Annotated in this window: 41 protein-coding genes; 25 read left to right on the top strand and 16 right to left on the bottom strand. The window is 57.4% G+C overall.

The window, feature by feature from the left end; genetic code table 11:
- Positions 1-446: 446 nt before the first annotated feature.
- Positions 447-1,574, top strand: a complete 1,128-nt coding sequence (locus tag AB1772_06750; protein MEW5796045.1) for a hypothetical protein — start codon at positions 447-449, stop codon at positions 1,572-1,574.
- 590 nt (positions 1,575-2,164) lie between these two features.
- Here AB1772_06750 and AB1772_06745 read toward each other — a convergent pair.
- The 5 genes from AB1772_06745 to AB1772_06725 all read right to left on the bottom strand — a co-directional run bounded on the left by AB1772_06745 (position 2,165) and on the right by AB1772_06725 (position 5,496).
- Positions 2,165-3,055, bottom strand: coding sequence for a DUF2231 domain-containing protein (locus tag AB1772_06745; GenBank protein MEW5796044.1), 891 nt, complete (start codon positions 3,053-3,055; stop codon positions 2,165-2,167).
- Positions 3,056-3,168: 113 nt separating this feature from the next.
- The gene (locus tag AB1772_06740; GenBank protein ID MEW5796043.1) at positions 3,169-3,669 is read right to left on the bottom strand and encodes a YHS domain-containing protein; all 501 of its coding nucleotides are present in this window, start codon (positions 3,667-3,669) and stop codon (positions 3,169-3,171) included.
- Between the two features lie 212 nt (positions 3,670-3,881).
- Positions 3,882-4,292 (bottom strand): hypothetical protein, encoded by a 411-nt coding sequence (locus AB1772_06735; protein ID MEW5796042.1) that lies wholly within the window; start codon positions 4,290-4,292, stop codon positions 3,882-3,884.
- Between the two features lie 72 nt (positions 4,293-4,364).
- Complete coding sequence (locus AB1772_06730) at positions 4,365-4,937, bottom strand: heavy metal-binding domain-containing protein (protein ID MEW5796041.1); 573 nt, start codon at positions 4,935-4,937, stop codon at positions 4,365-4,367.
- 16 nt (positions 4,938-4,953) lie between these two features.
- A complete protein-coding gene (locus AB1772_06725) occupies positions 4,954-5,496 on the bottom strand; it encodes an Ig-like domain-containing protein (protein MEW5796040.1) in 543 nt (180 codons plus the stop codon).
- A 338-nt stretch (positions 5,497-5,834) separates the two neighbouring features.
- Here AB1772_06725 and AB1772_06720 point away from each other — a divergent pair, with 338 nt between their 5' ends.
- The 5 genes from AB1772_06720 (at position 5,835) to AB1772_06700 (ending at position 15,140) form a co-directional block, all read left to right on the top strand.
- Complete coding sequence (locus tag AB1772_06720) at positions 5,835-6,920, top strand: ATP-binding protein (GenBank protein MEW5796039.1); 1,086 nt, start codon at positions 5,835-5,837, stop codon at positions 6,918-6,920.
- Positions 6,917-8,278, top strand: coding sequence for a sigma-54 dependent transcriptional regulator (locus AB1772_06715; GenBank protein MEW5796038.1), 1,362 nt, complete (start codon positions 6,917-6,919; stop codon positions 8,276-8,278). Before AB1772_06720 ends, AB1772_06715 begins: the two co-directional genes overlap by 4 nt.
- Before the next feature lie 226 nt (positions 8,279-8,504).
- Positions 8,505-9,833: a TolC family protein gene (locus AB1772_06710; GenBank protein ID MEW5796037.1), complete on the top strand. Its 1,329-nt coding sequence runs from the start codon at positions 8,505-8,507 to the stop codon at positions 9,831-9,833.
- 15 nt (positions 9,834-9,848) lie between these two features.
- Complete coding sequence (locus tag AB1772_06705; protein ID MEW5796036.1) at positions 9,849-11,618, top strand: efflux RND transporter periplasmic adaptor subunit; 1,770 nt, start codon at positions 9,849-9,851, stop codon at positions 11,616-11,618.
- 21 nt (positions 11,619-11,639) lie between these two features.
- On the top strand, positions 11,640-15,140 hold the full coding sequence (locus tag AB1772_06700) for an efflux RND transporter permease subunit (protein MEW5796035.1): 3,501 nt from the start codon (positions 11,640-11,642) through the stop codon (positions 15,138-15,140).
- A 21-nt stretch (positions 15,141-15,161) separates the two neighbouring features.
- On the opposite strand, the gene AB1772_06695 is transcribed toward AB1772_06700, so the two are convergent.
- A complete protein-coding gene (locus tag AB1772_06695) occupies positions 15,162-16,976 on the bottom strand; it encodes an OPT/YSL family transporter (protein MEW5796034.1) in 1,815 nt (604 codons plus the stop codon).
- Between the two features lie 133 nt (positions 16,977-17,109).
- Between AB1772_06695 and AB1772_06690 the strand changes: the two genes are divergently transcribed.
- The 14 genes from AB1772_06690 (at position 17,110) to AB1772_06625 (ending at position 33,982) form a co-directional block, all read left to right on the top strand.
- A complete protein-coding gene (locus AB1772_06690; protein MEW5796033.1) occupies positions 17,110-17,997 on the top strand; it encodes an ABC transporter ATP-binding protein in 888 nt (295 codons plus the stop codon).
- A complete protein-coding gene (locus tag AB1772_06685) occupies positions 17,997-19,274 on the top strand; it encodes an ABC transporter permease (protein ID MEW5796032.1) in 1,278 nt (425 codons plus the stop codon). The genes AB1772_06690 and AB1772_06685 overlap by 1 nt, the downstream gene beginning before the upstream one ends.
- Before the next feature lie 426 nt (positions 19,275-19,700).
- A complete protein-coding gene (locus tag AB1772_06680; protein ID MEW5796031.1) occupies positions 19,701-21,956 on the top strand; it encodes a tail fiber domain-containing protein in 2,256 nt (751 codons plus the stop codon).
- Positions 21,957-21,972: 16 nt separating this feature from the next.
- The gene (locus AB1772_06675) at positions 21,973-22,473 is read left to right on the top strand and encodes a hypothetical protein (protein MEW5796030.1); all 501 of its coding nucleotides are present in this window, start codon (positions 21,973-21,975) and stop codon (positions 22,471-22,473) included.
- A gap of 607 nt (positions 22,474-23,080) precedes the next feature.
- Positions 23,081-23,746 carry a metalloregulator ArsR/SmtB family transcription factor gene (locus AB1772_06670; GenBank protein ID MEW5796029.1) on the top strand — a complete coding sequence of 222 codons (666 nt, stop codon included), beginning with the start codon at positions 23,081-23,083 and terminating at the stop codon, positions 23,744-23,746.
- Between the two features lie 45 nt (positions 23,747-23,791).
- Positions 23,792-24,142, top strand: coding sequence for a DsrE family protein (locus AB1772_06665; protein ID MEW5796028.1), 351 nt, complete (start codon positions 23,792-23,794; stop codon positions 24,140-24,142).
- Positions 24,143-24,179: 37 nt separating this feature from the next.
- Positions 24,180-25,424, top strand: a complete 1,245-nt coding sequence (locus AB1772_06660; protein MEW5796027.1) for an FAD/NAD(P)-binding oxidoreductase — start codon at positions 24,180-24,182, stop codon at positions 25,422-25,424.
- A gap of 231 nt (positions 25,425-25,655) precedes the next feature.
- Positions 25,656-28,001 carry an efflux RND transporter permease subunit gene (locus tag AB1772_06655; protein ID MEW5796026.1) on the top strand — a complete coding sequence of 782 codons (2,346 nt, stop codon included), beginning with the start codon at positions 25,656-25,658 and terminating at the stop codon, positions 27,999-28,001.
- Between the two features lie 92 nt (positions 28,002-28,093).
- Positions 28,094-28,891, top strand: a complete 798-nt coding sequence (locus AB1772_06650; GenBank protein MEW5796025.1) for an outer membrane lipoprotein-sorting protein — start codon at positions 28,094-28,096, stop codon at positions 28,889-28,891.
- A gap of 10 nt (positions 28,892-28,901) precedes the next feature.
- Complete coding sequence (locus AB1772_06645) at positions 28,902-30,179, top strand: DUF1302 family protein (protein MEW5796024.1); 1,278 nt, start codon at positions 28,902-28,904, stop codon at positions 30,177-30,179.
- Positions 30,180-30,210: 31 nt separating this feature from the next.
- The gene (locus AB1772_06640; GenBank protein ID MEW5796023.1) at positions 30,211-30,426 is read left to right on the top strand and encodes a DUF2892 domain-containing protein; all 216 of its coding nucleotides are present in this window, start codon (positions 30,211-30,213) and stop codon (positions 30,424-30,426) included.
- A 107-nt stretch (positions 30,427-30,533) separates the two neighbouring features.
- Entirely contained in the window at positions 30,534-31,343 is an 810-nt protein-coding gene (locus tag AB1772_06635) for a hypothetical protein (protein MEW5796022.1), read from the top strand.
- Positions 31,344-31,561: 218 nt separating this feature from the next.
- Positions 31,562-32,479, top strand: coding sequence for an N-acetylmuramic acid 6-phosphate etherase (gene murQ / locus AB1772_06630; GenBank protein ID MEW5796021.1), 918 nt, complete (start codon positions 31,562-31,564; stop codon positions 32,477-32,479).
- A gap of 336 nt (positions 32,480-32,815) precedes the next feature.
- The gene (locus tag AB1772_06625) at positions 32,816-33,982 is read left to right on the top strand and encodes a hypothetical protein (GenBank protein MEW5796020.1); all 1,167 of its coding nucleotides are present in this window, start codon (positions 32,816-32,818) and stop codon (positions 33,980-33,982) included.
- Between the two features lie 205 nt (positions 33,983-34,187).
- On the opposite strand, the gene AB1772_06620 is transcribed toward AB1772_06625, so the two are convergent.
- A complete protein-coding gene (locus AB1772_06620) occupies positions 34,188-35,033 on the bottom strand; it encodes a hypothetical protein (GenBank protein MEW5796019.1) in 846 nt (281 codons plus the stop codon).
- A gap of 131 nt (positions 35,034-35,164) precedes the next feature.
- Between AB1772_06620 and AB1772_06615 the strand changes: the two genes are divergently transcribed.
- Genes AB1772_06615 through AB1772_06595 form a run of 5 tightly spaced genes read left to right on the top strand, consistent with a single transcriptional unit; the run spans position 35,165 to position 38,693 of the window.
- The gene (locus AB1772_06615; GenBank protein ID MEW5796018.1) at positions 35,165-36,070 is read left to right on the top strand and encodes a DNA-processing protein DprA; all 906 of its coding nucleotides are present in this window, start codon (positions 35,165-35,167) and stop codon (positions 36,068-36,070) included.
- Complete coding sequence (locus AB1772_06610; protein ID MEW5796017.1) at positions 36,070-36,696, top strand: YigZ family protein; 627 nt, start codon at positions 36,070-36,072, stop codon at positions 36,694-36,696. Before AB1772_06615 ends, AB1772_06610 begins: the two co-directional genes overlap by 1 nt.
- On the top strand, positions 36,677-37,615 hold the full coding sequence (locus tag AB1772_06605; GenBank protein ID MEW5796016.1) for a PfkB family carbohydrate kinase: 939 nt from the start codon (positions 36,677-36,679) through the stop codon (positions 37,613-37,615). Before AB1772_06610 ends, AB1772_06605 begins: the two co-directional genes overlap by 20 nt.
- Entirely contained in the window at positions 37,608-38,162 is a 555-nt protein-coding gene (locus tag AB1772_06600; GenBank protein ID MEW5796015.1) for a phosphatase PAP2 family protein, read from the top strand. Before AB1772_06605 ends, AB1772_06600 begins: the two co-directional genes overlap by 8 nt.
- A 12-nt stretch (positions 38,163-38,174) precedes the next feature.
- Positions 38,175-38,693, top strand: coding sequence for a macro domain-containing protein (locus tag AB1772_06595; protein ID MEW5796014.1), 519 nt, complete (start codon positions 38,175-38,177; stop codon positions 38,691-38,693).
- A gap of 15 nt (positions 38,694-38,708) precedes the next feature.
- On the opposite strand, the gene AB1772_06590 is transcribed toward AB1772_06595, so the two are convergent.
- From AB1772_06590 to AB1772_06550, 9 genes are all read right to left on the bottom strand, one after another.
- Positions 38,709-39,257, bottom strand: a complete 549-nt coding sequence (locus tag AB1772_06590) for a hypothetical protein (GenBank protein MEW5796013.1) — start codon at positions 39,255-39,257, stop codon at positions 38,709-38,711.
- A gap of 47 nt (positions 39,258-39,304) precedes the next feature.
- Positions 39,305-40,432 carry an N-acetyltransferase gene (locus AB1772_06585; GenBank protein MEW5796012.1) on the bottom strand — a complete coding sequence of 376 codons (1,128 nt, stop codon included), beginning with the start codon at positions 40,430-40,432 and terminating at the stop codon, positions 39,305-39,307.
- A gap of 4 nt (positions 40,433-40,436) precedes the next feature.
- Complete coding sequence (locus AB1772_06580) at positions 40,437-41,663, bottom strand: pyridoxal phosphate-dependent aminotransferase family protein (GenBank protein MEW5796011.1); 1,227 nt, start codon at positions 41,661-41,663, stop codon at positions 40,437-40,439.
- Positions 41,664-41,792: 129 nt separating this feature from the next.
- Positions 41,793-42,194: a RidA family protein gene (locus AB1772_06575; protein ID MEW5796010.1), complete on the bottom strand. Its 402-nt coding sequence runs from the start codon at positions 42,192-42,194 to the stop codon at positions 41,793-41,795.
- The gene (locus tag AB1772_06570) at positions 42,191-42,820 is read right to left on the bottom strand and encodes a pyridoxamine 5'-phosphate oxidase family protein (protein MEW5796009.1); all 630 of its coding nucleotides are present in this window, start codon (positions 42,818-42,820) and stop codon (positions 42,191-42,193) included. Before AB1772_06570 ends, AB1772_06575 begins: the two co-directional genes overlap by 4 nt.
- 227 nt (positions 42,821-43,047) lie before the next feature.
- Entirely contained in the window at positions 43,048-44,136 is a 1,089-nt protein-coding gene (gene serC / locus AB1772_06565; GenBank protein MEW5796008.1) for a 3-phosphoserine/phosphohydroxythreonine transaminase, read from the bottom strand.
- Between the two features lie 35 nt (positions 44,137-44,171).
- On the bottom strand, positions 44,172-45,059 hold the full coding sequence (locus AB1772_06560; protein ID MEW5796007.1) for a hydroxyacid dehydrogenase: 888 nt from the start codon (positions 45,057-45,059) through the stop codon (positions 44,172-44,174).
- 20 nt (positions 45,060-45,079) lie between these two features.
- Entirely contained in the window at positions 45,080-46,324 is a 1,245-nt protein-coding gene (locus AB1772_06555) for a DUF1015 family protein (GenBank protein MEW5796006.1), read from the bottom strand.
- Positions 46,325-46,540: 216 nt separating this feature from the next.
- Positions 46,541-46,923: SWIB/MDM2 domain-containing protein (locus tag AB1772_06550; protein MEW5796005.1), on the bottom strand; the 383-nt coding region annotated here is incomplete at its 5' end.

The raw sequence follows: 46,923 nt of genomic DNA, 5'->3' as shown, positions 1-46,923 counted from the left end.
GCATCTGGTAACGAAGGTCCTGGATGGTGTGAAGTTTAAAGACGGAATCGAGGTCAGAAGCAGAAACAATCAGACCGAAAAGCACGCTGCTTGAGAAACCAATTTACACAACTCTTGACATGAGCTCGGAGAAAAGCAGATAGGCGCCAATTCGTGGATGTCAGGACAACGGCAACAAGCCTACAATCAATTTGGGTATTCTGTGCCCGTGCCCGACAGACAAGAAGGAACCGTGATCTTCCGTGAGGGAACGACGAAGATTATAGAACACGCGGTTGCACTAAAAATGTACAACGGAACCTCTGGGGGCAACTACTGCGTCTGGGACAATGCTGTAGGTGCTTGGGCGTTTAACCCGACTCGGCTGGAGGATGGAGTGAACTACGTCAATCAAGTCTGTTCAATGGTCCCTTGAGGTAAGTGACTTCTTGTAAAGGAAATTACTTATGAGAACACTTAAATATGTTATGACAGTCACCAGCATGGCAGTAGCTGTAGGTGTTTTGAGCGGGAACACTTTGGCCAAGGAATTATACCTCATTAGTGGCGAGCCTACTTGGACCCAGCGTAGCGGAAAACCGTGGCCGTTTCATGTTTTCAGATTGGACGGAGATAAACTCACGTCAGTTTGGTCTAACGAAAGCGAGGCGCCGGTCTTCTATATTGATACTTATCAAAGAGACTCAACGCTGGTTATTTCTAGAGGCTTGTCCTCTACCAAGGAAGTAATATTGTTCGGTTCCACCAAGTTGGATGAACCGCGAGTTATCCGGAGTGTCAACGGTGACACATCTGTAGAGAATCACCAACTCATTGTGGAAGCCTCGGGCATTAGGTTTTTGAGTTTACAGATGTACAGTGGCAAGACCTCAGGTGTTCTTCCAGAACGCATGTACTTCAACTTAAGCGAAATGAGGCAGTCAAGCGCCCAAGCCTTATCGAAGGGCTATGAAGTACGCGTATCTGGGGTGTCTTCACCCTACACAGGCGCGCCGTCTAATGGAGTCTTGCCTCTGATCTTTGAGAATGGGTCGTTCCGCTTCCGAGATAGCAGCCTGTCACTAGGTCTTGGACCCGTTCCTGAAGCTGCGATTCCAATAAGAGCAGTGAGGGGCTGGAATCTAATTGCAAACGAGATTGATTTCGCTGCTGTGATACCACTATTGTCAATCAATGTAACCGAGCGAGACATACTCGTCTATAATAAAGCGCAGCAAACGTGGACACTGTACACACTTCCAGGCGGCGCTACTCGTGCCAGACTGATCAACCGGTATCTTGTCGGTGTCATCTCACAGCCCAATCCCGAAAGTAGTCCGGCTGAATATAAGGAATTGCCACCTATTCAATCAGAGGATGTTGTCATTCTCGACCCCGTCAGTGGACTACAGTACATGGTGCATCTTGGCTCTGATTGCGAGGTCCTTTGGATAGATCAAGAAACTGCGTTTTATCGACTTGGCATTCAGCTTTATCAGGCGCGCATAAGGAACAATGATTTTACTGACAAAGTGCTCTTAGTTTCCGACCCAAGTGTAAAGCACATACACTGGGCTTTCCCGGGCACTAAGTGAGGCGCGACGAAGACGGATGTATGGGAAAAACGTGCCGTGGGAGTCGCTAGATCGAAGACATCTTGGACGGTCTAGGATCTTCCCTGTGAGATCAGGGCATTAATCGCCCTGTTAATCCACCTTACCTCTGCCATTTTATCAAAAACCTCACTTTCCCACCCCCGAAGTTTTCTAACAATTTTCTAACCGCGAACTACGCTGAACTTCAAGATACTTCACCTAACTACACGATACTTCACGATAGTTAACCTTCGAAATCACACTTAATTACAGCCAATTTGTTGACATTTAGCGACTTAACGATTTCCGTTGGCGGAGAATCCCTGCCTCTCCGCCAGAATGGGGCCAGACTTAGACTTCGAACGACCCACAGCAGAGCTGTGGGGTACCGGGTATGACGGGCGTTTCGGAGATTTTGAGGACCCACAGCAGAGCTGTGGGCTACCGGGTACACTCCTCAAAGCGGTTGACCTTCTCTCCTGAGGTGGTTTCACATCTTGCCATCGGGAGTGGCCATGGGTGCCCGACTGGATCGGGCATGACGGCGCCGCGCGTTTGCTCACTTACAAACCGGTCGGGCGGTACATGCGTCAAAACGCAAAGTGATCGGGGCCGTAGATCAAGGTCGCGCCGAAGTGACCCGTGACACCTACCAGTACTGCGTTCAGCGCCAGGGTGCCGCGAAACAGCCATTGCCGGCTCGGTGATGGAGTCTTCTCATACCGATACGCCAGGAAGCAGGAAAGCAAGGTAAGCGCTGCCGACGTGATCCCCAGCAAGCGATGCCACGTGAAGTAGCCGACCAGCATGTCGGGATAATGTGCGCCCGAGGCGGCCGCCAGCCCCAGCAGCGCCGATACCACCGCGGATAAGCCGCCGAGATAGGTTGTTTTGACAGCGATCAGATCATAGAGATTCGCTCGGGCTAACATCGCCAGCACCGAAAATGCGAGCGCCACGATTATCAGAGCGATCGGGAAGTGCACGATCACCGGGTGGAACTTCCCCATGAATGTGATGAATCGGCCTGAGGCGTTGCCTCCAGAAGCTCCGTGATCAGTGGCATGATCGTGTTCGGCGGTTGCGCCAGAACTTTCAGTTGTGGCTGTATCGTCCGAATGCGCATGAGAGTTTGCGACAATGCTGTCGACAGTGTCAGATGCTGTCGCCGTGTCGTCATGATCGTGATGTGTGTGATCATGTTGGCCGGGATCTTGCACTGGTTTTTCGCTGGCAATTTTCTCAAACTCTGCCTGTGCGGTTGCCGTCAGAGCTTCCAGATACCGCTCCGGATTCTCGAGAAACTGGCGTCGACATTTCTTGCAGCAGAAAGCTATCTCACGGCCCTCGTAGGTCGTTGTGACCGACAAATCCACGGGTTCGTCAGTGAGTACCGGGCAGTAGCGGTTGATCGGGGTGGCCAGTGACGGCATGGCCAAAAGAAGGGCCGGAGCGCCTGTTATTAGCAGGGCTCCGGCCATGCGGCGTAAGCACCGGAAGACGGGGGTAGAAAGGTTGCCGAAACTAGCGATAGTGGCGACAATGTGGCGGTGCCAGCGCCGTGTCGAGGGATACACGCTTTTTATGATCCTGCTCAGTGGCCGCCATGATGATGACCGCTGTGATCTTCTTTGTGCGCCGGCGGTTCGACATTGGCCGGCGCGTCCATCGCCTTCAAAAACTTCTGCGGGGTCTCAGCAAACATGCTGGTGCACTTCTTGCAGCAGAAATAGATGCGGCGTCCCTCATAGTCCGTATAGATATCTTTGTCCTCAAGGGCTTCACCTGACACGGGGCAGGTGGTCTGTATGTTTTGAAACAATACACCCTCGGCAGCCGCTCTCTTGAAGAACTTGTCCGGGTCAGCAGTTAGTTTCTCAGTACACCCTTTGCAACAGTGGTATACACGCTGGCCCTGAATATCGGTGTAGGCCGATGAATCGATCGGCTTCCCCATCACTGGACAGACGGTCTGGGGCTTAAGCTCTTTAGGCGCGGCTGAAGCGGATGGCGTTTTCGATTGCTCGGGGAAAGCGGAACTCATCAATGAAACAGCAACCACAATCGCTCCTGTCAAGGTGCTAGTTGAGATCAAAGGTCGTCTCCTTAAATCCTTGCTTTGAAGGTTTTCTGTAAACATACTCAGCTCAAAGCAATTATCGTACCAACACCCTCGACGCGCACTAATGCAGTGTGTAACAAGATCTTATACAAGCCGCTGCTGTTTGCCAAGTTGGTCCGCTGGAGAATAGAGTTCATCATTGAATAGTAGTGTTCAAGCAAATAGGCCGATTGCACTGCCTCACATTAGTGGATCGCCGCGTGTCGGGATCTTGTGTCTTCGCGGGCGAATGCCGACATCCCGGTCGCCAGGATCGCCTTGAGGATACGCATGTCCTGGGCTCGTGGTGTGGTATCTGTGTCGCAACCGTTGTGAGCGGCGGCTAACACGGTAACTGTTGTCAATCCCCCGTACACCTGAGAAAGAACCACTTGGCGGGTCGGCGCCAGAACGCCGTCCGGCGAGGGTAGTGACCTCTTGTCACGGACATACAATCTTCTTACTCGGTCGTGCCTGCGTTCCACGAGCGGTGGGAGCTCCCAGCCGGGGTCAGGAGTTTCTGAGACGGCGAAGCCGAACCGATCGAGTTCCAGGCGAAGCAGTTTTGCCGCTCTGTCGAGTCGAAGACACAGCTGGAAAGTCCGAATCATCTCCATAACAGCAATTGCCTTCCACGGTTGATTCCACGTTCGCCAAGACCATTGTCAGTGCCCTTGTCGCTGGTTTACTCAGTGATGATGTCCTGATTGTGCTCGATCCGGAGTGTCCGTGCGATCCGGCCGAGTGGGGGTGGTTCCAGTCGTACCGCTTTCGTCGTCAACAGCACCGGCCAGGCGTCCACAGGCTTCCTCACATTTTGCCAGGTTTTCGCCGAACAGCACCATAAGGTTGCGATGGATGCGCATCTCAGGGCCGAGCTTTTCTATGGCCGTGAGGGACATCATCGTTTCGAAATGGTCCCGCAGGGCAGCGTATTCCTCCAGGAGCTGCCCGAATTGCTCCGGCAAAGCATGGTCAGGGGTCGCCGCTACGGTAGAAGCAGTCTCCTCAGCTGGAACCAGCTTCATCCCGCACCTGGGACAGTCACCCGGTTTGGATCGAATGATCTCCGGATGCATCGGGCAGGTATACTGACTGCTGTCCTGTGCCTTCGCCGTGGTTGAGCTTTTGGCATGATCGTGCGAACTGCCGCATCCGCCAGACGACCCTCCGCACCCGGCGGACGCCGGGACTGACAGCGACACACAGGTCAGGACAAGAGTGGCAATGCCCGTGCGTGCCGTGGTAAAGATTCGCGTCATTTCATCACTCCTTCATCTATAGAGCTGTTGTGAAATGGTAACTGAACCCGGTGTCCGACATCATCATACTGCCACCCATGTTCATCATCACACCCTCGCGGGACTTCATCGGCCCGAATAAGAAAATCATATGATCTGTGCCGACCGGCATGGCAGAGTCGGGCCGATAGGTGCAGCTGTCGAACGACTCATTCCACAAGAAACGCCCGGCGATGTGCAGTGAGTCCAGCCACTGCATCATCTGCTCCTGCTGACCCGGGCTGATTTGTCTCATGCCGCCCATGTGATCGAGGCTGTCCATCCACGACTGCATGTCGGCTCCGCCTGTGAAGTGGAGTCCTGCATGGACTGATGCGGTGTCCATCGGCATATTAAACCTGATAGCAAGGCTCGCGTCGCTCGGTACGTCAACGGCACCGTCGGGAGGATGGACACGTAAAATGGCGGGTGCGGTGCTCTCACGGCTGCCAGTCATGTCGTTCGAGTCGTTGCAGCCGCCACTAATGAGCCAGACCGCACCCATGATCGGGAGTAAAGCGAGGGGCTTAAGGCTCGTCATGTTATCTTTCCTCAGCCAGAAGATGTTCGCTGCCCAACGTTTGCCGGCATAGAACACAAATGGCGTGCCACACTGTAGCACTTCCGGAAGGTGTTGAGTATCAGCGGCTTGTGGAGTGCCGCCAAACTCAGCGGCACCCGGCGCGTATAAAGTTGTTTGTTTTATGGAGAATATTCACCAATACTTGTTAACGACGCTAAGCGTGTGGACAACTGGTGTGTGCCGTGTGGCCGCAGGAACATCGCTTAAGTAGTTGCGCTACATCGGCCACCCTGGTGAAGAGTCACTGAAAGGTGGCAGCGATTGCAATTGGCACGAATCTTTCTCTAGGTTGATGTATGACCGAGCTGCCGGGACATTCCGATGCCGTAACCTATCGGCGTTTGAAGCTGGTGATAATAGCGTCGATCACGGCGCTGACGATCGCGATTCACTACGGCTGGTTGACCGAGCGGCTGTTCGGCCACGTGCATTGGCTTCACGCGCTTCACAGTCGCTTTTGCTACATACCGATTGCCATCGCGGCGTCATGGTTCGGCATCCGCGGCGGCATTTACAGCGCTCTGGTCATATCGCTCCTGATCGTTCCGTATCTTCTTGGCGCCATGCCGGCCGAGCTCGATCTCACACAGGAGCTGGTGGAGATATTCTTCTATTTCGCGATTGGCATTCTGGTCGGAGCATTAATCGATCGTGAAATCAACGTTCGCAAGAAACACGAAGAAACCAAGCTGCAACTCGAGCGGAGCCATCATCTGTCTTTGGTTGGACAAATGGCCGCCGGCGTAGCGCATGAAATCAAGAACCCGCTGGCGTCGATAAAAGGGGCGCTGGAGATCATTCACGACCAGAGCGTGCCTCGTGCCGATCGCGAGGAGTTCAGTGACATTGCGTTCAAAGAAGTCAAGCGCATCGAGGGGACGGTGACCGAGTTCCTTGAGTTCGCCCGGCCGAAAGAGACTCAAAAAGAGCGACTCAATTTATCGGGCGCGGTCGAATCGAGCGTCAGGCAGTTGTTGCCCCAGGTGAGCAAGGCATCGCTGGCGATGGTTTCCCATATTGAGCCGGGCATCTGGATAATGGGCGACGCGGAAAAAGTTCATCAAATACTGCTCAATCTGCTGTTGAATTCCATCGAGGCGTCGCGGGCCGGCGATACGATTACAATCGAGCTCAGACGCAATGCTCGCCGGGCGGCGGTCCTTTCCATCTCAGATACCGGCGCCGGCATGGGCCCGGAAGAGGTCGCACAGGCGTTCGATCCGTTCTATACGACTAAGGCGGCCGGAACCGGTTTGGGCTTGCCGATCGTGAAGACAATAGTTGACCGTCACGACGGTCAGATAAAACTGGTGAGCAAACCGGGTAAGGGCACGAGGGTGAATATCGTACTTCCAACGATTGAAAGGGGAGCCCAGCGGTGAAGGTTTTATTGGCCGACGATGACGCTGCCTTGCGGAAGGTCATCCAGTTCAAACTCAAGCAGCGCGGGTACCAGGTGACGGCGGCCGCCGACGGCGAAGAGGCGCTGATTGCTTTGAGAGAGAGCAGCTACGATCTGCTGCTTTCCGACATGAAAATGCCGCGGCTGACCGGGCTGGACCTGCTCAAGCAGGCCCGAAAGATCCAACCCGATCTCGAAATCATCTTCATGACTGCTTATGCAGCAGTTTCTCAGGCGGTGGAAGCGGTAAAGCTGGGCGCATTCGATTACCTGACCAAGCCGTTCGATGATGACCAGCTTTTCATGGCTATCGAAAAAGCGGTCAAATACCGCCAGCTGGAGGCGGAGAACAAACTGCTCAAAGAGCAGTTGACCGGCGCGGGTAGACCGCGTCCGATGGTGGGAGTTTCGCTGGCTTTCAAGCGCCTTGTAGAGATGATCAACAAGGTAGCGCCGACAGACGCGACAATTTTGATCACCGGCGAGTCCGGCACCGGGAAGGAGCTGGTCGCACGGAACATCCATCGCCAGAGCAACCGTGCCGGCAATGAGTTTGTGGCGGTCAACTGCGCGGCCATCCCCAGGGAGTTGCTGGAGTCCGAGTTATTTGGCCACGTGCGGGGCGCTTTTACCGGTGCGGTCAAAGATAAGGTCGGGAAATTCGAACAAGCCGATGGTGGCACGCTCCTACTCGACGAGATCAGCGAGCTCAGCATGGAGCTGCAGGCGAAGTTGCTTCGGGCGATACAGGAACGGGTAATCGAGCCGGTCGGTTCGGAGAAACGGGTGGAGATCGACGTGCGCCTGCTGGCCGCTACCAATGTCAACCTGCGCGAACGAGTGGCCGACAACCGCTTCCGCGAGGATTTGTTTTATCGGCTGAATGTCATCCCGGTCCATGTGCCGCCCTTGAGGGAGCGCCGCGAAGACATCGCCCTATTGGCCAAAACCTTTCTCGACAAATTCGCCCCCGGAGAGAAGATCAGCATCGCAGAAGATCTTATGAACGAGCTTCGTCAGCACCCCTGGCCGGGAAACATCCGGGAGCTCGAAAACCTGATGGAGCGGATGGCCATACTGCGGACATCGGATATTCTGACACACGACGACCTGCCGCCTGACTTTGCGACCGCGAGCTCGCCGGCGCAGGCATCGGTTGTTAGTGCCGACATTGGTTCGCACCTGACTTTCTACGAGGCCGAAAAGCGGCTGATTGTCGATGCCCTCAACAGGTTCGGGTGGAATCGGACCAAGGCGGCGGCGTATCTGAAGATCCCGCGGCACATTCTTATCTACCGCATGAAGAAATTCGAGATCCGTCCTGACAGGCAAGCCTGAGGGAGATCGCTGGAAGAGAGGCGCGTCAGGCTGGGTCGCACAACGGCATACGATTCGGGGCTAGTCCGCCTTGTACAATATTCTCCACCGCAGAAGAATATTATTCATTACGTTTTTCAAGCCATTCGCCCCCGTATCGTAAGGTAATGTATAAGAATATGTTAGAGGTGCGCGTGCAACTTGGCACAGCCGTTGCCATTAAACCCTGTCAAAGGAGTGATAGAGGATGCTGGATCGCAGAAAAGACGAGTTGAGGCCGCCAGTCACACACTGGCGGGCGGGAGTCTTCGTTCTCGTTTTCTGTCTGGTATCGCAAGTTGCTGGCCAACCCGGTGACAGCCTTTACATCGACGAGGTCATCAGAGACGTAGTGCTGCACAATAATAGAGCGGCTGCAGCCCGCTATATGGAGCAGGCAGCGCGGGCCAAAGTGGGGCCGGCGGGAGCGTGGGATGATCCGATGCTCATGCTTGGTGTCGCCAATCTGCCGACGTCTTTCGACTTCGATATGGACCCGATGACCATGAAGATGGTCGGCCTGAGCCAGAATATCCCGTATGCCGGCCAGAAGGGTCTTCAATCGAAGGCGGCACAGTCTGAGGCCGACGCCGCATCTGAAGACCGTCGCGCCATGGAGGTCGATCTGGTGATGGCGGCGCGATACGCATTTGCCGACTTGTATTATCGTACTCGCTCGCTGGGCGATTTGGCCGCACAACACGATCTACTCGAAGCGGTGGTGGCGTCGGCCAAGTCCAAGCTCGCGACAAACCAGGCCAGCCAGGATGAAGTTCTCGCCGCTCAGGCCGAGTTGTGGCGACTCCAGGCGCAACTGCTCGAAGCTGAGCACATGGTCGATGAGTCCCGCTATAACCTGAACATTCTCAGGGGACTCGATCCGGTCTCAGATGCGCTGCCGCTCGCTGTGTCAAGCCAGCCCGAAGTCCCCCAGAGCCCCGATAACTGGTTGGCAGCGGCCCGGCAGAATTATCCGCCGCTGAGGAAACTGTCACGCCAGGCCGAGGCATACACTTTCTCGAGTAGAGCGGCGCGCCGGATGAGCTGGCCGATGCTGGGGCTCTCCGCGAATTACGGCTTCCGCACCGACACGGAGATGGAGGATCGCGACAACATGGTTGGTTTCCAGGCGACCTTGACGCTTCCAATATTCGCCGGTCGCCAGCAGAGGCGAATGGCGGAATCGATGGAGGCGATGCGCCGAAGTGTCGATGAGGAAGCGCTCCAATTGGGCAGGGAGATTGAGTCCCGTCTGAGGCTTCTCCATACCACCGCTGTGCATTTAGTCCAAACCGTGGACCTCTACGGCAATCGCATAATTCCGATCACCCAGGATGCTTTTCAAAGCGCCCTTGCCGGTTATGCGTCGAATAGAGTTCCCTACACAAACCTGTTGATGCTTGCTGTCAACGTATACCGGGATCGGCTGATGTTAAACGAGGTGAACAACCAGCTCGCTCGGACGATGGCCGAGATCGACCGCTACACGGTGGGCCCTGCCGCTTATTCGGTGGGTGCTGCCGGGGCAAGCAGATAACCGGAGGAAATCACAATGGCTGAAGACATTCGCAAATACGATCCGCATGAACACGAGCCGTTGCCCGAAGGAGAAGAGGCGGCGCCGCCGCTGACGCACACGATGGCGATAGTGCGGTGGGTTATCTTGGGAGCCATGACCTTGTTTGCGCTGATCATGGTGCTCGGCTATTTCGGTTTGACCCCCTGGAGTGGCGATGCCGCAGGGGCGCAGCAGTTCCACTGCCCCATGCATCCCACGTATATCAGCAATCAGCCGGGCGACTGCCCGATCTGCGGTATGAGCCTGGTGGCTATAGATAGTGAGGGACACGAGGTTGCGGCATCAGGTGACACCATGGGCGAGTCCGGGCATGAAGCCCAATCAGCCTCCATGGCCAAGCCGGGCCAGTACACTTGCCCGATGGATCCGGAGGTAGTCTCCGACACCGCGGGCAGATGCCCCAAGTGCGGGATGTTTCTCGAACAGGTTCCTATGGCCGCCCAGCCCGGCCAGTACACGTGCCCTATGGACCCCGAGGTAATCTCAGACACGCTAGGCAGGTGCCCCAAGTGTGGGATGTTTCTGGAGCAGGTGCCCGAGGCGAAAGCAACGTATGCCTGCCCCATGCACCCCGAAGTGACCTCCGATAGGCCGGGTGATTGCCCCAAGTGTGGTATGCCGCTCGAGTCGGTTAAGGCGGAGACGGGTGTGGACCACTCGGCCCACGGAGTGGGCGGGGCGGATAATCTCGGCTCGGCGCCTGTCCCCGGTCTTGTGCCGGTAACAATCGAGCCGCAACGGCTCCAGCTCATAGGCGTTCGTACCGGCAGAGTAGAGCGTCGTCCGCTGAATGGGAGTCTTCGGCTCGTCGGATTCGTTACACCCGATGAAACCCGCCTGTCGGATATTCATGTCAGATTCAGCGGCTGGGTAAAGGAGCTGGAGGTGGCTCAGACCGGCCAGCCGGTGACGGCGAATCAAAAGCTCCTGTCGGTTTACAGCCAGGATCTGTATCAGGCCGAGCAAGATTATATCGTCGCACGCGAGGCGATGGCGCGTGTTGCAGACCCAATGCTGAAAGAGACGCGAAAACAACTGCTCGATGTCGCGCGGCAGCGTCTGCAATTGCTGGGTATACCCGCAGAGGAATTTGCGCGCCTTGAGACGGCCAACTCACCCAGCGCGGAATTGTGGGTCAAAAGCCCGTTTTCCGGATACGTGCTGGAGAAAAACGTAGTCGCCGGACAATTCATCGGCCCCGATCAAAAGCTCTTTGCGGTGGCCGACCTTAGCCGCGTGTGGGTCCTTGTGGACGTATACGAGCGCGACCTGGCCAGTATCAGAGTCGGACAAAAGGCTCGCATGACCACGTCGGCCTATCCCGGTGAGGAATTTGAGGGCCTTGTCAGCTTCATCTACCCGGCAGTTTCGGAGGAAACCAGAACGCTCAAGATACGAATGGAGTTTTCTAATCAGTCGTTCCGCTTGAAGCCGGGTATGTACGCCGAGGTGGCGCTCGAAGGCAAGGGTGACCGCGTTCTCGCGGTGCCGTCGGACGCAGTCATGGATGGCGGCGACCAGACGTACGCCTTCGTCGTTCACAATGGCACTCATTTCGAACCCCGGCTGATCCAGTCCGGCCGCAGGTCGGATGACTATATGGAAGTGCTGGCGGGACTGTCTGAGGGTGAACAAGTGGTGACCAGCGCCAACTTCCTGATCGACTCCGAAAGCCGTCTCAAAGCGGCCATTGCCGGCATGGGCGCCACGCAGACCGATGCCCACGCCGGACACGGCAAGTAGCCGCGAGGAAAGGCGACACCAATGATAAAGGCCATCATAGATTTCTGCGCTCGCAACCGGTCGGTTGTGATCATCGGGACGCTTTTCGCCTGTCTCGGCGCCTGGTATTCGATTGAGAATATCCCGCTCGATGCCATCCCGGACCTGTCCGACGTTCAGGTGATCCTGTGGACCGAATGGATGGGACGCAGCCCTGACCTTGTCGAGGACCAGGTCACCTACCCGATAGTCACAGCTCTCTTGTCGGCCCCACATGTGACGGCAGTGCGGGGGTATTCGATGTTCGGGATGTCGTTTGTCTATGTGATTTTCGATGAGGGAACTGACATCTACTGGGCGCGAAGCCGGGTGCTCGAATACATGAAGCAGTTCGAAGGGAAACTGCCTAAAGGTGTCACGCCAATCATAGGCCCCGATGCCTCGTCGGTAGGCTGGGTCTTCCAGTATGCACTCGTTGACACCACCGGCAGACATGACCTCTCAGAGATGCGCACATTTCAGGACTTCAACCTGAGATACGCACTGGCATCGCTGCCCGGAGTGGCCGAGGTCGCCAGTATCGGCGGTTACCAAAAGCAGTACCAGGTGGAAGTCGATCCGGAGAAACTCCGTGCCTATGGTCTCAGTATCGGCGATGTCAGCCGGGCGATTCGCGCAAGCAACAATGATGTCGGCGGCCGGGTGCTCGAGCTTACCGAGCGGGAGTACTTCATTCGTGGCAAAGGGTACATTCAGAGTCTCGATGCGATACGCCAGATCGGCCTGGGTAAGAGCGCTACCGGTACGCCGATTCTGCTCGGCAATGTCGCTCGGGTAAGCCTGGGCCCCGATATCCGTCGCGGTGTCGGCGAGCTCGACGGCGAGGGTGAAGCGGTGGGCGGTATTGTCGTGATGCGCTACGGCGAGAACGCGCTGGCGGTTATCGAGCGGGTCAAGGCTAAGCTTGAAGAACTGGAACCATCGTTCCCGGAAGGTATCGAGGTCAGAACGGTCTACGATAGAAGCAACCTGATCACGAGGGCCATCGACACGCTGAAGGACACTTTGATAGAAGAAGGCGTCGTCGTCGCCGCCATCATCATCATCTTTCTGCTGCATTTTGGCAGTTCCCTCGTGCCGATCATCGCGCTGCCGATCGCGGTCGGACTGGCGTTTATTCCAATGTACTTTCTTGGGATCAACTCGAACATAATGAGTCTCGGTGGGATAGCCATCGCCATCGGTGCGATGGTTGACGCCAGTATCGTGCTGGTCGAGAACGCCCACAAGCGCATGGAGAACGCCCCGGCCACGGTGCCGCGGATAGAGGTCATTATCGCGGCGGCCAAGGAGGTCGGCCCGTCGATCTTCTATGCTCTTTTGATCATCACGATCGGCTTCCTTCCGATTTTTGCCCTCACCGGCCAGGGCGGAAGACTGTTTACGCCATTGGCGTATACGAAGACTTTCGCCATGTTTTTCGCGGCGATTGTCGCTGTTACACTCGCGCCGGCGCTCATGGTTACTTTTCTAAGGGGGAAAATTCATCCAGAATCGAAGCATCCCGTATCCCGCGTCCTGATCTCAGTTTACAAGCCGTTTGTGTTCGTGGCTCTGCGCAATCCGAGGACGACCGTTCTCATAGGTCTCATGGCTATCGTTTCGGCGATCCCGATGATCCCGAAAATCGGCTCGGAGTTCATGCCGCCCCTGAACGAGGGTGACATTCTCTACATGCCTACTACTTTGCCGAACATCTCCGTCGAGGCGGCCAAGCAGTACATGCAATTTCAGGACCGAGTCATACGGTCGTTCCCCGAAGTGATTTCCGTGTACGGGAAGGCTGGTCGGGCGGAAACCCCGACTGATCCTGCCCCGTTGAGTATGCTCGAGACGACAGTCCAGTTGAGACCGACAGACGAGTGGCGCAAGGTGCCCGAGAAGCGCTGGTATTCGGGCTGGGCGCCGGACTTTCTCAAGAAGGTCCTTCGCCCCGTCTGGCCGGAGGAGCGGACTATCACCTGGAAAGAACTTATCGCCGAGTTTGACAAGGCGATGCAGATGCCCGGCTGGACCAACGCCTGGACCATGCCGATCAAGACCCGAATTGACATGCTCTCCACCGGCATTCGCACGCCTATCGGTGTGAAGATTTTCGGGAACGATTTGGCCGAAATCGAGCGCATCGGCATGGAACTGGAGCAATCGCTATCATCGATTTCCGGCACCCGCTCCGTGTACTCAGATCGTAACACCGGCGGGTTCTTCATCGACATAATCCCCGATCGTGGCAAGATAGCTCGTTACGGGCTGACCATGCGCGATGTTCAGGATGTGATCGAGGCCGCCATCGGTGGATTGCCGGTTGAGGTGACCATCGAGGGACGCAACCGCTTTTCGATCAACGTGCGCTATCCCCGCGATCTCCGTCAGAACGTGGACCGCCTGAAGGAAGTGCTGGTGCCGTTGCCGTCCGGAGGATCCGACTCTCAATCTGATGGCATGACCATGGGTTGGTACCGTCCTGCCCAAAGTGTGGCATCGCCGCTGCTCGCCGGTGCCGACCCCTGGGTGGACTATCAGGCGCTGCGAAGTGTGATGACTGTAGCTCAGATGGAAAACGAAAAGATGGGCGGCGGCTCTTCCGGCACGTCTTTCCCGGGGGGCGCCGGCGGCATGAATGTGCAGAGCATGCCGGCAGCGAGCGGCATGAACAGATCGGCAGCCAGAAAGCCCACGCGCCTGCCGGAGGGGCGCGCCAGCATACCACTGGGTGAGGTCGCTGACATTCGAATAGCCACCGGCCCGCCGATGATTCGGGACGAAGACGGCATGCTCGTCGGATATGTCTACGTCGACATGGACCAAAACAAACGGGATATCGGCGGCTACGTTAACGAAGCCAAGCAGGTCGTTGCCGAGCAGGTGCCGATTCCGCCCGGGTACTATCTGAAATGGACCGGCCAGTACGAGCTACTGGAACTGATGGCCAAGCGGATGAAAGTGGTCATCCCGATCACGTTCATTCTGATTATCATCATGTTGTATCTGAATTTCCGCAACTTCACCGAGACTCTCATTGTGCTGGCTTCGGTGCCGTTCGCGCTGGTGGGGAGCATCTGGCTGATGTATTTCCTCGGCTACAACTACTCGACGGCGACGCTGGTCGGGATCATCGCGCTGGCGGGCTTGGCCACGGAGACGGGTATCGTAATGATCTTGTATCTCGACCACGCATACGAGCGACGAAAAAAGGCCGGCAGAATTCGGGACGTCAACGATATCATTTGGGCTCACATGGAGGGGACTGTTATGCGGGTGAGGCCCAAACTGATGACGGTCAGCACGACCATGATCGGCCTGGTACCGCTGCTCTGGGCCACCGGCACGGGCGCCGATGTCATGAAGCGAATCGCCGCACCGATGGTCGGCGGACTGATCAGCTCGACCTTCCTGACACTCGAAATCATTCCGGTTGTTTATACTTACTGGCGCCTCTGGCAGATCAAGCAGGAGAAGAAGAAAACGGGTCACATAGCGTGAGCGTTGTACCCATACTTCGGTTTAGAACACGCCAAAGTAAAACAGGATCGGCAATATCAAACCGGCGATCAGGGCCTCGCCGCCAATAAACCCGGAGGCCACGGTCACGTAGTTGCGTTCGTAGGTCCCGGGGGAATACTTCTGCCAGATCCAGCCGATAAGTGCGCCCAGCCCGATCGGGATGTTCAGTGTGCCGGGCAATATCAGCGCGAAGCCGAACCCGGCCGCGCTGGGGAGCCAGCGCCAGCCCATCCGATCGCGACATAGCGCTATGAGCACGCCGGCACTTGAGGCGATTACCGTCCACAGCAGCGCGCCCGGCGGGAAGGCGCTTATCCCCTTGGACATGAGCACCGCCATGTTGGCGAGCTTGAGGCCGGTCGGCGCCGCGAGACCATCGCCGCCTAATCCGTAGTGACCGATTAGTACCGGGTACATTATCGCCACTGCCGCCGCGCCTATCGGCACCGCCCAGAACTGCACCCAGGTGAGAACGCGCGGAGTCGACCCCACCAGTTTGCCGGTCTTGAAAACCTGCATGAGTCCCTCACCCTGCGAGTTGATGTTGCCGGACATTCCGGCCGCCACCAGGTTATGCCCGATATGCGGCGAGAAGGCGCGGAAAATCGCCTGCAGCGTGTTGGCCATCAGTGACACCGGGCCGTTATTGGTCTCGCCCAGCACCCGCACGCCGACCAGGATCAGGGGAAGGCCGCAAACCACAGCGGCGATGGTCTGCCAGTAGGGCATGGCGAAGTGGAGGTTTTGTATTACGGCTAACAAGATCGTGAACAGCGTGCTCATGATGATGATGGTGCGAAGGGACACATCGGTCCGCTCCTGCCCCGGCGCTTTGGCGGACCGGAGCTCACGGAACATGGTGGCTATCGAGCGCCATTTGAGCAGCACCGCGGTGAGGGCGGCGAATATCATCAGCGCGGTCGCCGGCCACATGAACCAAAGCATGACAATCGAGAAGTGATTGCCGGAGAGGTAACCGGCCATCATGCCACCGTGCTGCTGAAGAAACTCTGTCTGCGCGGCATCCAGCGTGCCCGAACCGGCCAACGCCTGCACCTGCTCCCAGTATTGGGGGGCGACCGAGTTCTGCACGATAAACATCCCGGCCTTTTCCATGACCATCGGCCCGAAAAACCAGACTACGGCCGTGCCCAACAGCATGGACATGCCCACATTCATCCCGATCAACAGGCCGGTCCCGACATTGAGGAGGCTCCATTCGATGCCGATCCGGTACCGCATGGCCAGGCCGAGATTGGCCAGCAGACCGATGGCATCGCGAAGAAACGAAACTATCGCCCCGGCCAGCGCCGCGACCCCGAGAATCTTCAGCCGAGGCCCGGCCGCCCCGCCCTGGTCGAGCACGTTTATCGTCTCCGCCGCGGCGACACCGTCGGCGAAAATCATCTCCGGATCGTCCACAAAATATCTTCGGAACATAGCCGAGAAGAACACGCCGATCGCGCCCGAACAGGCCAGCCAGGTGAACATCTCGAACGGTGTGATGCTGACTTTTACGTCGACCGATTCGTTCATGGCGAGATAACCGAACGCTGCCGCCACCACGCACATGAAAGCGGTCGAAACCGCCGATGTTGCCGCTGACTGAATGATATTGTTCTGAACCGCGTTGCGGCCGCGGGTGGCCATGGCCGTGACCGACAGAAAGATCGCCCCCAGGAAAGCGGCCAGCACGCTCATGTTCGGGCCCATGCCGAGTTTGAGGACAATGTACGGGTAGGCCATGGAGATGATGGCGGAGACAACTATGGCGCCTGTTACTGACTGCCAGGTGATTTCCGGACGGTGGGACATCGGTACCTCGCGTTGTTGTAGCGTGTTCTATCAAGGTCAATGGTACGGGGGCCGACCGCCGCAAGTCAAGGTTGAGTGCTCCTGTCTCTTGCAAGAAACTTGTGCGAGGCTTTCAACGTACGTATAATCCGTAATGATTTCCGTAAACAACCTCATCAAGCGATTCGGTTCGATTGTGGCGGTTGATAACGTCTCGTTCGATATCGCCCCCGGTTCGCTGTTCGGACTGCTTGGTCCGAACGGCGCGGGAAAGAGCACTACCATTAATATGATGGTCGGGGCGCTGGCCCCGGACAGCGGCAGCGTCAATATCAATGGTGGCGGAAATCCGCTCGAACCGTCGGTGCGCCGGGGTATCGGCAACGCCCCGCAGGCGCTGGCGATCTACGAGGACCTAACCGGCGAGGAAAACCTGACGTTTTTCGGGCGGCTCTATGGGCTTTCGGGGAAACAGCTGAGAGAGCGTGTGCAGTTCTGTCTGACCTTTTCCGGCCTGGTCGATCGCAGAGCCGATCGGGTGAGCACCTACTCAGGTGGCATGAAGCGACGGCTCAATCTGGCCTGTGCCATCGTGCATGATCCGCCGCTTATACTGCTCGATGAGCCGACTGTCGGAATTGATCCCCAGTCCCGCAACCTGATTTTCGACCTGATCGAACAACTTCGACGGGAGGGGCGTACCATTGTCTATACCACACATTACATGGAGGAAGCGCAGCGCCTGTGCGACAGGGTGGCGATAATCGACCATGGGAGGATACTCGTACTCGACACCGTGCCCAGTTTGCTGGCCCGCCACGGCGGCGTGGCGGTGGTGACGGCCGAATTAGAATTGAACCCGGCCGACGTGTCGCTGCCAGGCGTTCTTGACGGCACACGGCTTCGCTTCGAATGCCGTACTCCCTTTGAAGATGTCGCCCGCCTTCATGCGCAGGGGGTTCAGTTCCGGACGCTGACCGTGGACAGTCCGGACCTGGAATCAGTGTTTCTCAACCTTACCGGCCGGAGGCTTCGCGACTAATGCCCGTTATCATTGCCATAGCTCTCAAAGATCTTCGCCAGCTCTGGCGCGACCGGTTCGGCATGTTCTGGGTGATCGCCTTCCCGCTCCTGATGGCCCTGTTCTTTGGGTCGATCTTCTCCGGTGGCGAGGGTGGGGCACGCTCGCTCAAAATCGCCTGGGTAAGCGAAAGCGCCTCGCCCTCCGCAAAAGCTCTACGCGAGGTACTCGGCAAGTCATCGGCGCTGGCGATTCAGGACCTTCCGCTCGATTCAGCCCGTCATCTTGTTGCGTCGGGGAAACTTGTAGCTTATGTGCAGTATCTCGACAGCGCCGGAACACAAGGCGGCTTTTTCGGAATGCCTGAGGGCAACCTCAAGGTAGGTATCGATCCGTCGTGCAAAGCCGAAGCCGGTTATCTTGAGGGGCTGTTGAACCAGGCCTATTTCAGCCAGGTGCAGGAGATGTTCACGGATCGTGATCGCACCAGGAAATGGATTCAACAAGGTATCTCTCATATCGACAGCGCACCGGGAATGGCCGGCGAAAAGAAGTCGCTCTACAGGGAATCGCTGGTTCTGTTCGATAGCGTCCTGCAGGACCTGGCCTCGTCCGAAACCGCGGCCGGGAGCGGTTCCGGGTCGCCGTTCGGCCAGTTGAATCTCGAATTCGAGGATATCGCCGTGAACCGGCGAGGGCCGCGCTCCAGTTGGGAAATCACGTTTCCCCAATCGCTTCAGTGGGCGCTGATTGGTGTGGTGGCCGCCTTTGCTATCGGCCTGGTCATGGAACGTACCCGCGGCACCTATATGCGCCTAAGGCTGGCGCCGATTTCGAGAACGCAAATTCTCGCAGGGAAGGGGCTCGCCTGTTTCATGGCGGGTGTGACGGTCTGCCTCGCGCTGATGCTGTTCGGCGTGCTGGTGTTCCAGGTCAGAGTGGCGTCCTACTCGGTCCTGCTCGTGTCAATCGTCGCTGCCGGGATCTGTTTCGTGGGTGTCATGATGTTTATCAGCGTGCTCGGAAAGACAGAAAACTCGGTTGCGGGGGCCGGCTGGGCTATTCTGCTCGTGATGTCGATGGCTGGTGGCGGGATGATGCCGCTCATGTTTATGCCCGCATGGCTGGGTACGCTGAGCAGTTTCAGTCCAGTCAAGTGGAGCATCCTCGCTCTGGAAGGCGCGATCTGGCGCGGTTTCGGCTGGAGTGATATGCTTTTGCCACTTGGAATGCTGGTTACCATCGGCGTAGTCGGTTTTAGTGTGGGCGTGACGATTTTGAGGCGCCTCGAGCGATAAATCCTGCTCATTTCCCTCGACAACAAGCGCCGTCGTAACTATGCTTGTGCATTAGTTCACATTTCTTCCCGCAAATCTCGGTTAGTCGTATTCACTTAAGCCGCAGTTTGGCAACTGGCGTGCGGTGCTAAGCGCTTGTCACTCTGTCCAATCGCGCCGGAGTATGGTCGAGAGGCCGGCCTCCGCAAAACTCACACCGCGGCTTCGTTCATTCTTCGATCATGGGTGATGGTCGCCAACAGTCAGCTCGGCGCAGTCGTGCGGGCAAAACACGATTCAAGGGTCTTTGTTGCGGATTATTCTTGACACTATAGGTCCATGTTGTTTATTTTAGCATACAAATGAACAGACTCGACGCGAGTTGCAATCTGCCATTCCCAGCGCGCCGGGTACGAGCTCAAAACCCCCAGTCTCAAGGAGAATCGCATGATTCCAAGATCGCTGCTTCGTCTGGTAGTCGTGCTGGTGGTGATGGCCGTGTGGATGCCATCGCATGCCGCCACGCCAGTCATCTCCCATCACGGTCGCCTTCTGAATTCTGACGACACGCCGTTAGCCGACGGTGCATACGCTGCTACTTTCAGCCTGTGGACCGACTCAGTGGGTGGGGCTCAGCTTTGGAGCGAGCCGCAGGACATCGAGACCAAAGACGGACTCTTTTCCGCAGAACTGGGTCTCACGAACGGCTTCTTTGATGTGTTCACAGATTTCGCCCAACAGGACCTGTACCTGGAAGTTCAAGTACTGGTGAGCGGAAGCCCGGAGACTCTTCGTCCCCGGCTGCGGCTTGGAGCCGTCCCGAGTGCCTTCAGCGCAAGCAGCGTCAATGGCCAGGCCACCAATGGGCTGGCTCGGTGGCGTGGCATGGTTGTAGCGAAGCCCGGTTCGGTTACACCACATTCCTTCGTATTGCTGGATGTCGATAGCGACGCCGATGGTACGCCCGAGGTAGAAATCGAGGATGCGGTAACTGAGAACGGTGCGACTTCCAGATGGAAAGGCGGCATGAGCGGCAGCACCACCGGTACAATAAGAATGGCGGCCACGCCGGATTCGGTCGTGCAGGCCTGCGACGTGGGCGATGGCAGTTCCAGCTCAAGCATCAATATGCGGACGAGGATTAACGAACTAGAATCCAAGCTCCTGCACCTGGGTTTGATGCAAAACTCATCGGTGACTACCACATGTGATGATCTTGGCGCGCGCAAGGTAGTAGTGGCCGACGTGGACCGCGACGGGTCACCTGATCGCATTGTCTCTTCATCGTGTGATGCTACCAGCGCCAAACACGCGGTCAACACCAAAGGCACCGGCGCTCAGAGCGGACGACTGGTGTTCGTTTCCGGCTCCACCGGCGAAGGAAGCGCCGTGCACACATGCGCGATAGACGATGACGGCGACGGCTTACCCGACCAGGAAGTTGCATCTGCCGTCGTGCCGACCACGTCCAGTGTCGCGATCAACACCAAGGGGACCGGCGCCGACAAGAACCGCGTGGCAGTTACCGGCACCACAACTCTGGATTCTGCAGCCATCGCCTGTACCCACGACACTGATGATGACGGTGATCCTGAAGGGTCCGCGTCGGTCGTGATCACTCCGACGACCTCGAATGTGGCCATCAACACCAAAGGGACCGGAGCCGACAAGAACCGGATCAGCAGCACCACATATCAGGATTCGGCAGTGCAGGTCGTTGGTGCTGATTTGGATGGGGACGGCATTTTCAATGGTACCGTTTGGCAAAAAGTCGACAGTTCAGAAACTGCCATGGCGATGGTGGTCGATGTCGACGATGACGGCACGCCGGATGTCGGATCATCGTCAAATGCGACACAGTCCAGGTCAATCCTGAAGACGTTCTTCGAGCGGGGCGACAGGCCAACGCAGAGTCAAATTGTCGATTCCGCCGATGAAGCTGGTGCTCGCATGGCCATCAAGACCAAGGGTACCGGCGCCCAAAGGATGGTTGCGAGCGCGACGGATGCGTCGACGGCCAGCACGGTATGTGCTGTTGATCTCAATAATGACGGCACCGATGATTACAGTGCGACCACCACTAGCAGCAGCACTTCAACAGAGTACAAGCTTCAATCCGGCTTTATCTACGCCACCCAGCCGTCATCAGCCCGAATCGTAGTGGATAGCGCGGCCGGGCCCAGCATCTCTCTCGAACAGAATGGGACAGTGATCCATGTTATGAATGGCGATGGTAGTATCCTTCGCAACAGCGTCGGTACGGTAGCAGCACAGATTGGCACAAACGGAGAGGCGTATTTCCAATCAAAAGTCGGTATCGGTGTGGCCGCGCCATCGGCAGCCATTGAGGTAGCCGGAGGGGCCTATTGCAACGGTACGAATTGGGTCAATGTCTCGGACGCTGACATAAAAGAGAACTTCCAGCCGGTGGACGGGGAAAAGATTCTCGAAAAGATCGAGCAGCTCCGTATCACACAGTGGAACTATAAGAACGAGTCGGACGAGGTCACGCATATCGGCCCGACCGCCCAGGATTTCAAGGAAGTGTTTGGCGTAGGCGCCAATGACAAGACGATTTCGACTATTGATCCGTCCGGTATCGCGCTGGCCGCGGTCAAGGAACTGCGGAAAGAAAACCAGGAACTCAAGGCCCAGGTGGCCGAATTGAAGAAGCTAATCGAAGAAATCGCGTCCAAGAAGTAAGCAGACGGAGCGTGCCATGATGCGTTCAAGATCACTATCCATTCTGACGCTGGGGCTGGTGCTGGCTGCGTCCAGCCTGTTCGCCACCGGGGAGAAAATCCCCTGGCAGACGATCTCATCGGGTGGCGGAGTCGGTTTGTCCTCGACAAACTACCTGCTCAACGCCACGGTCGGCCAGACCGCCGTCGGCTGGAGCACGTCGACCAACTACAAGCTGCATTCCGGCTTTCAGCAGGTGTTCAGCCTTACCGGCGGCGGCTGTTGTGTGGCGAGAGTCGGCGATGCCAACAGCAGCGGCGAGGACGAGCCGACTATCGGCGACGTGACTGTGATGATCGACGCCAAGTTTATCACCGGCACGTGTGACGGTGTGTTGAACTGTCTGCCTGAGGCGGATATCAATCAATCGGCCACGGGCGAGCCGACTTGCGAGGACGTTTCCATCGGTGATATCACCTACCTGATCGACTACTTGTTTATCACCGGCCCGTCGCTGGGGCTGCCGGACTGTTCTTAGTCAGTGATGCCGGGTTTCGCGTTCAATTGGAGAATGCGCGGAACCCGACGGTGTCTCTCACGTGAGAATACTCGCAATCCCACCCGCAAGCGGGTGGGCCACCGAGGTCGGGCTGTTACGCGAGACTTCTGTCAACATCGTGCCCGGCCCCGCGCAGGAGCGCGGGGTCCTCATCTGCCGGCGGCTTTATAACAGGGCCCGGCAGATGTCCTCATCTGCCGGCGGAGGGCAGGACCTCACGCAAGTGGCATCTCGATCCCACGCGCAAGCGGGTGGGGCTCCTGGCACCGGGACGTCTGACTTTCCTGATCCACGTTACTACCCGCTTGCCTTCCGACCCGGCAGTGTGGTTTCAATCAGCGTGCGTTCATAGTGCCGAACTTCCACCAAATACTTTGCCGGACAACAGCTTACAACGACAGGATCTATCTGGTCAGGAGTATAGCTTGGCTAGGCGGCCGCGACTGGAAGGGACGCATGAGCAGCGCCACGAAAGCGACGGGCTAAGCAAGGGCACTTTGGAGGATGGCGGCCCAAGAAATCGCTTGCGGCAGGGGGAGAAACGTAATATATTCAATTAATTGATTGAATAGTTGAGGATAATACGGTGTCCGTTGCACGAGAGACTAAGGACAGACTTTACGCCCAGTTCGCCCTCCTGGGCCGCGCCCTATCCAGCCCCAAGCGCCTTGAGCTTCTGGACCTGTTGTGTCAGTCCGAAAAGACCGTCGAGGTACTGGCCCAGCAATCATCGATGTCAATAGCAAATACCTCGCGGCACCTGCATGTCCTTCGAGTGGCTCGATTGGTCGACGGCCGAAAAGATGGCGTATTTGTCTACTACCGTCTGGCTGATCGCGAAGTGTGCCGATTCTTTCGCACCCTGCGCGAGATCGCCCAGAGGCGGCTCGCCGAAATCGATCGCATCATAGCTGATTACTTTGACGACTCGCCGACCCTTCTGCCGGTTGAGCGCAGGAGGCTGCTGAAGCAGGCGAAAGCCGGTGAGGTTGTCATTCTTGACGTTCGGCCTGTCGATGAATTTGCGGCCGGTCACTTGCCGCACGCGGTATCGGTGCCCCTGTCAGCGCTTAAAAAGCGTCTGAAAGAGTTCCCTCCCGACAAAAAGTTTGTCGCGTACTGCCGTGGGCCGTACTGCGTACTTGCTCAAGAGGCCGTTTCGTATCTTCGGTCAAAAGGACTGGAAGCCACCCGACTGAAGGATGGAGTCGCTGAATGGGAAGAGGCCGGCATGCCGGTCGAAACAGGGTAGTTCACTCGGCAAGAAAGGAAGTTGTAGACCCGAGATAGGAGAAACATGAAAATACTCTTGCTGCTGAATGACCCGCCCTACGGCACAGAGCGCTCGTATAATGCGTTGCGGCTGGCTGTCTCGCTTAGCAAAAGGGAGGGTATCGAGTTGCATGTATTCCTCATGGCGGATGCAATCGGCTGCGCTATGAAGGGCCAGAAGACACCGTCAGGCTACTACAATCTTGAGCGGATGATCAGGAGCCTGGTGTCGACCGAGATACCGGTCGGCGTATGTGGATCGTGCGCAGATGCCCGGGGCATTGCGGAAAGGGACTTGCTCGACGGAGTTCATCGTAGTTCCATGGAAGAACTCACCGACTGGACGATCTGGGCGGACAAGACCATTGTATTCTGAACTCGTTCAGAAAATACCGGCTGCCGGATAGAATAAGATGACTCACTCCAAGACAGTATTGATATTGGGCGGCGGTGTCGGTGGACTTGTGGCCGCCAATGAACTGAGGCAACTACTCCCTTGGCATCACCGAATCATTCTCGTGGAGCGCAACGAGAATCATGCCTTTGCCCCCTCATTCCTGTGGGTGATGACAGGCCACCGTCGCCCCGGTAGGATTACTCAACCCGTGAAAGTTCTGCTTCGATCTGGTGTCGACTTTCTCCGGGCCAATGTTCTCGCCATCGACAGCACGCGGGCGCAGGTCGAAACCGACCAAGGCGTGCTGGCCTATGACTACCTGATTGTCGCGCTTGGCGCCGAGCTGGCCCCGGGTGAAGTCCCGGGATTAGCTGGGGTGGCACACACGTTTTATACACTGGACGGCGCCGGCAGGCTGCACAACGCACTCAGAGAATTTTGCTCGGGCAGAATTGCGGTTGTAGTCGCTGCGTTGCCATACAAGTGCCCCGGCGCGCCCCTTGAAGGAGCTATGCTGATAGCCGATTTTTTCAGTCGATGCGGGCGCCGGGCTGCCGTGGAAATCGATCTGTTTACTCCGGAGTCTCAGCCGATGCCGGTAGCCGGGCCGCTCCTGGCCAATGCGGCGTCCGCAATGCTCGCTGCGAGAAAGATCAGGTATCACTCACTTCATCAGCTTCAATCCGTAGACGGCGTAAATAAGCAGATGCTGTTCGCAGACAAGGGCGCCATTCCCTATGATCTTCTTGTGGCGATCCCGCCGCATCGAAGCCCGGACGTTATTCGGAAATCTGTGCTGGCTAATGAGACTGGATGGATACCGGTCGACAGGTTTTCCATGGTAACCAAGGTAGACAACGTCTACACTATTGGCGACGTGACGTCGATTCCGATACCGGGCCGATGGAAACCGGAGGTTCCTCTTATGCTTCCCAAGGCAGGAGTATTCGCACATGCCCAGGCGTTAGTAGTCGCACGTCGAGTCGCGGGAAGCATCACAGGACGTGAGTCGAATGTGAGTTTCTGTGGTGACGGTTACTGCATGCTTGAAGCCGGTGCAGACCTTGCCGGGTTCGCATATGGCAACTTTTTTGCAGAACCTTCTCCGGAAGTAAAACTAAAGAAAATTGGAAAGGCCTGGCACGTCGGCAAAATACTGTTTGAGAAATGGTGGCTGGCCCCGCATGGGATTCGTAGAACAGCGTACAGGTATGGCCTTCTTCTGGGTGGAAAGATCATGGGCGCCCGATCGATGATCTGACAGGCCCGAGCGTGCGATTGCGGAGCGACGTATTCGCCTTGGGAAATAACGTCGGGTTCTACCAAGTGAGTTTCGTTTACCCGGAAGGTGCAGGGGAACGCGATGGCCTCTTGTTTGTTATTCGACAAAGACTTAGCTAGATTGACTGCAATCACGACATAATTTTTGAATCATTCGAAGCACATTGTCATCTAATCTGGCAAACGTGGCTAAACGGCACGAGGATAGTACATGGCAAAAGCTCTGACTAACTTTTCGATCCGGCACCCCTGGTGGGTAATCGGTATCGCGTCGGTAATCACCGTCTTCTTCGCGGTTCAGTTCCTTAACATGAAGATCGACACCGATCCCGAGAACATGCTCGCCGAGGACGAGCCGGTGCGTCTGTTCGAGCACCAGACCAAGGACGAGTTCGGCCTGGCCGATTTTATTGCGGTTGGGGTCGTGCACGAGGCCGGGGCGTTCACTCCTGAGACCCTCAATCGCCTCTATAATATCACCGCTGAGATTCAGGATATCGAGGGGGTAGTGGTTGACGACATCATGGCGCCGTCGACAGTCGACGATATCAAGCAGGGCGAGGGTGGCACGCTCGTGGTGGCGCCGCTCATGGAAAGTGAAATCACAACTCAGGAGGAGGCCGACTATATCCGGAGCCGGATCAACGCCAACCCGATATTCCGCGGCAAGTTGGCCGGTGAGGACGGCAAAGCGGTTGCGATCATGGTGCCGATCGAATCCAAAGACATGTCGCACCGGATAGCGGGGGAGATTCGTCAAATCATCGACAAATACAAGGGCGACGAGGAGTATCATATCGCCGGACTACCGCTGGCCGAGGATTCGTTCGGCGCAGAGATGTTTGTCCAGATGGCTTACAGCGCGCCGGCCGCCATGCTGATCATCTTCCTGCTGCTGCTTATGTTCTTCCGCAACCTGCGGATTGTCCTCGCGCCGATGGTGGTGGCGATGATGTCAACGATCTGGGCGATGGGGCTTCTGATCCTCACCGGCAACACGGTGCATATCATGTCGTCGATGATTCCGATCTTCCTCATCCCCATCGCGGTATTGAATTCGATCCACATCATATCGGAGTTCCACGATCATTACAAACGTTACAAGCACAAGGACGCGACCATCCGTCACTCTATCGGCGAGCTGTTCATGCCGATGCTGTTCACGTCGTTGACTACAATCGCCGGCTTTCTCTCGCTCGCGCTGACCCCCATTCCACCGGTACAGGTATTCGGCATATTCGTGGCGTTCGGCGTGCTGGTGGCGTGGTTTTTGTCGCTGACACTCAACCCGGCGATCGGGATGCTGATTCCGGACAAGACTCTCAGAGACTTTGGCGCGTCGGATGACGAGCACGGTTTGCTGGCCAGGATCATGCACGGTTTCCGGAGCTTTTCATTCAATTGGAGCAAGACGATTATCTATGGTTCCGCGGCGCTGGCGGTGGTGGCGGCGGTGGGTTTGTCGCTGATCGTGGTGAACGACAACCCGGTCAAGTGGTTCAAGCAATCGCATCCGATCCGTATTGCCGATGCCGCCATGAACAGGCACCTGGCCGGGACATACTTGAACTATCTGGTATTCGAAAGCCCTGATGATGACGCCATGAAGAACCCCGCGATGGTGCGTTATATCGAATCAATGCAGCGGGAACTGGCCGTCGACGAGAATGTAGGCTCGACAACCGGCCTGCCGGACATAGTGAAGAAAGTGCGCTACGAGCTTTATGGCGGGGATTCGACCAAAGCCAGTCTGCCGGAATCGCAGGACGAAATCGCCCAGATGCTGTTTCTGTTCGAGATGTCGGGTGGCGACCCCGATGACCTGTTCAAGTTCGTAACCTCGAGCTACAACAAAGCGAATCTCTGGGTAGTGATGAAAAACGGCGACAACATGTCGGTCAGCCGAGTGGTGGAGCGCGCCGAGCAGTACATGGCGAATCACCAGCTTCCGAGCGGGGTGGAGGCCGAATGGGCCGGCCTGCCGTACATAAATATCGAATGGCAGCGCCAAATGGTTACCGGCATGCGCTCGTCACTGCTGGGTTCCTATGTGACCGTTTTGATCATGATGGTTTTCCTCTTCCGGTCACTGCGTTGGGGATTGATTTCGATGTTACCGCTGACCTTGACGATAATGGCCATCTATGCTTTTCTCGGCTACGTGGGCAAGCCGTACGACATGCCGGTGGCGGTGCTTTCGTCGCTCACGCTCGGCCTTTCGATTGACTTCGCGATTCATTATATCGAACGGTTGCGTATGATCCATCGCCGGACGCACGACTTTCAACAGTCATTTCATGAGATTTTTGAGGGTACCGGCCGGGCGATCGGCCGCAACGTGCTGGTGATAGCGATCGGCTTTGTGCCGATGCTGTTCTCATCGCTGGTGCCGTACATCACGGTTGGGTCGTTCTTCCTGGCCATAATGATCGTTTCCGGACTGGTTACGATGCTGCTCTTGCCGGCTATAACACGGCAATTTCACGGTGCGCTGCTGCGGCTACAGGCCAGGTCGAAATCTGCTGCTGTCGCCGAACCGCAGCCGAGTGGGAATTGAATGCAACACACCTTGCAGGTCGGCTGTTGTGGACATCTGCCGGACACGGAGTGGCTAATATTGATGATATGAGAACACAAGGAGTAATGGTAATGAAAGGACTACGACAGGCCCTTGTAATCGCCCTGATCAGCGTGTTAACCGGCGCAACCACCCAGGCGCAAGACGCCACCGAGATCATGAAGAATTCGCATCTGGCCTACTACTATGCCGGCGATGACGGTCTGGCCGAGGTCAACATGAAGTTGATCGACAAAAACGGCAAAGTGCGCGATCGCGAATTCAGCATGTTGCGGCTCGACATTGAAGAAGGCGGCAATCAGAAGTACTATACTTATTTTCGGAAACCGTCTGATGTCTCCCGTCTCAGCTTCATGGTGCACAAGTCCGCCGACGGCAACGACAAGCGGTGGATCTACGTACCCGCGGTCGATCTCATCAAGCCGATCTCAGCCGATGACAAGAACTCGAGCTTTGTCGGCTCCGATTTCACCTACGAGGACGTCTCCGGCCGTCACTGGACCGAGGACGAGCACAAGCTGATCGGCGAGCAGGAGCTCGACGGCAAGCCGGTGTATGTGATCGAATCCGTACCAAAGCAGGAGTACAAGGGGTTTGCCCGCAAGGTGTCATATATCGACAAGGCCGGCCTGCTCCCGCTCAAAGAGGAATACTTCGACAAGAAGGGAACGCTGGTACGGCTGTTCCATGCCGACCGGGTTGATACGATCGAGGGGATTCTCACGGTCACGCTTCGCACCATGGAGGATGTCAAGAAGGGAAGCAAAACGACAGTCGAGTTCGCCAGTATCGATTACAACCTGGGCCTGACCGACGACATCTTCACCGAGCGTTATCTGAAAAACCCGCCGCGCCAGTTTGTAAAGTAAAGCGGGGCTGATGATGCGACAACTCGCCTTATTTCTTGCTGGGCTGCTGATGATCTCGGCAGCCCCGGCCCCCGCTCAAGTCACGTTCGACGGCTTCCTCCAGGGGCTCTATGGCGGCCGTCTGGATAAGAACAACCCGACTGCCACCGAACAGACGGCGTCGGAAACCCGCCTTCAGTTGCGCGTGCAGCACACCGGCGCGAGCGGCGAGTTTTTCGGGCGGCTTGACTTTGTTTTCGACGGCGCCGATACCGCGTCGTACGATTGGGAGCTTCGCGAGGGGTATCTGAAATTCCGCCTCGGCAGCCGGTTCGATTTCAAGGTCGGCCGCCAGGTGCTGACCTGGGGGACCGGCGACCTGATCTTCATCAACGATGTCTTCGCCAAGGACTACCGCTCGTTTTTTGTCGGTCGCGATGACCAGTATCTCAAAGAGCCGCAGAACGCCCTTCGATCGGAATACTACAGTCCGCTGGGCGAACTAACGCTGGTCTGGTCGCCCCGTTTCGAGCCGAACCGCCTGCCCACCGGTGATCGCCTGAGCTACTATAACCCGTTTGTGCCAGGGATAGTAGGCACCGGGCTGTCGCCCCTGTATTACTTCGATCCGCCCCAGCCGGAGCCGGAATTCAAGAATGCTGAAATCGCAGCCCGGCTAAGCCGCGATATCGGCGGATTCAACGTGTCGCTGTACGCTTACCATGGCTTCTACAAAAACCCGATGGGCGCTTATGTCGTCATGGTCGACAACGCGCCGCAATTCGTCCCATACTATCCGAGACTCAACGTGTTCGGCGCGTCGGCGCGCGGAACTCTCGCTGGAGGCGTGCTCTGGACCGAGGGTGGGTATCTCGACTCACGCGATGACCGCGATGGCAAAAGTCCGCTCGTGCCCAACTCGTCGGTGACCGGCCTGCTCGGATTCGAACGCCAGGTGGCCACCAACCTTACCGCTAATATCCAGTGGCAGCTCGACTATATGACCGACTATGACAAATTCTCCGCGCAGCAGCCCCAGGGAGTGTTCGTACGCGACGAGGTCCGCCACCTGTTGACGAGCAGAATCACCAAGCTGGCCATGAGCGAGAATCTGACCCTGTCCGCATTCGGTTTCTATTCGCCCACCGACGAAGATATTTATGTCCGCCTGTCCGCCGCCTATAAATACACGGACGAGATTACGATCGCAGCTGGAGGGAACCTCTTTGCCGGCCGACACGAGAACACCGATTTCGGCCAGTTCCAAAAAAACGACAACGTGTATTTGAAACTTACCTATAACTATTAGCTGTTACTCAGGCGAAAAAAGGAGATCCAATATGTCGGTAGAAAGCGCTGTCAGACTTCTGGCCGGGACGTTTGTAGCGGTCTCGCTGCTGCTGTACTACTTCGTTTCCCCCTGGTATCTGCTGTTGGCGGCTTTTGTGTCGTTTAACCTGATCCAGTCGTCGTTTACCGGCTTTTGCCCTGCGGAAATGATCTTCCGGAAAGTCCTGCCTGCCAGAGAAAGAACCGGCGGCGCCTCGGCGCGATAGCGGCAGCCCTGTGGGCCGGGCGGAATCGGTTTCGTATCCGCGGCCGGCCTATACTCAGCCTTCTAAATTCGGGGCTTTGCCATGCCGATAAGAAAGGTATGGATACCATGCCTAACTCTCGTCTATTCATGGCCTTGACGGCTGTGATTGCGATCGGCGGTACGTTTTTGGTCGGCTGCAACAGCTCGCCGACCGGACGCGACAATGTCGCCGACTATCGCGTAGAGGGTGCTCTCATACAGGAGATGAACGCCAACTACGCTTTCGCGGCAGCACAATTCCGGCGCAACGATACGATTGTCACCAACGCATCGTTGCGGTTCGCCGGCTCGACAATGGTCTTTTTTCCGTACTACCTGAATACGTTTAATCATGGGGTGGATTCGGCCTACCTGGCTCTGGTCAGTCCGGCGTCAGCAAATGCGGGTACCGAGACGTACTTTCGCTTGGCCGATAACACCAGGTTTGTGGACAGCGTCCTGACGCAGATTGTCGATACCTTTTCGATTACCGACAACATCGATCCGGCCAACCACCAGCTCCAGGGCGCGGGACAGGTGTCGCTCGAATGGACGGCGTCATCGTTCGCCCAGGGTTACATCCTGGCGGCGGTAAAGGCGAATCGGGCGTACACTGGCACGGGATACAGCGCCCTGGCGGCCACCACCGGCACGGCCGGCACCATTCCGCCCGAGGCATTCATCGACACGGTTACCGATCTGCCCGATACGGGGCTGTACAACATTTACGTCTACGCCTTCCGCGGCTCACCCGACAGCACTCTGGCCGGAGAGTTCCTGCCGGTACCGCTGCCGATTCAGCTCGCCGACAACATCGACCGCACCGACATCACCGGCAGGTTCGGGACGATTGCGGTTACGCTCAAGGACACGATCCGAGTCGTAACCGCGCCGTGAAGCGACTAACGTGCGCGGCAGACCTCCTGGTCTGCCCGGACAAAAGCGGAACAAGGGGCAGACGAGTATCCGTCTGTGGCGGACCGCCCGCAGGGCGTGCAGGATGCGACGATACGAGTGCATCTCATAAACTCCACCCACCGTCCGCCTTAGGCGGAGTGGACCACCACCACCGCATTTTTGTTGCCCGATCAGTCGCACCGCCCTACGTTCGCGACATGACCGATATGGATGCGCTCATTCGGCAGCTCAAACAGCTCGACACGGAGAAGGTCAACCCGGACACGATTGATATTGATCGCCTCTCGCCGTTCGAGATCGCCCGGAAGATCAACGCCGAGGATAAGAAAGTCGCCGCGGTGGTCGAGAGCGCGCTGGATTCACTGGCGAAAGCTGCGGAGATGTACGCGCAGACGCTGCGCAGCGGTGGCCGAGTGTTCTATGTCGGTGCCGGTACGTCCGGTCGGCTCGGCGTGCTCGATGCCGCCGAGTGCCCGCCGACTTTTGGCACTGATCCGAATCAGATAATCGGGGTCATATCCGGCGGGTATGAGACACTGGTGCTGTCTAAAGAGGGAGTCGAGGATAACCGTGATGCGGCATCAGGAGACCTCCAGAAGCAGAAGCTCACTCAGCACGACTTTGTGATCGGGATTGCGGCGTCGCGGAGGACACCGTACACACTCGCGGCGCTCGAGTATGCCCGTTCAGTCGGGTGCAAGACCGCGTTTATCATCTGTAATCGCGCCGCCGATCTCGAGGTCAAACCGGACGTTTTGATTGAATTGCCGGTCGGCCCGGAGGCTGTCACCGGATCAACCCGCATGAAATCGGGCACGGCGCAGAAGATGGCGCTGAATATCATCTCGACCACTGCGATGGTTTTGCTCGGCAAGACCTACGGCAACCTGATGATCGACCTTCAGGCCCGCTCCGAAAAGCTGGCTGCCCGTTCACGAAAGATACTGATGGAACTGTCGTCGATTACTCTGGCCGACGCCGAAGAACTGCTGCGTCGATCCGGCGGCTCGGTCAAGCTGGCGATTGCGATGCACTGGCTTCGCTGCGACCGTGACGAAGCGGAGCGCCGATTGCAGCAGGTGGGGGGATTCTTGACGAGACTTGATAGAGTGTAGGTCGGGACCCGCCCGTGGCGGGTGGTCCCGACACTTCGTGCGTGGTAGACGTTCTCGTCCACTGTGATCCAGTGCGCAGCGTAGACGACTACACGGCACTACCCCAGCGAGACTCTAGCGATTGCCTTTCAACTTACATCTGGACTCAGCAGAACATTATCGGAACACGCTGTACCGGATGGTACAGGTTCCACGCGTGGCCATCCTCAACGCTCCGTTTTCTAACTGATTAACCTGCAATGAATTAAGATGGTGGACGAGTCGCGGCACGCGCCTTGATGAACCACGGCCAGCGAAATCGAGGTACAAGACCCTGTCGAAAGGAGAACAGATACGATGTACAAAAAACTGGTCTTATCGCTGATGGCAGCCGCGCTTGCGGTCTGGGCTGCGGGCTGCTCCGACAACCCGGTCCAGAACGACAACAACCAGGCGGTTGCGGACGAGTTCGGCGGCTACACGGCGACCGATGAATCCCCGGCGTTCGGTGACGCGTCGCTGACCGCGGCTGAGGCCGAGGAAGAGGAGATCGATGATCCGATCCTGGCTGTCCCGTCAGTGCAGGAAGTTGTCAACGATGTTGACGCCGGCATTTTCCATTTCCGCGCAGTATGGGGCAGGATACCGTACGATTCCACTGTGACTGTTGCAACCGATTGGACCGGCTCGCTCACTATTTCCCGCGGCGCGATTGTCCTCAGAAGGCTAATCAGGTTCGAGCTGAATCAGGATACCTATCTGCCGCGAACCGATCGCAAATTGCTTGAGTGGGTCTCGTTTACGACTGTCCACAACGACGGTATTGCGGTCGACATATTTGTGCCGCCGGTACGACCTGAGATTGACAGTAGCTGGGTGCCCGATGGAATGGGTGATTCCACTCTTGTGGTAGACACGATCTTTGCTGAACCGGTGACTTTGACCTTCGCCACCGGGCCGTATACGCGGACCTTCACTTTGCCCGAACTTGCGGCGCTCCAGGAGATCGTCTCCCTGGATGACGGCAACAAAGTAGCGTTTCATTCGATTCAGATGCTGCGCCAGGTATGCCCGCGCGGCATGCTGGCCGGGCGGTGGGGCTACGACGAGGCCGGCAACGGCGTGTTCCGTGGAATGTGGATGTCCGCACTGGGCCGGGTGACCGGCTATCTTGAGGGGCGTTTCGGCCAGGACGATCAGGGGGCGAAGGTCTTCTTTGGCAAGTGGATTGATCGCGACGGCCGATTCGAGGGGTTGCTTCGCGGGGTCTGGGGCCACGGCTTTTGGGCTACTCCCGAGGAGATTGAGCAACGCCGTGCGGGCGGCTGGTTTATGGGCAGGATTTTCGACGCCAACGCAAACCCAATCGGTGTCCTGGGCGGACATTTCGGCTCCGCGCCGGATTACCAGGGCGGCTGGTTCCAGGGTCGCTGGAAGCTGGATTGCCCCAGGATCATGGGGATGGACGATGACAGAGGCATGATGGAAGATGGTTTCGGTGCCCGGCCGGGGTTAGGAGACTAAACTTAAGTCCCTGCACATTATAGAGAAAGTCGGTCCGGTTTGCGGGACCGGCTTTTTCTTTTGGAACTTGGCGCCTGGATGGGAAACCTTATTACAGGTAGCGGTGTTAGAAAAAGTGGGAACAGTTCGTATCCCTCCTGTCTCTGTCCTTGTGGACAGTCGCGTACCGGGCGGGGCTTGGCGGAGCCCCTCCCGGATCATTTTTTTATAGCTGATTGCTGACGGTCTGAATTAGTGAATCCACCGGATACTGGCGGTAGAGGGCGTCACGGATCTCGTGGTAAATATCCAGGGCTTCCTGTTTCTTGGTGCGCTCGGGCTGGGCCGCCAGGATATTGGCCAGATTCAGTCGCATGGCTGGGTTGGGCGGGTCGGCGCGCTCGGCTATCGGCCGCATGAGCGCCTCGGCCGGTCGGTGCTGGCCTGAGTAAGACAATAGCAGGGCCTTGTTGACCACGAACGGGTCGAGCGGGCCGAATTTTGAGATGGCGGAATCGAGAATCTCGAACGCCGCCCTGAGCGAGTCGTACCGGGCGGCCCAGGTAGCCGCCTGAAGGTAAATCGCCTGATTCTCGGTGCCGTACTGGATTGCTCGACGAGCGTGGAAAAAGGCCCGCCCCGGTTGATTGTTCTTCATCCACAGGTCGGCAAGTTGCTCGTTCCAGTCCTCCTGTTTGTCACCCAGGCGGATCATGGTCTCGATGGCGTTAATAGCGTTCTGCCAATCACCGAGCGCAACCGCCACCTCGCGAATCTGCTCGTTGAGGGCGCGGTCATCAGGGTAAGTCAAATCGGCCCGCTTGAAATAGTAGATTGCCGAATCGAGGCGGTAATCGGAGCGGTAGGCGCGGGCCACGCCGATCAGCGATTCTTTGTCCCTGCCGTCAATCTTCAAAGCGCGGAGAAAGTACTCCCTCGCTTTGAAGTACTCTCTCTTTTCCAGCGCCCGCTTGCCGGCGGCACGGAGGTTCTCGAGAGACTCAGACTCGCCGCAACCGGTCAACCCGAGCGCCGTCGCTAGAAAAAATGCTGCCAGGAACCGTTTTGTCATACGCATACACCACGCGGTGTGAATAATAGCAAAATAGTCAGCTCTGTTCAATATACCGCCCACTCAAGTTGCGGTTTCCGCCCGGGGTTCGGTTCGTGTTGACAGGCCCCGGCGACCGAGTAAATTGAACCATGATCGATTTGTCGGCCTATTCCACCACTACGCGGGTACTGGCGCTGGCGCATTTCTGTGGAGTGACCCCGAGGCTGTTCGAGGCCCTCCTGCGGCGGTTTCGGACTCTCGACGCGGTATTCAGCGCCGATCTGGGCCAGCTGCTCGAAATCGAAGGGCTTGGCCGGCGACAGGCCGAGCAGCTCGAACATGCATCGGAGCAACTGTCTCACGCCGAGGCGATGGTGCGCTCGCTCCGGGACCGGGATATCCGTCTGGTGACCCGGTTCGACGAGGCCTATGGACGCCTTTTATTCGAGCTGCACGATCCGCCGTCGCTGTTGTACCTGCGGGGCCATTCAATCGACCCGGATAAGCGTACAATCGCGGTGGCTGGAACTCGGCAGGCCAGTTCCGAGGGCTTGGAGTTGACTTCCCGATTGGTCAAGGAACTGGTCAGGTATGAAATCCAGATAGTAAGTTCGCTGCTGGGTGGGGTCGATACGGCGGTTCATCTGGCGGCGCGCAGCGCCGGTGGGCGGTCGTTTGCTGTTATCGACTGCGGGCTCGATCAGATCGGCCAGGGCGAGGGCATTCCGGTAGCCATCGACATCTTGCAGACGGGTGGAGTAATATCCGAGTATGCCCCCAACGTCACGGCCGGGACAAAAACTATGACCGAATCCAACCGCCTGATTGTCGGCCTGGTTCAGGCGGTGGTGGTTACCGAGTTCTATGGCGATTCAACACGAACGCTCGATCTGCTTCGCGCCTGCCGCGATATCGGCAAACTGGTCTTCCTGTTGATCGATCCTCGTTACGGCGCCCTTTCCGATGCGCCCGGGCTTAGGCAGGCTCACGAGTTCGGGGTTATCCCGATCACTGGTTTCGACAAAATCGATGATGTCGTGAAATCACTCGTCTGATGGGGATGTTGGTGGTCGACGAATATACAACCATTGATCATGCCGATCGCGCTGAGATCAAGGTAAAAGGCTCGCGATTCATCGCGGAGGCATTTCAGGTCGTGTCAGAGGAAGAGACTCTGACAAGACTCGAGTCGGTTCGCAAGCGCGAATTCCAGGCGACTCATCACTGCTATGCGTACGTGCTCGGTGCGCCGGTCGCATCTCAGTTCAAGTATTCCGACGACGGCGAACCGAGCGGCACCGCCGGCAAACCGATTTACGATCTGATAATCGGGCGCAGTCTGACCAACGTGCTCGTTGTCGTAACGCGGTATTTCGGAGGCACGAGATTAGGCACCGGCGGACTGGCACGCGCCTATTCGGATGCCGCCCGGGCGGTTCTGGACAGGTCGGGGACGCGAATTAACTACATGACCTGTAGATTTCGCTGTGAAATCGAATTCTCGTTTTATGATTCATGGCAACGCGAACTCCGTCGCCTGGGAGCATATACGGTTGACGCCAGGTTCTCGGATCGCGTAACTTTGGTCATCGATGTTCGCAGGAGTGGCGCCGCAGAATTGGCCGAAAGCCTGGCGGAGTTGACATCGGGAAAGGGCCTGCTTGAAGAAATCGACGCATAGACATCGCCGGGCGCGACCGATCGATTGTCTCGGCCTGGGGATCATGCCGCTCGATTTCCTGTTCGAGATACCGGACTACCCTCCGCCCGGAGGTAAGCGCGACGCCTCGGCGCTGACTATCCAGGGAGGCGGACCGGTCCCCAACGCCCTGGTGGGACTCCAGCGGCTGGGGCACACGACCGCGCTCATCACGGCGGTCGCCGACGACGTGCCGGGATGGCTGGGGGTTGACGAAATCACGCGCGAAGGAGTCGACAACCGTTTTGTCGTCTGGAAACAGGGATCGTCTCTGATGGCGGGGGGATTTGTCGAGAAGGGGACCGGCCGACGGACTATCGTACTGCACCGCACACTGAGGGTGACGCCTCGCGACGTAGTAACATCGCGTCTGCCCGTGCCGCGTCTGATCCATCTTGACGGGCGTGATCTGGAGGCGTGCATAAAACTAGCGCGCTGGGGTAGGCAGAAGGACGTGCCGATCTGCTTTGATATCGGCTCAATGCGGAACGATGTCTCACCAATCCTGCCGCTGGTGGACCACCTGGTGGTGGCGGATTCGTTCGCTTTGCCGTTCACTCGCGCAAGCACCGCTCGTCAGGCGATCGAGCGCCTGAGGAAGCGCTGTTCCGGCACGATAGTTGTCACCGAGGGCACCAGGGGGTCAATTGGCTGTGAAGATGGTGTCGTAGTGACCCAACCCGCTTATCGAGTTCGCAATGTCGATACGACCGGCGCCGGCGACGCCTACCACACCGGGTATCTCTATGGCCTGTTGCACGGGTACGATCTGGCTGCGCGAATGCACATTGGAGCGGTTATCGCCGCGCTTAAGTGCACCAGGCCGGGAGCGCGCGCGGGCGCGCCGACCTGGCGCGAAATCCAGGCGTTTCTGCGTAAGAAGCCGAGGATCTATGCTTGAAACACTGGCACAACTCGATACCCGCCTCTTCCTGTTTTTCAACATCACTCTTGCCAACCCGGTGACTGACTTTGTCATGCCGATTATTACGTCTGACTGGCTGCTCCGAATTCTATATGCAGTCGCTGTAGTACTGCTCCTGATCTTCGGCAACACTCGCATGCGATGGCTCGTGCTCTTCTCCATCGTAGCGGTCGCCCTGACCGATCAGCTCTCGGCCGGGCTGCTCAAGCCGGCGATTGGTCGTCTCCGCCCCTGTCAGGTGCTGGACAACATCAACCTGCTGGTTGCCTGTGGGGGCGGCAAATCGATGCCGTCATCGCACGCGGCCAACTCATTCGGACAGGCTGCGCTTTTCGGCTTGGTGTACCCGCGCCTCAAGTGGGCGTTGCTGATGTTCGCAGCGCTGATAGCGCTAAGCAGGGTCTTTGTGGGTGTACACTACCCGTTCGACATTTTAGTGGGGGCTGTACTCGGTTTGGGGGTGGGATTTGTCGTGGCACTCGCAGCCCGCCGTTACCTTGGCAAGAAGCCAGGAATGGTTTGAGGGACCGCAGCCATGGCAGTTCGGATCGAAGTTGTGCTGGGCGACATCACCGCGACTAATACCGAGGCAATTGTCAACGCCGCCAACAATCACCTGTGGATGGGTTCAGGAGTGGCCGGGGCGATAAAGAAAAACGGGGGCGAGGTAATCGAGCAGGAAGCGATGGCCAAGGGCCCGGTCATACCGGGTGAGGCCGTCTTCACCGGCGCGGGCCGGTTGCCATTCAAGTATGTCATTCACGGCGCGGTGATGGGCCAGGACCTGCGCACTACCGACCGGCTGATCCGCCAGACCACAATTGCCTGTCTCAATATCGCCGACAAGCTGGGGGTGGAATCGGTGGCGTTTCCTGCTTTCGGGACAGGGGTCGGAGGTTTTCCGGTGACTGCCTGCGCGAACATCATGGCCGACGCGGTCCGAACCTGGGGAGACCTGGCGAAGCATGTTCGCCGGGTGCAGTTCTGCATTTTCGACGAGGTCGGCTTCGGCATGTTCAAGGCGGCGGTGGACAAGCGGCGAGGCGCGAAATGAGGCGAGGGATACAGATCAATCGGCGATTTTGGCTTTGAACTTACCCTCGAAGGCGATCGAGGCTTTTTGGTGGTTCTCGTAACGGCCTTCAATCGACCCGAACAGGCGCCCGCCTGAAACCGAATCGACTATGAGCCGTCCATCGGCCGGGAAGAACATCTTGTCATCAGCACTTAGGTCATATCGGCCCAACTGCTGAACGAAGGAGCGGTCCTTAAGTGGAATGGCTGCGGGCTTGATTTCGGAGGGCAGCTCGAAGAAGACTCGATACCGGTCGTATCGGTCGAAACTGACCACGTCCTCCGGTCTGGATCCCAGGCTCTCGCCGCGCGATCCGGTGACAATCACGAGACAGTTGCCGTCGCCCGGTGCGACCTTGTCCTCGCTCAGCGGGTCACCCAGCACCGCCCCGACGAAATATTCGCTTTTCTCCACCTTGACTTTGGAGCGGGAATCGCCCTCGACCAAAAACAACTCCAGCCGGTACCGGCTGGTGCAGCTCGAAAGAATGAGCAGCAGGATCAGACACTGCAGTGCACAGTGATAGGCCCCTGGGACAATCATGGTATGTTGACGATTAGGCGACATATTCGTTTAACGAAAGCACCCTCTCACAGCGGCATGTCCACGATCCGGTACCGTTTGTAGACCACCGCCTGCATCTGCTCCACACCCCGGCGCATGAGCTCATTGTTCTCGAGCACCCAACTCAGTTCGCCCCACTTGTACCCTTTGGCGGTACCGCGACGGTAAGCTTCCATGAACAGCATCATGTCGATCCCCTGGTGGCGGTATTCAGGCAGCACACCAAAGGTGAGCACACGGCAACGGTCGACCTTGTTGTTTACCTTCGTGTGCCAGAGCAGTTTTAGGAGACCAGTGGGGAAGAGGCGGCCGTTGAGGCGGATCAACACCTGGTTAATATCGGGCAGAATCAGACAGAAGCCGGCCGCGCGGTTATCGTGTTCAGCAATCACCACTATGTCGGGATCGACAATTTGCTTGAGGTTTTTGGCCATGTGTTCGAACTCGGCGTCGTCCATCGGCACAAAACCCCAGTTCCTCGCCCAGGACTGGTTGTAGACTTCCTTGATGAGACTTACCTCGTGCTGGAAATTGCTCATGTCGAGAGTGCGAAACCGGACCCGGGTTTTCGCGGAACGGGCCTCGACCACGCGGCGGACCCGGTCCGTAGGATCCCATCCGGTGGGGAGCTTATAAGCCAGCAGATCCATCACTTTGCGAAGGCCGAACTTCTCGGCCAGCTTCACCTGGTGAGGCTGGTTATACGTCATCATGATCATGGGCGGGCTGTCGAATCCCTCGACCAGAAAGCCGCATTCGTGATTGGTGGAGAAGTTCATCGGGCCGCGCATCCGGTCCATACCCGCCTTCTTGAGCTCGATCATCGCCACTTTCAGAAGATTGCGCGATACCTCTTCATCGTCGGGAGTGTCGAAGAAACCGAAGAAGCCGGTGCGCTCGCCGTGATACTCATTATGCTTATAGCTGATGCAGGTGGCGATTCTCCCGACCACTTCTTCACCCCGCATGGCGAGGAAAAGCTGCGTGCGTGCGGTGCGATAAAATGGATTGTTATTCCTGTCGAAGAATTCCTTCCGCTCGACATATAGCGGGGCGACATAGTTGGGGTCCCCGGCGTAGAGCTTGTTCGGATAGAGAATGAACTGCTTCAATTGCGCCGAGGTTTCAACCTCGACAACCCTAACTTCGGCCATAAGCTTACGGTATCAGACCCTTCTCACGGCCGACCCGGGCCATCACGTCAAGAACGCGATCAAGTTGCTCGTCGGTATGAGTGGCGGTATAGGAAGTTCGAATCAGGGCCCCTCCCGGAGCCACGGCCGGCGAGACCACCGGATTGGTGAAGACGCCGTTGTCGAACAGTGCTTTCCAGAAGGAGAAGCAGGCGAAATCCTCGCCGATTTTCAGCGGGATGATCGGCGTGGCCGTGTGGCCGGTATCGTAGCCGAGCGCCTTCAACTCGCGCTGCATCCTGAGGGCGTTTTTCCAGAGCCGCTCCCGCCGCTCCGGCTCACTCTGGATAATCTCCAGCGCGGCGAGCACGGCGGCCGCCGACGCCGGCGTGATGGAGGCCGAGAAGATGAGCGCCCGCCCGAAATGCTTGATGTAGTCTATGACTTCGTGTTTACCCGCGACAAATCCGCCCTGCGACGCGAACGACTTCGAGAACGTCCCCATCGACAGGTCGACCCGGTTTTGAAGCCCGAAATGCTCGGCGGTGCCGGCGCCGGTGCGCCCGAGCACGCCAATCGAGTGGGCATCATCGACCATCACCCGCGCTCCGTACTTTTCTGCGATATTCACGAGGCTGGGAAGGTCGATTATGTCGCCTTCCATGGAGAAGACGCCGTCGACCACGATCATGATTCCGCCACGAGTGTGGTTGTTGCGCACGTTAGCCAGGACACGGTCGAGATCGTCCATGTCGTTATGCGCGAACTTGTAGGTTCGGCCGTAGGAGAGACGGCAGGCGTCGACAATACAGGCGTGCACCTGCCGGTCGATCACCAGCGCATCGTTTTTTCCCGCCAGGCAGGAAATCGTCCCCAGGTTGGTCTGGAAGCCGGTGGAGAAGACCAGCGCTTCGTCGGCGTTGACGAATTTGGCCAGGCGTTCCTGTAGCTCGAGGTGCAGATCGAGGGTGCCGTTTAGAAACGGCGAACCGGTGCAGCCGGCGCCGTACTTTTTTACCGCGTTGGCGGCGGCTTCCTTGACTTTCGGGTGATTGACCAGACCCATGTAGTTATTGGAGCCGATCATGATGCACTTCCGGCCGTAGATCACAACCTCGTCGCCGGCACCGGATTGGATGGGATGGAAGAACGGATATATGCCCGCCGCCCGGACTTCATTGGCGGCGGTAAAGGAATAACACTTCTCAAAAAGATCGCCTACTGCGACCTGAACCTTGTCTGGCGCTTGCAACGGGGCTCCTTCAAACTCTAAGGTGACAGACGGTCGGCGAGAAAGAACGAATTTGGAAGGCAAAAGTCAAGCGATTAGGTAGGCTGCCCGAGACGTATAACTGCTTGTTATACAATGCGCACAGCGGGATTACGGCCCCTTTTTGTCGTCGATCACACAGTCGGCCTCGATTTCGACCAGCCATTCCGGTCTCACCAGGGCGCTGACCGCCACGAGAGTGGACGCCGGGCGAATGTCGCCGAAAAACTCGCCGTGAGCGCGGGAAACTTCCTCCCACCGGGAGATATCGGTCAGCAGCATACGCGTGCGGGTGGTATGCTCAAGACGGCCGCCCGCGTCTTCGATCGCCTTCTTGATTATCTCCAGACACCGCTTGGCCTGGGCGTAGGCATCGCCAACGCCGACTGTGGAGCCGTCCGGAGCAATCGGCCCGGTACCCGATACGCTGATAAAATCTCCCACCCGCACCGCCCGGGAAAAGCCAATCGGCTTTTCATAGGGTGAGCCGGATGATATCCGAATGCGGTTCATTTTGGTTCCTTGCTCTCCCTTGTGGCGTCCAGACGTTTTTCCATCTCCAGGGTGGTGTCCGCATCGCGTCCTTGATTGCACTCCCTGAGCTTCTCGATGATACGCAACCGGGTCTCGCGTGTCAGGTTCTCGCCGAATTTGGTGCGGATATCGATCCGGTCGGGATCAATCCGAAATATCGCGACGTCATCGATCCCCTTCCGGTACAGCGGGTCGGCGGAGTCAAGACGCCCAAAACCGCCCTCGGGCTGATGCTTCTCCATGAGTGCCTGGAGGGCGGTGGCTTTTTCATCGGGCTCGTGCACGATCGCGCCGCGGCCCCGAATGAGGATCGACTTGTAATACTGCGTGGCCGGGCAGGCATAGTCGGGAGAGCGCCAGTACGACGGAATCATCGCATAAGGCACCACGATGGCAACGGTGACCCTGGGACCTCCGGCGAGCACGCCGTGCTTTTCTCCGTGGGCCGCTCCATGGAAGTAGACCTGCGTGCCGATCGTGGCAAAGTTCACCGGCACGACGCGAGGGTAGCCGTCGGGTGTCACGATTCCGAGATAGCCGACTGTTGCTTCGGCAGAGATGCCGTCGAATAGCGCCTGAGAGAATGGTTCGTTGACGTGGGTCATGGCTTTGTCGTCATTAGCGGGCGGCCCGCATTGGGTAGGTCGAAACCAGGTGCCGCTTCGGGACCACAAGGGTCCCGACCTACCGGACTGCCCAGCTGCCGGCCGTATAGTGTTCATGAGGGGCAAACGAGGACGTCTGCCGCCCACTCAAGATAGGGGCCCTCCGCGGCGGGCCACCCACACAATAATCGGGCACGCGAGGGCGCGTGCCGCCCACACAATCAGCGTCAGCTATTCGCCTTGCGGAATTCCTCCATGAAACCGGCCAGCTTCTCGGTGCCCTCAATGGTCATGGCATTGTACAGCGACACCCTGATTCCTCCGACCGAGCGATGGCCCTTGAGGCCGATAAAGCCGGCCTTCTTCGCGTCTCCGATAAACTTCTTTTCGAGTTCTTCGCTGGGCAGGCGAAGGTTTATGTTCATCCAGCTCCGGCTGTCCTTGCTGACCGTGCCTTTGAAGAAGTCAGGATATTTATCAATCAAGGCGTAGATCTTCTCCTGCTTGGCCCGGTTGACTCTCTCCACAGCCGCCAGTCCGCCCTGGCCCTTGATCCATTCGAGGACGAGCTTCATGACATAAACCGTGAACGAGGGCGGCGTGTTGTACAGAGACTTTTCCTTGGCGTGAGTGCGATAGTCGAACATGGTCGGGTTGCCGTCCTTGCACTTCTGGAGCAGGCTGTCGTGTATCACCACGAGCGTCAGCCCGGACGGTCCGAGGTTCTTCTGCGCGCCGCCGTAGATGAGCGCGTACTTGGAGAAGTCCCACCGCCGCGAGAGAATATCCGATGACATATCGGCGATCAGCGGTACCCCGGTGACATTCGGCGTCGAATGCCACTGGGTGCCGTAGATGGTGTTATTGGTCGTGATGTGCAGATAGGCGGCGTCGGGCGGTATCTTGATGTCGGACTCTTTAGGGATGTAGCGGTACTGATCGGCCTTGGAACTGGCGACTACATGCGAGCCACCGAGGATGTTGGCCTCTTTGATCGCCTTGCTCGACCAGGAGCCGGTATCGACATAGGCTCCCTTCTTGCCGCCATACGCGAAATTCATCGGCACCAGGGCGAACTGGGTCGACGCGCCGCCGGTCATGAACAGGACGTGGAATTTGTCGTCGAGCCCCATGATTTCCCGCGTCAGGCGGATGGTGGCGTCGTTGATCTCCTCGTATTCCGCCGAGCGGTGGGATATTTCCATTACCGACATGCCGGTTCCTTTGTAATCGAGCAGCTCTTCCTGGACCTTTTTCAGTACGTCCAGGGGAAGAGTCGACGGGCCCGGATTGAAGTTGTAAACTCGGTGTGACATGTTATTGCCTCGATTAACTCAGTTTCGTTAGACGTTCACTTAGCTTTGGCGGCAGCGTATTGGTCGATGAGTGCATCGACTATGACTCCGATACGTCCCATATTTTCTTTGGTTTCGGCCCCGATATGGGGCGCGAAAACACAGTTGGGAGCGCTCAGCAGAGGTGAGCTCCAGTCGGGCGGATCAGAATACCAGACATCGGTGGCGTACCCGGCCACCTTGCCGCTTTTGAGCGCGTCGGCCAGATCAACCTCGTTGATGCATTTGCCGCGACCGGTATTGATAATGCGCACGCCGTCTTTCATTTTGCCGATTGATGACTTATTGATCATGCCTTTGGTATGGTCGGTCAGCGGCATGTGCAGCGACAAATAATCGGCCTGCCCCAGCACCTCGTCCAGGCCGGGGAGAATCTGCGCCGCGTCGGAGAAGAAGACAAACGGGTCATACGCGATGACCTTCATCCCGAAAGCCCTGGCCCGGGTGGCCACAGCGCTGCCGATTTTGCCGATTCCCAGTATGCCGAGAGTCTTGGCGTACAGCTCCGAGCGCTTGAGTTCCTTCTTGGCCCAGTTCTGCTGGCGCATGGTGCTGTCGGCTTTGGTCAGTTGATTGGGCAGCGCCAGCATCATGGCCAAGGCAAGTTCAGCTACCGCGACTGTGGAAGCATCGGCAGTGTTGAAGACCTGTATCCCTTTGCCCTTCGCGTACGGGATGTCGACGTTGTCGAGTCCCACCCCACCCCGAATGACCAGCCTCATCTTGGGGGCGGAGTCGATGTACTCCTTAGTGACTTTCGTCTTGCTTCGAATCAAAACTACCTCGGCCTCCGGCAGCCGGGCCTGGTCATCGGTCACGTCGCCGTACTTCTTGAGGCGGCCGGGGAGGGCGGTGTCGAAGGCGTCTGAAATCAGTATCAACATAGTTCGTATCCTATATGGGGTTATTCTGTGAGCAAGTTCACGACAATGCCGTCGCGTAGCTTCGGCTCGAACCAGGTCGACTTGGGCGGCATGACCTCGCCGGCGTCGGCAACCTTGAGCAGTTGTTCAATCGAGGTCGGGTAAAGCGAGAAGGCGATCTTGTACTCACCGGAATCGACAAGTTTCATCAGTTCCGAGGTACCTCTGATACCGCCTACGAAGTCAATACGCTTATCGGTCTTGGGATCGGTTATGCCGAATTGCGGGGCAAGCAGGCTGTTGGCCAGAATCGAGGCATCAATCGATTCGATCGGGTGACTCGTGTCAAAGCTTCCGGGTTTCGCCTCCAGGCGATACCAGTTGCCCTCGCCGTACGCGCCGAACACGTGTGCGCGGTCCGGTTCCACCGCGCCATTTGCCCCGGTCACGTTGAAATACGGGGCGGCTTCGCCCAGCACCTGCGAGACCGTCCGGCCGCCCAGGTCTTTTACTACTCGGTTGTACGGCAGGATGCGGAGCTCCCGGTCCGGGAAGAGCACATTCAGAAAGAAATTGTACGGCTCCCTGCCGGTGTGATGCGCGTTTTTCTCTTTTAACCTGCGACAGACTTCCGATGCCGACTGGCTGCGGTGGTGGCCGTCAGCGATATACATGCAGTCCAACCGGGCGAAGGCATCAATAAGCGCGCCGACAGTGCCCGAGTCGTCGATCACCCATAACTCATGTGTAACGCCGTCATCGGCCTCGAAGCCGAAGCTCGGCGAGGACGATCTCACCCGGGCGAATATCTGCTCGATACCCGGCTGATAGCGGAACGCGGTGAAAACCGGGCCGACCTGGGCTTCGAGAATGCCGATATGATCGGCGCGATCGCGCACCTTGTCCGGCCGGGTGTGTTCGTGTTTCTTGATGATGCCGTCGTCATACTCTGCTACCGATGTCAATGCTACCAAACCGGCCTGGCTGCGGCCGCGCCAGGTCAAGCGGTAGAGATAGAAACAGGGTTTAGTATCGCGCACGAAAACGCCCTGGTCGATCAGCTTCTGCAGGTTCTCGCGTCCCCGAAGATATACCTCGCGGCTGTACTGGTTGACACTGTCATCGAAATCGATTTCAGACTTGTTGACATGAAGGAATGAATACGGATTCCCCTCGGCCATGGCGCGGGCCTCCCTCGTGCTGAGCACGTCATAGGGCGGGCAGGCCACCTGTTTGGCCAGCTCAGGTTTCGGGCGGAGGCCCCGAAAGGGGCGGACTGTTGCCATCGCAATACCTCAGTTCACGAAACTCGGGCCGCAATCATTGCATAGCTCGGCCATTATAACGTATCGCCGGGAAATTTCAACCGAATTCGCGCCGGGTTCAGTCTCGTGGTCCAATATCACGAGACGCGGGCGATGGGAGGCAGTTTGTGTGACTGTGACAAAAAAAGAGGGCCGGCGCGCGGCCGGCCCTCCGGGGAAATCCACCTTGGAGAGGAACTACTTCATATGCTTGGAGACCAGCTTAGTCATCTCAAACATCGAAACCTTCCTCTTGCCGCCGAAGATCCTGGTCAGCTTGTCGTCGGCGTTGATCATCCGCCGGTTCACCTTGTCCTGAAGTCCGTTCCGCTTGATGTAGGCCCAGAGCTTCTTGGTGACTTCGGTGCGCGGCTTGGGATCGCCACCGACAACGGCGCCGAGATCAGCCGACAGAGTCATCGGGCGCATGAACGCGGGATTTGGTTTCCGCTTGGCTTTGGCCTTCTTGGCTGCCGGCTTTCTCTTGGCTACTTTCTTCTTAGCGGGCTTTTTTTTAGCCGTTCTTTTCTTGGTAGTCTTCTTCTTGGCGACCTTCCGCTTCGCGGGCTTCTTGCCGACCT

The sequence above is a fragment of the Candidatus Zixiibacteriota bacterium genome, assembly GCA_040752815.1.
Lineage (GTDB): Bacteria > Zixibacteria > MSB-5A5 > GN15 > FEB-12 > JAGGTI01.
This window is presented reverse-complemented; position numbering and strand designations above follow the sequence as displayed.

What these genes read in the sequence shown, in the direction of transcription:
- AB1772_06645 (MEW5796024.1), top strand. Translation starts at nt 28,902, where the DNA reads ATGATGCGACAACTCGCCTTATTTCTTGCTGGGCTGCTGATGATCTCG.
- AB1772_06735 (MEW5796042.1), bottom strand. Translation starts at nt 4,292, where the DNA reads ATGGAGATGATTCGGACTTTCCAGCTGTGTCTTCGACTCGACAGAGCG.
- AB1772_06595 (MEW5796014.1), top strand. Translation starts at nt 38,175, where the DNA reads ATGGCAGTTCGGATCGAAGTTGTGCTGGGCGACATCACCGCGACTAAT.
- AB1772_06730 (MEW5796041.1), bottom strand. Translation starts at nt 4,937, where the DNA reads ATGACGCGAATCTTTACCACGGCACGCACGGGCATTGCCACTCTTGTC.
- AB1772_06650 (MEW5796025.1), top strand. Translation starts at nt 28,094, where the DNA reads ATGAAAGGACTACGACAGGCCCTTGTAATCGCCCTGATCAGCGTGTTA.
- AB1772_06750 (MEW5796045.1), top strand. Translation starts at nt 447, where the DNA reads ATGAGAACACTTAAATATGTTATGACAGTCACCAGCATGGCAGTAGCT.
- AB1772_06560 (MEW5796007.1), bottom strand. Translation starts at nt 45,059, where the DNA reads ATGTTGATACTGATTTCAGACGCCTTCGACACCGCCCTCCCCGGCCGC.
- AB1772_06720 (MEW5796039.1), top strand. Translation starts at nt 5,835, where the DNA reads ATGACCGAGCTGCCGGGACATTCCGATGCCGTAACCTATCGGCGTTTG.
- AB1772_06705 (MEW5796036.1), top strand. Translation starts at nt 9,849, where the DNA reads ATGGCTGAAGACATTCGCAAATACGATCCGCATGAACACGAGCCGTTG.
- AB1772_06745 (MEW5796044.1), bottom strand. Translation starts at nt 3,055, where the DNA reads ATGGCCGGAGCCCTGCTAATAACAGGCGCTCCGGCCCTTCTTTTGGCC.
- AB1772_06680 (MEW5796031.1), top strand. Translation starts at nt 19,701, where the DNA reads ATGATTCCAAGATCGCTGCTTCGTCTGGTAGTCGTGCTGGTGGTGATG.
- AB1772_06585 (MEW5796012.1), bottom strand. Translation starts at nt 40,432, where the DNA reads ATGGCCGAAGTTAGGGTTGTCGAGGTTGAAACCTCGGCGCAATTGAAG.
- AB1772_06710 (MEW5796037.1), top strand. Translation starts at nt 8,505, where the DNA reads ATGCTGGATCGCAGAAAAGACGAGTTGAGGCCGCCAGTCACACACTGG.
- AB1772_06555 (MEW5796006.1), bottom strand. Translation starts at nt 46,324, where the DNA reads ATGGCAACAGTCCGCCCCTTTCGGGGCCTCCGCCCGAAACCTGAGCTG.
- AB1772_06640 (MEW5796023.1), top strand. Translation starts at nt 30,211, where the DNA reads ATGTCGGTAGAAAGCGCTGTCAGACTTCTGGCCGGGACGTTTGTAGCG.
- AB1772_06570 (MEW5796009.1), bottom strand. Translation starts at nt 42,820, where the DNA reads ATGACCCACGTCAACGAACCATTCTCTCAGGCGCTATTCGACGGCATC.
- AB1772_06675 (MEW5796030.1), top strand. Translation starts at nt 21,973, where the DNA reads ATGATGCGTTCAAGATCACTATCCATTCTGACGCTGGGGCTGGTGCTG.
- AB1772_06685 (MEW5796032.1), top strand. Translation starts at nt 17,997, where the DNA reads ATGCCCGTTATCATTGCCATAGCTCTCAAAGATCTTCGCCAGCTCTGG.
- AB1772_06620 (MEW5796019.1), bottom strand. Translation starts at nt 35,033, where the DNA reads ATGACAAAACGGTTCCTGGCAGCATTTTTTCTAGCGACGGCGCTCGGG.
- AB1772_06695 (MEW5796034.1), bottom strand. Translation starts at nt 16,976, where the DNA reads ATGTCCCACCGTCCGGAAATCACCTGGCAGTCAGTAACAGGCGCCATA.
- AB1772_06660 (MEW5796027.1), top strand. Translation starts at nt 24,180, where the DNA reads ATGACTCACTCCAAGACAGTATTGATATTGGGCGGCGGTGTCGGTGGA.
- AB1772_06615 (MEW5796018.1), top strand. Translation starts at nt 35,165, where the DNA reads ATGATCGATTTGTCGGCCTATTCCACCACTACGCGGGTACTGGCGCTG.
- AB1772_06590 (MEW5796013.1), bottom strand. Translation starts at nt 39,257, where the DNA reads ATGATTGTCCCAGGGGCCTATCACTGTGCACTGCAGTGTCTGATCCTG.
- AB1772_06575 (MEW5796010.1), bottom strand. Translation starts at nt 42,194, where the DNA reads ATGAACCGCATTCGGATATCATCCGGCTCACCCTATGAAAAGCCGATT.
- AB1772_06725 (MEW5796040.1), bottom strand. Translation starts at nt 5,496, where the DNA reads ATGACGAGCCTTAAGCCCCTCGCTTTACTCCCGATCATGGGTGCGGTC.
- AB1772_06600 (MEW5796015.1), top strand. Translation starts at nt 37,608, where the DNA reads ATGCTTGAAACACTGGCACAACTCGATACCCGCCTCTTCCTGTTTTTC.
- serC (MEW5796008.1), bottom strand. Translation starts at nt 44,136, where the DNA reads ATGTCACACCGAGTTTACAACTTCAATCCGGGCCCGTCGACTCTTCCC.
- AB1772_06635 (MEW5796022.1), top strand. Translation starts at nt 30,534, where the DNA reads ATGCCTAACTCTCGTCTATTCATGGCCTTGACGGCTGTGATTGCGATC.
- AB1772_06690 (MEW5796033.1), top strand. Translation starts at nt 17,110, where the DNA reads ATGATTTCCGTAAACAACCTCATCAAGCGATTCGGTTCGATTGTGGCG.
- AB1772_06665 (MEW5796028.1), top strand. Translation starts at nt 23,792, where the DNA reads ATGAAAATACTCTTGCTGCTGAATGACCCGCCCTACGGCACAGAGCGC.
- AB1772_06655 (MEW5796026.1), top strand. Translation starts at nt 25,656, where the DNA reads ATGGCAAAAGCTCTGACTAACTTTTCGATCCGGCACCCCTGGTGGGTA.
- murQ (MEW5796021.1), top strand. Translation starts at nt 31,562, where the DNA reads ATGACCGATATGGATGCGCTCATTCGGCAGCTCAAACAGCTCGACACG.
- AB1772_06625 (MEW5796020.1), top strand. Translation starts at nt 32,816, where the DNA reads ATGTACAAAAAACTGGTCTTATCGCTGATGGCAGCCGCGCTTGCGGTC.
- AB1772_06700 (MEW5796035.1), top strand. Translation starts at nt 11,640, where the DNA reads ATGATAAAGGCCATCATAGATTTCTGCGCTCGCAACCGGTCGGTTGTG.
- AB1772_06610 (MEW5796017.1), top strand. Translation starts at nt 36,070, where the DNA reads ATGGGGATGTTGGTGGTCGACGAATATACAACCATTGATCATGCCGAT.